Origin of the sequence: Humitalea rosea (genome assembly GCF_003253705.1) — a bacterium.
Classification (GTDB): domain Bacteria; phylum Pseudomonadota; class Alphaproteobacteria; order Acetobacterales; family Acetobacteraceae; genus Humitalea; species Humitalea rosea.
The window spans coordinates 1-54,073 of the sequence record NZ_QKYU01000022.1 but is presented as its reverse complement, the minus strand read 5'-3'; the positions used below and the strand labels follow the sequence as shown (position 1 = coordinate 54,073).

60 protein-coding genes (1 of these 60 cut by a window edge) are annotated in these 54,073 nt (G+C 70.6%); 32 read left to right on the top strand and 28 right to left on the bottom strand.

Annotation, left to right across the window (positions count from 1 at the left end; genetic code table 11):
* The 3 genes in view from C8P66_RS17760 to C8P66_RS17750 are tightly spaced (each overlapping or abutting the next) and all read left to right on the top strand, a layout consistent with a single transcriptional unit that may run on beyond the window.
* Positions 1–887, top strand: partial view of an enoyl-CoA hydratase/isomerase family protein gene (locus C8P66_RS17760; RefSeq protein ID WP_111399625.1) — the 3' portion only. It extends 118 nt beyond the left edge of the window; 887 of the gene's 1,005 nt are visible here — the last part of the coding sequence; its start codon lies beyond the left edge, outside the window; it ends in the stop codon at positions 885–887.
* The gene (locus C8P66_RS17755) at positions 884–2,098 is read left to right on the top strand and encodes a cupin domain-containing protein (protein WP_111399624.1); all 1,215 of its coding nucleotides are present in this window, start codon (positions 884–886) and stop codon (positions 2,096–2,098) included. Before C8P66_RS17760 ends, C8P66_RS17755 begins: the two co-directional genes overlap by 4 nt.
* Positions 2,095–2,733 carry an OmpA family protein gene (locus C8P66_RS17750; protein ID WP_111399623.1) on the top strand — a complete coding sequence of 213 codons (639 nt, stop codon included), beginning with the start codon at positions 2,095–2,097 and terminating at the stop codon, positions 2,731–2,733. The genes C8P66_RS17755 and C8P66_RS17750 overlap by 4 nt, the downstream gene beginning before the upstream one ends.
* On the opposite strand, the gene hisN is transcribed toward C8P66_RS17750, so the two are convergent.
* A complete protein-coding gene (hisN, locus tag C8P66_RS17745; RefSeq protein ID WP_111399622.1) occupies positions 2,627–3,382 on the bottom strand; it encodes a histidinol-phosphatase in 756 nt (251 codons plus the stop codon). The two genes, C8P66_RS17750 and hisN, sit on opposite strands and share 107 nt — an antisense overlap.
* 138 nt (positions 3,383–3,520) lie before the next feature.
* Between hisN and C8P66_RS17740 the strand changes: the two genes are divergently transcribed.
* The 11 genes from C8P66_RS17740 to C8P66_RS17690 all read left to right on the top strand — a co-directional run bounded on the left by C8P66_RS17740 (position 3,521) and on the right by C8P66_RS17690 (position 14,256).
* Positions 3,521–4,375 (top strand): prephenate dehydratase, encoded by an 855-nt coding sequence (locus C8P66_RS17740; protein ID WP_111399621.1) that lies wholly within the window; start codon positions 3,521–3,523, stop codon positions 4,373–4,375.
* Positions 4,375–5,343: an Hsp33 family molecular chaperone HslO gene (gene hslO / locus C8P66_RS17735; RefSeq protein WP_111399620.1), complete on the top strand. Its 969-nt coding sequence runs from the start codon at positions 4,375–4,377 to the stop codon at positions 5,341–5,343. Before C8P66_RS17740 ends, hslO begins: the two co-directional genes overlap by 1 nt.
* Positions 5,344–5,383: 40 nt before the next feature.
* Positions 5,384–6,148, top strand: coding sequence for a hypothetical protein (locus C8P66_RS17730; RefSeq protein ID WP_111399619.1), 765 nt, complete (start codon positions 5,384–5,386; stop codon positions 6,146–6,148).
* Positions 6,145–6,540, top strand: coding sequence for a RidA family protein (locus C8P66_RS17725; protein WP_111399618.1), 396 nt, complete (start codon positions 6,145–6,147; stop codon positions 6,538–6,540). The genes C8P66_RS17730 and C8P66_RS17725 overlap by 4 nt, the downstream gene beginning before the upstream one ends.
* A gap of 35 nt (positions 6,541–6,575) precedes the next feature.
* Positions 6,576–8,450, top strand: a complete 1,875-nt coding sequence (locus tag C8P66_RS17720) for an extracellular solute-binding protein (protein WP_111399617.1) — start codon at positions 6,576–6,578, stop codon at positions 8,448–8,450.
* The gene (locus C8P66_RS17715; RefSeq protein WP_111399616.1) at positions 8,450–9,541 is read left to right on the top strand and encodes a microcin C ABC transporter permease YejB; all 1,092 of its coding nucleotides are present in this window, start codon (positions 8,450–8,452) and stop codon (positions 9,539–9,541) included. Before C8P66_RS17720 ends, C8P66_RS17715 begins: the two co-directional genes overlap by 1 nt.
* Positions 9,538–10,578, top strand: coding sequence for an ABC transporter permease (locus C8P66_RS17710; RefSeq protein WP_170141590.1), 1,041 nt, complete (start codon positions 9,538–9,540; stop codon positions 10,576–10,578). Before C8P66_RS17715 ends, C8P66_RS17710 begins: the two co-directional genes overlap by 4 nt.
* A 127-nt stretch (positions 10,579–10,705) precedes the next feature.
* Positions 10,706–11,203: a peptidase S1 gene (locus C8P66_RS17705; RefSeq protein WP_111399615.1), complete on the top strand. Its 498-nt coding sequence runs from the start codon at positions 10,706–10,708 to the stop codon at positions 11,201–11,203.
* 67 nt (positions 11,204–11,270) lie between these two features.
* Positions 11,271–12,881 (top strand): ABC transporter ATP-binding protein, encoded by a 1,611-nt coding sequence (locus C8P66_RS17700; protein WP_111399614.1) that lies wholly within the window; start codon positions 11,271–11,273, stop codon positions 12,879–12,881.
* Positions 12,882–12,895: 14 nt separating this feature from the next.
* Positions 12,896–13,324, top strand: coding sequence for a hypothetical protein (locus tag C8P66_RS17695; protein WP_245903652.1), 429 nt, complete (start codon positions 12,896–12,898; stop codon positions 13,322–13,324).
* Entirely contained in the window at positions 13,324–14,256 is a 933-nt protein-coding gene (locus C8P66_RS17690) for a 2-hydroxyacid dehydrogenase (protein ID WP_111399612.1), read from the top strand. The genes C8P66_RS17695 and C8P66_RS17690 overlap by 1 nt, the downstream gene beginning before the upstream one ends.
* Here the strand turns inward: C8P66_RS17690 and C8P66_RS17685 are convergent.
* The gene (locus tag C8P66_RS17685; protein ID WP_245903651.1) at positions 14,250–14,555 is read right to left on the bottom strand and encodes an AzlD family protein; all 306 of its coding nucleotides are present in this window, start codon (positions 14,553–14,555) and stop codon (positions 14,250–14,252) included. The genes C8P66_RS17690 and C8P66_RS17685 overlap by 7 nt on opposite strands.
* A gap of 140 nt (positions 14,556–14,695) precedes the next feature.
* Between C8P66_RS17685 and C8P66_RS17680 the strand changes: the two genes are divergently transcribed.
* Positions 14,696–15,088 (top strand): hypothetical protein, encoded by a 393-nt coding sequence (locus C8P66_RS17680; protein ID WP_111399611.1) that lies wholly within the window; start codon positions 14,696–14,698, stop codon positions 15,086–15,088.
* Positions 15,089–15,096: 8 nt separating this feature from the next.
* Here C8P66_RS17680 and C8P66_RS17675 read toward each other — a convergent pair whose 3' ends face one another.
* The gene (locus C8P66_RS17675) at positions 15,097–15,795 is read right to left on the bottom strand and encodes an AzlC family ABC transporter permease (RefSeq protein WP_111399610.1); all 699 of its coding nucleotides are present in this window, start codon (positions 15,793–15,795) and stop codon (positions 15,097–15,099) included.
* Positions 15,796–15,955: 160 nt separating this feature from the next.
* On the opposite strand from C8P66_RS17675, the gene C8P66_RS17670 reads away from it, so the two are divergent.
* From C8P66_RS17670 to C8P66_RS17650, 5 genes are all read left to right on the top strand, one after another.
* Positions 15,956–16,864: a sulfite exporter TauE/SafE family protein gene (locus C8P66_RS17670; protein WP_111399655.1), complete on the top strand. Its 909-nt coding sequence runs from the start codon at positions 15,956–15,958 to the stop codon at positions 16,862–16,864.
* A complete protein-coding gene (locus C8P66_RS17665) occupies positions 16,864–17,634 on the top strand; it encodes a TIGR02186 family protein (protein WP_111399609.1) in 771 nt (256 codons plus the stop codon). Before C8P66_RS17670 ends, C8P66_RS17665 begins: the two co-directional genes overlap by 1 nt.
* A gap of 8 nt (positions 17,635–17,642) precedes the next feature.
* Positions 17,643–18,122: a universal stress protein gene (locus tag C8P66_RS17660; protein ID WP_111399608.1), complete on the top strand. Its 480-nt coding sequence runs from the start codon at positions 17,643–17,645 to the stop codon at positions 18,120–18,122.
* An 88-nt stretch (positions 18,123–18,210) separates the two neighbouring features.
* Positions 18,211–18,774, top strand: a complete 564-nt coding sequence (locus C8P66_RS17655) for a NifU family protein (protein WP_111399607.1) — start codon at positions 18,211–18,213, stop codon at positions 18,772–18,774.
* A gap of 102 nt (positions 18,775–18,876) precedes the next feature.
* A complete protein-coding gene (locus C8P66_RS17650) occupies positions 18,877–19,488 on the top strand; it encodes a malonic semialdehyde reductase (protein ID WP_111399606.1) in 612 nt (203 codons plus the stop codon).
* A gap of 42 nt (positions 19,489–19,530) precedes the next feature.
* On the opposite strand, the gene C8P66_RS17645 is transcribed toward C8P66_RS17650, so the two are convergent.
* Positions 19,531–20,244, bottom strand: coding sequence for a response regulator transcription factor (locus tag C8P66_RS17645; RefSeq protein WP_111399654.1), 714 nt, complete (start codon positions 20,242–20,244; stop codon positions 19,531–19,533).
* Between the two features lie 317 nt (positions 20,245–20,561).
* On the opposite strand from C8P66_RS17645, the gene C8P66_RS17640 reads away from it, so the two are divergent.
* The 3 genes from C8P66_RS17640 to C8P66_RS17630 are packed head-to-tail and all read left to right on the top strand — an operon-like array spanning position 20,562 to position 22,623.
* A complete protein-coding gene (locus C8P66_RS17640) occupies positions 20,562–21,728 on the top strand; it encodes a GTP cyclohydrolase II (RefSeq protein ID WP_111399605.1) in 1,167 nt (388 codons plus the stop codon).
* A 27-nt stretch (positions 21,729–21,755) separates the two neighbouring features.
* Positions 21,756–22,127 (top strand): hypothetical protein, encoded by a 372-nt coding sequence (locus C8P66_RS17635; RefSeq protein ID WP_111399604.1) that lies wholly within the window; start codon positions 21,756–21,758, stop codon positions 22,125–22,127.
* A complete protein-coding gene (locus tag C8P66_RS17630; RefSeq protein ID WP_211314188.1) occupies positions 22,120–22,623 on the top strand; it encodes a L,D-transpeptidase family protein in 504 nt (167 codons plus the stop codon). Before C8P66_RS17635 ends, C8P66_RS17630 begins: the two co-directional genes overlap by 8 nt.
* Here the strand turns inward: C8P66_RS17630 and C8P66_RS17625 are convergent.
* The 9 genes from C8P66_RS17625 to C8P66_RS17585 form a co-directional block, all read right to left on the bottom strand.
* Positions 22,613–23,341, bottom strand: coding sequence for an LrgB family protein (locus C8P66_RS17625; protein ID WP_111399602.1), 729 nt, complete (start codon positions 23,339–23,341; stop codon positions 22,613–22,615). The two genes, C8P66_RS17630 and C8P66_RS17625, sit on opposite strands and share 11 nt — an antisense overlap.
* Positions 23,338–23,682 (bottom strand): CidA/LrgA family protein, encoded by a 345-nt coding sequence (locus C8P66_RS17620; RefSeq protein WP_111399601.1) that lies wholly within the window; start codon positions 23,680–23,682, stop codon positions 23,338–23,340. Before C8P66_RS17620 ends, C8P66_RS17625 begins: the two co-directional genes overlap by 4 nt.
* A gap of 12 nt (positions 23,683–23,694) precedes the next feature.
* Positions 23,695–24,030, bottom strand: coding sequence for an NIPSNAP family protein (locus C8P66_RS17615; RefSeq protein ID WP_111399600.1), 336 nt, complete (start codon positions 24,028–24,030; stop codon positions 23,695–23,697).
* A gap of 66 nt (positions 24,031–24,096) precedes the next feature.
* Positions 24,097–24,846 carry an SDR family oxidoreductase gene (locus tag C8P66_RS17610; protein WP_111399599.1) on the bottom strand — a complete coding sequence of 250 codons (750 nt, stop codon included), beginning with the start codon at positions 24,844–24,846 and terminating at the stop codon, positions 24,097–24,099.
* Positions 24,847–24,848: 2 nt separating this feature from the next.
* The gene (locus tag C8P66_RS17605) at positions 24,849–25,850 is read right to left on the bottom strand and encodes a zinc-binding alcohol dehydrogenase family protein (RefSeq protein WP_111399653.1); all 1,002 of its coding nucleotides are present in this window, start codon (positions 25,848–25,850) and stop codon (positions 24,849–24,851) included.
* Between the two features lie 60 nt (positions 25,851–25,910).
* Positions 25,911–27,050, bottom strand: a complete 1,140-nt coding sequence (locus C8P66_RS17600; protein ID WP_111399598.1) for a YbfB/YjiJ family MFS transporter — start codon at positions 27,048–27,050, stop codon at positions 25,911–25,913.
* Between the two features lie 28 nt (positions 27,051–27,078).
* The gene (locus tag C8P66_RS17595; RefSeq protein ID WP_111399597.1) at positions 27,079–27,381 is read right to left on the bottom strand and encodes a hypothetical protein; all 303 of its coding nucleotides are present in this window, start codon (positions 27,379–27,381) and stop codon (positions 27,079–27,081) included.
* Between the two features lie 57 nt (positions 27,382–27,438).
* The gene (locus C8P66_RS17590; RefSeq protein ID WP_111399596.1) at positions 27,439–28,836 is read right to left on the bottom strand and encodes a sensor histidine kinase; all 1,398 of its coding nucleotides are present in this window, start codon (positions 28,834–28,836) and stop codon (positions 27,439–27,441) included.
* A 14-nt stretch (positions 28,837–28,850) separates the two neighbouring features.
* Positions 28,851–29,531 (bottom strand): winged helix-turn-helix domain-containing protein, encoded by a 681-nt coding sequence (locus C8P66_RS17585; protein ID WP_111399595.1) that lies wholly within the window; start codon positions 29,529–29,531, stop codon positions 28,851–28,853.
* A gap of 101 nt (positions 29,532–29,632) precedes the next feature.
* Here C8P66_RS17585 and C8P66_RS17580 point away from each other — a divergent pair, with 101 nt between their 5' ends.
* Entirely contained in the window at positions 29,633–30,805 is a 1,173-nt protein-coding gene (locus C8P66_RS17580) for a CaiB/BaiF CoA transferase family protein (protein WP_245903650.1), read from the top strand.
* Entirely contained in the window at positions 30,802–31,695 is an 894-nt protein-coding gene (locus tag C8P66_RS17575; RefSeq protein ID WP_111399593.1) for a hydroxymethylglutaryl-CoA lyase, read from the top strand. The genes C8P66_RS17580 and C8P66_RS17575 overlap by 4 nt, the downstream gene beginning before the upstream one ends.
* Before the next feature lie 82 nt (positions 31,696–31,777).
* On the opposite strand, the gene C8P66_RS17570 is transcribed toward C8P66_RS17575, so the two are convergent.
* On the bottom strand, positions 31,778–32,686 hold the full coding sequence (locus C8P66_RS17570; protein WP_111399592.1) for an acetamidase/formamidase family protein: 909 nt from the start codon (positions 32,684–32,686) through the stop codon (positions 31,778–31,780).
* A 261-nt stretch (positions 32,687–32,947) separates the two neighbouring features.
* Here C8P66_RS17570 and C8P66_RS17565 point away from each other — a divergent pair, with 261 nt between their 5' ends.
* From C8P66_RS17565 to C8P66_RS17550, 4 genes are all read left to right on the top strand, one after another.
* Entirely contained in the window at positions 32,948–33,454 is a 507-nt protein-coding gene (locus C8P66_RS17565; RefSeq protein ID WP_111399591.1) for a CHAP domain-containing protein, read from the top strand.
* A 42-nt stretch (positions 33,455–33,496) separates the two neighbouring features.
* On the top strand, positions 33,497–33,829 hold the full coding sequence (locus C8P66_RS17560; protein ID WP_111399590.1) for an FKBP-type peptidyl-prolyl cis-trans isomerase: 333 nt from the start codon (positions 33,497–33,499) through the stop codon (positions 33,827–33,829).
* Between the two features lie 109 nt (positions 33,830–33,938).
* A complete protein-coding gene (locus C8P66_RS17555) occupies positions 33,939–34,424 on the top strand; it encodes a DUF1269 domain-containing protein (protein WP_111399589.1) in 486 nt (161 codons plus the stop codon).
* 144 nt (positions 34,425–34,568) lie between these two features.
* Positions 34,569–35,225, top strand: coding sequence for an OmpW/AlkL family protein (locus C8P66_RS17550; protein ID WP_245903649.1), 657 nt, complete (start codon positions 34,569–34,571; stop codon positions 35,223–35,225).
* On the opposite strand, the gene C8P66_RS17545 is transcribed toward C8P66_RS17550, so the two are convergent.
* On the bottom strand, positions 35,213–36,007 hold the full coding sequence (locus tag C8P66_RS17545; RefSeq protein ID WP_158537288.1) for an inositol monophosphatase family protein: 795 nt from the start codon (positions 36,005–36,007) through the stop codon (positions 35,213–35,215). The genes C8P66_RS17550 and C8P66_RS17545 overlap by 13 nt on opposite strands.
* A 123-nt stretch (positions 36,008–36,130) precedes the next feature.
* Between C8P66_RS17545 and phnD the strand changes: the two genes are divergently transcribed.
* Positions 36,131–37,084: a phosphate/phosphite/phosphonate ABC transporter substrate-binding protein gene (gene phnD / locus C8P66_RS17540; RefSeq protein WP_111399586.1), complete on the top strand. Its 954-nt coding sequence runs from the start codon at positions 36,131–36,133 to the stop codon at positions 37,082–37,084.
* Between the two features lie 73 nt (positions 37,085–37,157).
* Here phnD and C8P66_RS17535 read toward each other — a convergent pair whose 3' ends face one another.
* The 5 genes from C8P66_RS17535 to argH all read right to left on the bottom strand — a co-directional run bounded on the left by C8P66_RS17535 (position 37,158) and on the right by argH (position 43,392).
* Positions 37,158–37,790 (bottom strand): LysE family translocator, encoded by a 633-nt coding sequence (locus tag C8P66_RS17535; RefSeq protein WP_211314187.1) that lies wholly within the window; start codon positions 37,788–37,790, stop codon positions 37,158–37,160.
* 134 nt (positions 37,791–37,924) lie between these two features.
* Positions 37,925–40,486 carry a DUF4175 domain-containing protein gene (locus tag C8P66_RS17530; protein ID WP_146422941.1) on the bottom strand — a complete coding sequence of 854 codons (2,562 nt, stop codon included), beginning with the start codon at positions 40,484–40,486 and terminating at the stop codon, positions 37,925–37,927.
* Complete coding sequence (gene lysA, locus C8P66_RS17525; RefSeq protein ID WP_111399584.1) at positions 40,483–41,832, bottom strand: diaminopimelate decarboxylase; 1,350 nt, start codon at positions 41,830–41,832, stop codon at positions 40,483–40,485. Before lysA ends, C8P66_RS17530 begins: the two co-directional genes overlap by 4 nt.
* A gap of 46 nt (positions 41,833–41,878) precedes the next feature.
* Entirely contained in the window at positions 41,879–41,998 is a 120-nt protein-coding gene (locus C8P66_RS24865) for an LPS translocon maturation chaperone LptM (RefSeq protein WP_456303648.1), read from the bottom strand.
* Positions 41,995–43,392: an argininosuccinate lyase gene (gene argH, locus C8P66_RS17520; protein ID WP_111399583.1), complete on the bottom strand. Its 1,398-nt coding sequence runs from the start codon at positions 43,390–43,392 to the stop codon at positions 41,995–41,997. Before argH ends, C8P66_RS24865 begins: the two co-directional genes overlap by 4 nt.
* 26 nt (positions 43,393–43,418) lie before the next feature.
* Here argH and C8P66_RS17515 point away from each other — a divergent pair, with 26 nt between their 5' ends.
* Positions 43,419–43,982, top strand: a complete 564-nt coding sequence (locus C8P66_RS17515; RefSeq protein ID WP_245903648.1) for a TlpA disulfide reductase family protein — start codon at positions 43,419–43,421, stop codon at positions 43,980–43,982.
* 6 nt (positions 43,983–43,988) lie between these two features.
* Here C8P66_RS17515 and C8P66_RS17510 read toward each other — a convergent pair whose 3' ends face one another.
* The 8 genes from C8P66_RS17510 to C8P66_RS17475 all read right to left on the bottom strand — a co-directional run bounded on the left by C8P66_RS17510 (position 43,989) and on the right by C8P66_RS17475 (position 52,768).
* Entirely contained in the window at positions 43,989–45,587 is a 1,599-nt protein-coding gene (locus C8P66_RS17510) for a GMC family oxidoreductase (RefSeq protein WP_245903647.1), read from the bottom strand.
* Positions 45,584–46,603: a Bug family tripartite tricarboxylate transporter substrate binding protein gene (locus C8P66_RS17505; protein ID WP_146422939.1), complete on the bottom strand. Its 1,020-nt coding sequence runs from the start codon at positions 46,601–46,603 to the stop codon at positions 45,584–45,586. Before C8P66_RS17505 ends, C8P66_RS17510 begins: the two co-directional genes overlap by 4 nt.
* Entirely contained in the window at positions 46,570–47,655 is a 1,086-nt protein-coding gene (locus C8P66_RS17500) for a malate/lactate/ureidoglycolate dehydrogenase (RefSeq protein ID WP_111399579.1), read from the bottom strand. Before C8P66_RS17500 ends, C8P66_RS17505 begins: the two co-directional genes overlap by 34 nt.
* Before the next feature lie 8 nt (positions 47,656–47,663).
* The gene (locus C8P66_RS17495; RefSeq protein ID WP_111399578.1) at positions 47,664–48,413 is read right to left on the bottom strand and encodes an SDR family oxidoreductase; all 750 of its coding nucleotides are present in this window, start codon (positions 48,411–48,413) and stop codon (positions 47,664–47,666) included.
* The gene (locus tag C8P66_RS17490; RefSeq protein ID WP_111399577.1) at positions 48,410–49,510 is read right to left on the bottom strand and encodes an ABC transporter ATP-binding protein; all 1,101 of its coding nucleotides are present in this window, start codon (positions 49,508–49,510) and stop codon (positions 48,410–48,412) included. Before C8P66_RS17490 ends, C8P66_RS17495 begins: the two co-directional genes overlap by 4 nt.
* 6 nt (positions 49,511–49,516) lie before the next feature.
* Positions 49,517–50,410, bottom strand: a complete 894-nt coding sequence (locus C8P66_RS17485) for a carbohydrate ABC transporter permease (protein WP_111399576.1) — start codon at positions 50,408–50,410, stop codon at positions 49,517–49,519.
* Positions 50,410–51,348 carry a carbohydrate ABC transporter permease gene (locus tag C8P66_RS17480; RefSeq protein WP_111399575.1) on the bottom strand — a complete coding sequence of 313 codons (939 nt, stop codon included), beginning with the start codon at positions 51,346–51,348 and terminating at the stop codon, positions 50,410–50,412. The genes C8P66_RS17485 and C8P66_RS17480 overlap by 1 nt, the downstream gene beginning before the upstream one ends.
* Before the next feature lie 61 nt (positions 51,349–51,409).
* Positions 51,410–52,768 carry an ABC transporter substrate-binding protein gene (locus tag C8P66_RS17475; RefSeq protein ID WP_111399574.1) on the bottom strand — a complete coding sequence of 453 codons (1,359 nt, stop codon included), beginning with the start codon at positions 52,766–52,768 and terminating at the stop codon, positions 51,410–51,412.
* A gap of 155 nt (positions 52,769–52,923) precedes the next feature.
* Here C8P66_RS17475 and trpS point away from each other — a divergent pair, with 155 nt between their 5' ends.
* The gene (trpS, locus tag C8P66_RS17470; RefSeq protein ID WP_111399573.1) at positions 52,924–53,928 is read left to right on the top strand and encodes a tryptophan--tRNA ligase; all 1,005 of its coding nucleotides are present in this window, start codon (positions 52,924–52,926) and stop codon (positions 53,926–53,928) included.
* Positions 53,929–54,073: the final 145 nt, after the last annotated feature.

The following is a 54,073-nucleotide window of genomic DNA, read 5'->3' as shown; positions in this document are numbered from 1 at the left end:
TGGCGGAGTTGCGCGACGATCCCAAGGTCGCGCTCGTCATCCTGGAGGGGGCCGGCGGCCGCGCCTTCTGCGCCGGCGGCGATGTGCGCGCCATGCGCCAGGCCGCGCTGGACGGCGATACCGCGACGGTGGATGGCTTCTTCGAGGCCGAATACGCCCTGAACCGCGCCATCGCCGAAATGCCGAAGCCCTGGATCAGCCTGATCGACGGGGTCTGCATGGGCGGCGGCATCGGCGTCTCGGTCCATGGCAGCCACCGGATCGTGACCGAACACGCGATGCTCGCGATGCCGGAAACCGCCATCGGCTTCTTCCCCGATGTCGGCACCTCCTATGTGCTGCCGCGGCTCAAGGGCGCGACCGGCGCCTGGCTCGGGCTGACCGGGGCGCGGCTGGAAGGGGCTGCCGCGGTCGAGGCCGGGCTCGCCACCCATTCCACGACGCGCGAGGCGCTGCCGGCGCTGCGCGCGGCGCTGGTCGCGGGGGATCTGAGCGTGCTGGACGCGCTTCCCCGGCAGGGTGCCCGCATGGCGGAAGCCCCGGTGATCGACCGCTGCTTCGGCCAGCCCGACGTGCCCGACATACTGGCGGCGCTGGAGGCCGATGGCTCGGACTGGGCCATGAGCCAGGCCCGCGCGATGCGGCGGGTGTCGCCCACCGCCTTGTTCGTGACGCTCGAACTCCTGCGTCGCGGAATGGCGCTGGATCTGGCAGGCTGCCTCGCCATGGAACGCACCCTGACCCGCCGCATCACCGTGCATCCCGATTTCATCGAGGGCGTGCGCGCGGTGCTGGTGGACAAGGACAACACGCCGCGCTGGACGCCGCCCACGATCGGCGCGGTGGACCAGACCGCCATCCGCGCGCTGTTCGAGGACGCCGTATGATCCGCGACCTGTCCGCCCTGCTCGCGCCGGTCACGCCCGAGGCCTTCATGGCCCAGCACTACGACCGCGCGCCGTTGCATGTGGTGGGCGGGGCCGCGAAATTCGCGGCCGTCCTGTCCTGGCGCCAGATCAACCGGCTGCTGGACATGACCCATATCTGGACGGGCACCAGCCTCAAGCTGGTCATCGACAGCCAGGCCGTGCCCGCCGAGCAGTTCTGCCGGCGGGAGACCGGGCGCGACGGCACGCCCGTGCTGCAGCCCGATGCCGCGCTGGTGCGGCAATGGGTCGCGCGCGGGGCCAGCGTGGTGATGAATGATGTGGACAGCCTGACCCCGGGGTTGGCCAGCGTCTCGGAGGCGATCGAGAGCGCGGGCTTCGGCAAGTCCCAGGCGAACGTCTATATCTCCTGGCAGAGCCACAAGGCCTTCCACACCCATTACGACACGCATGACGTCTGGGCCGTGCAGGTCGAGGGCGAGAAGTACTGGAACATCTGGGAAGGGCGCGCGGAGTACCCGATCGCGCATCCGATGTTCCGCGGCCAGCCGCAGGCGCATCACGACCAGGCCCGCGGCAAGCTGCGGGAGAAGGTGCTGATGCGGCCGGGCGACCTGCTGTATCTGCCGCGCGGCTGGTATCACGACGCCCTGGCCGAGGCGCCGGCCAGCGTGCACATCGCCTATGGCGTGCATGCCCCGCTCGGCATGGATGTGCTGAACATCCTGATGGAACGCGCGCTGCATGACCCGGTCTTCCGCCAGCCGCTGCCGCGCCAGGATGGCTCGGCGGCCGCGAAATTCGCGCTGACCAGCCGCGCCGGGCTGCTGGGCCAGCGCCTCTCCGAATTCTCCCGCGATCCCAAGGTGATGGAGGCGCTGGTCGGCTTCGTCGCCGGGCATCGCTTCCGGCGCGGCGGCAATGATCTGCTGGCGGCGCGCGGGATCGCGACCGGGCCGGCGCCCGCCGATGACGCACCGGGCTTCCGCATCCTCGTCGCCGGGCAAAAGCCGGTGCGGCGCGGCGCCGAGATGGTGCTGAAGACCGCCACCGGCACGCTCGCCCTCTCGCCCGCCGAGGCCGAGGCCGCGACCTGGCTGCTGGCCCGCGCCGAGGTCACCGCCGCCGAACTCGCCGCCGCCCATCCGGGCGTGGATTCGGCGACGCTGTTGCAACGTCTTGCCCAGGCCAGTGTTGTGGTCGGGATATGATGCACCGCCTCCTGGCCCCCCTCCTCCTGCTGCCGCTGCTGGCCGTCCCCGCGCTGGCACAGCCACGCAGCTTCTCCTGCATCGGCGCGGAGCGGCTGGAGGATGACGTCTTCGAGGTCGCCTTCCGCGCCGGCCACGCCGATCCGCAGCCCGAGGCGATGCGGACCCCGCTCGCCGCGGCCCTGGCCGTGGCGCGTGAGGACCCCAGCCGCAACATCTGCGTGCTCGGCTATGCGCGGCAGGAGGGTGGGCAGACCACCGGCACCCAGTTGGCCGCCCGCCGGGCGCGGGCGGTGGCGCTGGCGCTGTCGGGCGATGGCGGGATCGAGCGCGACCGCATCCGGGCCGAGGCACGCAATGCGGGCTTCAGCCGCCGTGCCGCCGCCTCCCAGGCGCGGCGGGCGGTGGTGATCGTGGTGCTGCCGGCGCCGGTCGGCGCGGCACCGCCGGTTCGGCCGGCTCCTTTGCCCCCGACCAGACTGACGCCGGTTACGCCAACCCCGGCGGCTCCGCCCGTGCCCGCCCCGGCTACGCCAGCAGCGCCAGCACCTCCGGCAGAAGCGCCGGATCCCCCAGCGCCACCACATCCCCCTGCGCCGAGCCCAGCACCAGATCCCGCCCCGCCCAGTCGGTGACGCGGCCGCCGGCGCCCTCGATCACCGGCACCAGCGCCGCCCAGTCCCAGGGCTTCAGCGTGTCCTCGATGACCACATCGATCAGCCCGAGCGCCACCAGCCCATAGGCGTAGCAATCCCCGCCCCAGGTGGTGCGCCGCGCGGCGGCGCGGACCTGCTCGAACTTCGCCTGCCGGCCGGGGGCGAACATGTCCGGCGCGGTGCAGGACAGCTCGGCATCGGCCAGCCGCGCGCAGGGGCGGCAGCCGGCGGTGCCGCCGAAGGGGGCGGTGAAACTCGTCGGCTGCCCCGCCACCCCCAGCCAGCGTTCGCCGGTCGCCGGCTGGTCGATCAGCCCCAGCACCGGCCGCCCGCGATGCAGCAGCCCGACCAGCGTGCCGAACAGCGGCCGCCCGGTGACGAAGGCGCGGGTGCCGTCGATCGGGTCCAGCACCCAGACCCATTCGGCATCCTCCCGCTCGCTGCCATATTCCTCGCCGATCACCCCGTGCCGCGGCAAATGCTCGGCCAGCAGGGCGCGGATGGCGCGTTCGGCGGCGCGGTCGGCCTCGGTCACCGGGCTCGCATCGCCCTTGGCCTCCACCAGCAATGCGGAGCGGAACAGGGGGCGGATCACCGCCCCCGCGGCGTCGGCGGCGGCATGGGCCATTTCAATGAAGGCGGGATCGAGGGTCAGGGCGGTTTCTCCGGTCGGTTTGCCTGGGCGCGGGCGGCCCCGTAAAAGCTAGCGCGATCCTAAGATGCAGCATCCATTTGCCTGCGAAAGCCCCCCCCTGAAAGCCCCCCAGTGACAGCTCAGACCATCGCCTTCCAGGGCCTGCCCGGCGCCTATTCCGACCTCGCCTGCCGCGCGGCCTATCCCGGCTGGGCCACGCTGCCCTGCCCGTCCTTCGAGGCGGCGATGGCGGCGGTGCGCGACCGCCGCGCCGAACTGGCGATGCTGCCCTGCGAGAACAGCCTCGCCGGCCGCGTCCCCGACATCCACCGCCTGCTGCCCGACAGCGGCCTGTCCGTCGTCGGCGAGCATTTCGAGCGGGTGGAGCACTGCCTGATGGCGCCCAAGGGCGCGACCCTGGCCACGCTCCGCCGCGCCCACAGCCATCCGGTGGCCCTCGGCCAGGTGCTGAACATCCTGGCCGAGCTGAAGCTGACCCCGGTGATCGAGGCCGATACCGCCGGTGCCGCCGAGCTGATCGCCGAGCGCGGCGGCGTCGAGGATGCCGCCATCGCCTCAGCGCTTGCCGCCGAGATCTACGGGCTGGAAATCCTGCGCCACAATGTCGAGGACGCCGAGCACAACACCACCCGCTTCTACGTGATGTCGCGCGAGCCGAAGCTGCCGCCGGTGGCGGCACCCCATACCGTGACCACCTTCATCTTCCGGGTCCGCAGCATTCCGGGCGCGCTCTACAAGGCGCTGGGCGGCTTCGCGACCAATGGCGTGAACATGACCAAGCTCGAATCCTATATGCTGGATGGGCGTTTCTTCGCGGTGCAGTTCCTCTGCGACGTGGATGGGCACCCGGACCAGCCGGGGCTGAAGCGGGCGCTGGAGGAATTGCGGTTCTTCTCCAAGGAGGTGACCGTGCTGGGTGCCTATCCGGCCCATGCCTATCGCCTTTCGCAGACTGGTGCCGATTGATGGCCAACCCGACCGAGCCCTCCGCGACCCCCGATTTCCAGAACCACGAACGGCCCCCTGTGCCCGACATCGTCATGGCGCGCGGCGTGCTGCCCTTCTTCATCGAGGGCCGGCCGGTGCGCGGGAGGCTCGTGCGCCTCGGGCCCCTGGCCGAGGCGCTGCTCGGCCGCCACGCCTATCCGCCGGGGGTCACCGCGCTGCTCGGCCAGGCCATGGCGCTGACGGCGGGGCTGGCGACGGCCTTGAAGTTCAAGGGCTCCTTCAGCCTGCAGGCCAAGGGCGAGGGGCCGGTCGGCATGCTGCTCTCCGACTGCACCGATGACGGCCAACTGCGCGGCCATGCCCGCGTCGATGCCGCGCGGCTGGATGACAGCGCCGATGCCGCGACCATGCTGGGGGCGGGCTACCTCGCCTTCACCTGCGACCAGGGGCCGGACATGGACCGCTACCAGGGGTTGGTCGCGATCGAGGGCGGCACCCTGGCGGAGATGACCGCCAGCTACTTCGACAGCTCGGAGCAGCTTGCCTCCCGCGTCTGGCTGGCGGCGGGGCGCACGCCGCATGGCTGGCGCGCCTCCGCCCTGGTGCTGGAGAAGATCGCCGCCGAGGGCGGCATCCCGCAGGAGGAGCAGGAGTCGGAGGAGGACGCCTGGACCACGGCCCTGGCCCTGGCCACCACCGTCACCGAGGCCGAGCTGCTGGATGACGCGCTGACGCCCGAGGCCCTGCTGCTGCGCCTGTTCGGCGGCGAATTCGGCGCGGAGCGGATCGCGCTCGGCCGGCCGCGCCCGCTCTCCTACGGCTGCCGCTGTTCGCGGGCGCGCCTGGCGCATCTGCTGACCGGGTTCCCGGCCGATGACCTGGACCATATGGCGGAGGAAGGGGTCATCACCATGACCTGCGAGTTCTGCAACCTTGGCTTCCACTTCGACCGCGAGGACGTGCTCTCTGGCGCAGGGCGGGCGTGATCGGCTACGCCGGATATCAGAACGGAGTTTGGGGACCAGAATGACCAGCCGAGCCCTCTCCCGTCGCGCGACCTTCCTGCTTCCGGCCCTGGTCGCGGCCTGCGCCAGCGAGCCGCCGCCCACGCCCCGCCCGCTGGTCGCGGGCTATGCCCATCTGACCCCGCTGCGGCTGAACGTGCTGGACATCGAGGTGATGACCCCCGGCATCGGCCCGGCGACGCGGGTGGATGAGCCCGCGCCCCTGCGCCCGCCCGAGGAGGTGGCGCGCATGGGCCGCGAGCGGCTCTTCGCCGATGGCACCACCGGCCGCGCCCGCTTCCTGGTCGAGCAGGCGAGCCTGCTGCGGGAGAAGCTGGGCGAGGACGGCATCTTCACCACAGCACCGGAACGCTTCACCTGCGCGCTGCGCTGCCGGGTCGAGATCCTGGGCAGCGACGGGCGCAGGGTGGCCTTCGCGGCGGCCGAGGTGCGGCGGATCTTCACCCTCGGCGACCCTTCGGAGTCCGGGGCCCGCGCGCGGGCGGCCGAGACGCTGGTGCGGAACGCGATGGACGATCTGAACGTCGAATTCGAGTTCCAGCTGCGCCAGAATTTGCGCGACTGGCTGCGCGCCGCCCCCTCGGGCGCGGGCTCGGCGCCGATCGAGCGCGAGGATCTGGGCGGCCCCGGCACCCGCCCGGCGCCCGCGCCCCCTGCGGCGGCGGCCCCGGCGCCAAGCGCCCCCACCACCTCCGTGCTGACGCCGACCCAGCCGGGGGCCTCGCCCTTCACGCAATCACTCGGCACCATGCGGGTGACGCCATGACCGTAGGCTTCAGCAACCCGCCGGGCGTCCGCCCGCCCGCCGGTGGGCGGTATTCGCATGCCGCCCGCATCCCCGCCGGCGCCGAGCGGCTGGTGATGTCCGGCCAGATCGGCATCACGCCCGAGGGCACGGTGCCGGCCGATCCGGCGGCCCAGATCGCCCAGGCCGTCGCCAATCTCGGGGCGGTTCTGGCGGGCAGCGGGCTTGGCTTCGCGGATGTGATCAAGGTCACGGTGTTCCTGACCGATCCCGCGCTGATCGGGCTGTGGCGCGAGGCGCGGACGGCGGCCTTCGGCGATCATTCGCCCGCGAGCACCTTGCTGATCGTCGCGGGGCTGGCCGATCCGGCCTTCCTGGTGGAGGTCGAGGCCGAAGCGGTCTTCCCCGCCTAGTTGCGGGCGGCGGCGGGCGCCCCCACTCTGCACCCATGCACCGACGCCACCTCCTCGCCGCCGGTCTCGCGACCGGGCTGCCGCTTCCCTCGCTGGCCCCCCAGGCCCAGGCCCAGACCCAGGTCCAGGCCCAGACCGCGGCGCCCGCGCCCTCCGAACGCCGCCACGCGCTGTCCCTGCTGGCGCCCCCGGCCCTGCCCGCGGATTTCCCGGCCTTCCCTTGGGTGAACCCCGAGGCGCCCAAAGGCGGGGCGATCGCGCTGACCGCGCTCGGCTCCTTCGACAGCTTCAACCAGTTCATCCTGCGCGGCACCGCGGCGGTTGGCCTCGGGCTGCTCTACGACAGCCTGATGGCCTCGAATCCGGATGAGGCCAGCGTCGAATACGCGCATCTGGCGGAATACCTCGACCTCGCCGCCGATGGGCTCTCGGTCACCTTCACCTTGCGTGAGAGCGCCAAATGGCACGACGGCAAGCCGATCACCGCCGATGACGTCGCCTGGACCTTCGGCGTGCTGCGCGAGCACGGGCGGCCGGGGTTCCGCGCCTATTACACCGATGTCGCCGAATGCGTCGCCGAAACGCCACGCCGGGTGCGCTTCGGCTTCAAGAACGGCGACAACCGCGAATTGGCGCTGATCATCGGCCAGATCTCGCCGCTGCCCCGCCATTGGTGGGAGGGGCGGGATTTCTCCCGCCCGCTGCTGGAGGTGCCGCTCGGCTCCGGCCCCTACCGGATCGAGAGCTTCGAGGCCGGGCGCGGCGTGACCTATACCCGCGTCCCCGATGCCTGGGGCCGCGACCTGCCGACCCAGCGCGGCCAGAACAACTTCGACACCATCCGCTACGACTACTACCGCGACAGCACCGTGGCGCTGGAGGCGTTCAAGGCCGGTCAGGTGGATTTCCGCACCGAGAACATCGCCCGCGACTGGGCCACCGCCTATGACTTCCCCGCCCGCCGCGCCGGGCTCGTGAAGCTGGACGAGATCCGCCACGAGCTGCCCACGGGCATGCAGGCCTTCGCCATGAACCTGCGCCGGCCGATGTTCCAGGACCGCCGCGTGCGCGAGGCGCTGGGGCTGGTGTTCGACTTTGAATGGATGAACGCCAACCTGTTCTATGGCGCCTATGCGCGGACCGAATCCTACTTCTCCAATTCCGATTTTTCGTCACGCGGGCTGCCGCAGGGCGATGAACGCGCATTGCTGGAGCCCTTCCGCGCGCAACTGCCGCCCGAGGTCTTCACCCAGGAATTCCATCTGCCCAAGACCGACGGCAGCGGCAGCAACCGCGACGGCACCCGCGCCGCCCTGCGGCTGCTGCGGGAGGCCGGCTGGACCATCCGCGAGCGCCGCCTTGTCGGCCCCCAAGGCCAGCCCTTCGACTTCGAGATCCTGCTGAACGGGCCATCCTTCGAACGCGTCGCATTGCCCTTCGTCCAGGCCCTGGCGCGGATCGGGGTGGAGGCGCGGGTCCGCACGGTCGATCCCGCGCAATACCAGGTGCGGACCGATGCCTTCGACTACGACATGACGGTCGATGTGATCCCGCAGTCCAACAGCCCGGGCAATGAGCAGCGCGACTACTTCACCTGCGCCACCGCGGCCCAGCGCGGCAGCCAGAACGTCGTCGGCATCTGCGACCCGGTGGTCGATGCGCTGGTGGACAAGGTGATCGCCGCCCCCGACCTGCCGAGCCTGACCGCCAGCGTCCGCGCGCTGGACCGGGTGCTGCTGTGGAACCACTTCGTCATCCCGAACTGGCACAGCCGCACCTTCCGCCTCGCCTATTGGGACCGCTTCGGGCGGCCTGAGAAAAATCCGCGCTACGGGCTCGGCTTCCCCACCTCCTGGTGGATCGATGCGGCGCGCGATGCGGCGACGGCGGAAGCGCGGCGGTCGCTGTAGTGGGGGCCTACCTTTTCCGGCGGCTGCTGCTGATCATCCCGACCTTGTTCGGCATCATCCTGATCAATTTCGCCGTGGTGCAGCTCGCCCCCGGCGGGCCCGTCGAGCAGTTGCTGGCCGAGATCAAGGGCGAGGGTGCCACGCTCGGCCGGCTGAGTGGCGAGGGCGGCGGCGAGGTCCGTGCGCCACAGCAGGGGGGCAATGAAAGCGCCACCTATCGCGGCGCCCGCGGCCTGGACCCGGCGATCGTGCGCGACATCGAGAAGATGTTCGGCTTCGACAAGCCCGCCCATGTCCGCTTCTACGAGATGATGAAGGGCTACTTGACCTTCGACTTCGGCCGCAGCCTGTTCCAGGACCGTCCGGTGATCGCGCTGATCCGGGACAAGATGCCGGTCAGCGTCTCGCTCGGGCTGTGGTCCACGCTTCTGGTCTATCTGATCTCGATCCCGCTCGGCATCCGCAAGGCGGTGCGGGACGGCTCGCGCTTCGATGTCTGGAGCAGCGTCGCGGTGCTGACCGGCTATGCCATCCCGGGCTTCCTGTTCGCGATCCTGCTGGTGGTGCTCTTCGCCGGCGGCTCCTTCGTGCAGTGGTTCCCGCTGCGGGGGCTCGCGAGCCCCGGCGCCGAGTTGCTGCCCTTCTGGAGCCGTGCCGCGGACTATGCCTGGCACATGGCGCTGCCGACCCTGGTGCTGGTCGCGGGCGGCTTCGCGGGGCTGACCATGCTGACCAAGAACGCCTTCATGGATGAGATCGGCAAGCAATACGTCGTCACCGCCCGGGCCAAAGGGGCGGGTGAGACTCGGGTGCTCTATGGCCATGTCTTCCGCAACGCGATGCTGCTGATCATCGCGGGCTTCCCTGCCGCGTTCATCGGCATCCTCTTCACCGGGGCGCTGCTGGTGGAGATCGTCTTCAGCCTGGACGGGCTCGGGCTGCTCGGCTTCGAGGCGGCGATCCGGCGCGATTACCCGGTGATGTTCGCGACCCTCTACATCTTCACCCTGTTGGGGCTGGTCATGCAGTTGGTCGGCGACCTGATGTACACGGTGGTCGATCCGCGCATCGATTTCTCGGCCCGCCAATGAGCCTGTCGCCGATCACGCGCCGCCGCCTCGCGAATTTCCGCGCCAACCGCCGGGGCTGGTGGTCGCTGTGGATTTTCGTGGTGCTGTTCCTGCTGACGCTCTTCGCCGAAGGGGTCGCCAACAACCGGCCTTTGATCGCGCGGGTGGACGGGCATTTCTTCTTCCCCGTGCCGACCGAATACGCCGAGAGCGACATCCTCCCCGACGGGCTGCCCACCGCCGCCGATTGGCGCGACCGGGAATTCCGCGCCGAGATCGCCGCGCATGACGGCTGGATGCTGTGGCCGCTGGTGCCCTACCGGCATGACAGCGTGGTGGCCGACCTCGGCCGCCCCTCCCCGGCGCCGCCGTCCTGGCGCAATCCGCTCGGCACCGACGACCAGGCGCGGGATGTGCTGGCGCGGGTGATCTGGGGATTCCGCATCAGCGTGCTGTTCGGCTTCGCGCTGACCATCGCCTCCTCCGTGCTCGGGGTCGCGGCGGGGGCGGTGCAGGGGTTCTATGGCGGCTGGGTGGACCTGTCCTTCCAGCGCTTCATCGAGGTCTGGTCGGGGATGCCGCAGCTGTTCCTGCTGATCATCCTGGCCAGCGTGTTGCAGCCGGGGTTCTGGACCCTGCTGATCTTCCTGCTGCTGTTCTCCTGGATGGGGCTGACCGGGGTGGTCCGCGCCGAATTCCTGCGCGGCCGCAACCTCGATTACGTGCGGGCGGCCAAGGCGCTGGGCGTCTCCGATGCGGCGCTGATGTTCCGCCACATCCTGCCCAACGCCATGGTCGCGACGCTGACCTTCCTGCCCTTCATCCTCTCGGGCTCGGTGACCTTGCTCGCCAGCCTGGACTTCCTGGGCTTCGGCCTGCCGCCGGGCTCGCCCTCGCTGGGGGAACTGGTGGCGCAGGGCAAGAACAACCTCCAGGCGCCCTGGCTCGGGGTGACCGCCTTCGTCGTGCTGGGGGGCGTGCTGATGCTGCTGATCTTCGTCGGCGAGGCGGTGCGCGATGCCTTCGACCCGCGCAAGCTGCCGGGCGGGGGAGGTTGAGATCGCAATGATATCTTCGTCACCCGCGGGGACCCCGATTGGCGGGGGGGGCCGTATTGCGCCATGCTCCGGGGCGCCGAGCACGCCCCCGCCTTCTGCCGGGCCGGTCGAACAGGGATGAACCGCTATGCTGAAAACAGCCGTCGCCGCTGCCGTCTTCGTGTTTCTCGCCGGTGGGGATGTCCTTGCCCAGTCGAAGGGCGCGCAGCCCAGCGCCACCCCGAACTGGCAGGCGCCGCCCCGCTACACCACGCTGAACCTGCGTTCGGGCTTCGAGCCCGATCCGACGGTGGTCGCGGTCGAGGCGGGCGGCGATGGCGAGGCGACGGGGATCGGCCCGGAATGCGGCGGCTGGATCGACTTCAGCAAGCCGGATGTGGACCTGAACTACACGGCCGGCGAATACCCGCTCTACATCTCGGTCGTGGCGAACACCGACACGACGCTGGTGATCAACGACCCGGCCGGCAACTGGATCTGCAACGACGACCTGGAAGGGGTGAACCCCGGCATCGTCATCCAGAATCCGCGCAGCGGGAACTACAACTTCTGGATCGGCACCTTCGAGCGCGGCACGCCGCAGCGCGCCTCCCTGCGCATCTCGGAAATCCCGCCGCGCAACTGAGCCTGCGCCCGCCTTGCCGCGATGGTCGCGGCAAGGCAAAGCAGGATATGCGCCTGAGCCTCTCCGCGTGACCGGCCCGCTGCTCAAGGTCTCGGGCCTGTCCGTCGCCTTTCGCGGCAAGACGGTGGTGGAGGATGTCTCCTTCACCGTCCACCCCGGCCAGACCGTGGCGCTGGTCGGCGAGAGCGGCAGCGGCAAATCGGTCACCGCCCTCTCCTGCCTGCGGCTGTTGCCGCCGAGCGGCAGCAACCCCGCGGGCTCCGTGATCCTGGATGGCACCGAGGTGATCGGCGCCCGCGAGGATGATCTGCAACGGCTGCGCGGCGGCGTCGCCGGCATGGTGTTCCAGGAACCCATGACCAGCCTGAACCCGCTGCACAGCGTGGGCCGCCAGGTCGAGGAAGCGATCACCCTGCATCGCCCGCTGCGCGGCGCGGCACTGCGGGCCGAGGTGCTGGCGGCATTGGAGGCCGCAGGGCTGCCCAACCCCGCCGGCCGGCTCGGCGCCTATCCGCACCAACTGTCGGGCGGGCAGCGGCAGCGGGTGATGATCGCCGCCGCCTTGGCCAATACCCCCCGGCTGCTGATCGCCGATGAGCCGACCACCGCACTCGACGTCACCATCCAGGCGCAGATCCTGGAGCTGCTGGCCGATCTCAAGCAGCGGTTCGGGATGGGGTTGCTGCTGATCACCCATGACCTCGCCATCGTGCGCCGCCATGCCGATGCGGTGGTGGTGATGCGGCATGGGCGCGTCGTGGAACAGGGCCCGGTCGCCGAGGTCTTCGCCAATCCCGCGCATGAGTACACGCGGATGCTGCTGGCGACCGAGCCGCGCGGGCACCCCGCCCCGATCGCGGCCTCGGCCCCCGTGGTCGCCGAGATCGCCGATCTGCGCGTGCATTTCCCGATCCGCCAGGGCCTGCTGCGCCGGGTCACCAGCCATATCAAGGCGGTGGATGGCGTCAGCCTCTCGATCCGCGAGGGCGAGACGCTCGGCCTGGTCGGTGAGAGCGGCAGCGGCAAGACCACGCTTGGGCTCGCCTTGCTCGCGCTGGAGCCCGCCATGGGCAGCATCCGCTTCGAGGGGCGGGAGATCGGCGGCCTCTCCCGCGCGGCCCTGCGCCCGCTGCGGCGGCGGATGCAGATCGTGTTCCAGGACCCCTATGGCAGCCTCTCGCCGCGCATGAGCATCGGTGAGATCGTCGGCGAGGGCCTCGCGGTCCACGAACCGGGCCTGACCAGCGCCGCCCGCGCCGCCGCCGTCGCCCGCGCGATGGAGGAGGTCGGGCTGGAACCCGCCATGGCCGAACGCTACCCGCATGAGTTCAGCGGCGGCCAGCGCCAGCGCATCGCCATCGCCCGCGCCCTGGTGCTGAAGCCGCGCCTCGTGGTGCTGGACGAGCCGACCAGCGCGCTCGACGTCAGCGTGCAGGCGCAGGTGGTGGAGTTGCTGCGCGACCTGCAGGCGCGGCATCGCCTCGCCTACCTCTTCATCAGCCATGATCTGCGCGTGGTCCGCGCCATGGCGCATCGCATCGCGGTGATGAAGGACGGCCGCATCGTCGAGGCCGGCGAGGCCGAGGCGGTGGTCGCCGACCCGCAACAGCCCTATACGCGCGCCCTGATGGCCGCCGCCTTCGACCTGCGGCCCACGGAGCAAGGGGACACCGCGTGAGGGAGTTGGACCGGATGGCCTGGTTGCTGGATCGGGAGCGCATCAAGCTCGGCGTCCACATCCGCAAGATGAACAGCCCGGGCAGCCCGGTCTATCGCTACGCCGAGAACATCTGGCCGGTCGCGGCCATCCTCGGCCTTTCCTTCGCCGCGACGTCGCTGGTGCATTTCTACCTCGGCGCGGTGCTACTGGCGGCGGGGTGCTACTGGTGGATCGCCAAGGTGCAGCCGGACATCAAGGATGGCGTGTTCGACCGCGCCTCGGCCTGGGCGCTGCAATCGGAGACGCATTTCGACGCGCTCTGGTCCCAGGGCGTGCTGAGCCTCTTCGCCGAATTGCCTGACGGCACGAAACTCGCCGCGACCCGCAAGGAAAACTGGCGCAGCTTCATCCGCGACCTGCCCCCCAGCGAGGACGAACCCGCCTGGGAGGAGGCTGCCTGATGGCCGTGCTGCTCGCGACCAAGCCCGCCGCCCAGGCCGAATGGCGCGACGCGTTGCTGGCGCTGGACCCCGCGCTCGACATCCGCCTCTGGCCCGAGACCGGCGATCCCGCGACCATAGAGGCGGTGGTGATGTGGGGCACGCATGACCTCGCCGATCTGCGCCGCTATCCGGGGCTGCGCCTCGTGGTCTCGATGGGTGCCGGGGTGGATCATCTGCTGCGCCCGCCGGGGATGCCGCCGGGCGTGCCCGTCGCGCGGCTGGTGGACCGGATGCTGACCTCGGGCATGACCGAATGGGTATTGCTCAACACGCTGCGCTTCCACCGGCAGGACCCGGCCTATCGCGCGCAGCAGGCCGCGGCGATCTGGGAGGAACTGCCCGCGCCCGCCACCGCCGCCCGCCGCATCGGCATTTTGGGATTGGGCGAGCTTGGCACCGCCGCCGCCCGGGCGCTCGCGGGGCTCGGCTTCCCGGTCAGCGGTTGGTCCCGCCGGGCAAAGACGCTGGATGGCATCGCCTGCCATCACGGGCCGGAGGGGTTCCGCGCCGTGCTCGCGGGGTCGGACATCCTGGTCTGCCTGCTGCCGCTGACGCCGGAGACGCGCGGGGTGCTGGATGCGGCGGCTTTCGCCGCGATGCCGCGCGGGTCCTACCTGCTCAACGCCGCCCGTGGCGGGCATGTGGTGCAGCCGGATCTGCTGGCGGCGTTGGACAGCGGCCATCTGGCCGGCGCCGCGCTGGATGTCACCGAACCCGAGCCGCTGCCGCCCGAGCACCCGATCTGGCGCCATCCCGGCATCGTGCTGACCCCCCATGCCGCCAGCATCACCATCGCCGCCAGCGCGGCACCCCAGGTGGTGGAGAACCTGCGCCGCGCGCGGGCGGGCGAGCCGCTGATGAACCTCGTGGACTTTTCCGCCGGCTACTGACCGGCGAGGCGCAGCAGCCAGACCGTCCCCACCCCGGCCACGGCCGAGAGCGCGTAATTCCGCGTCCGCGCCTGCACCAGCACGCAGGCGACGGCCGCGGCCCAGCCCGCCAGCCCCAGCTGGGCCACGCCCGGGACGACATAGGCGACGAAGAGGCAGCCCGGCAGGTATTGCAGCAGCCGCTCGACGAAGGGCGGCGGCCGCATCGCCCGCAGCGCGGCATAGCCCCCGGCGCGGCAGAGGTAGGTCACCGCAGCCATCCCCAGGATGGCCAGCAGCACATCTGAGCGCAGCATCATGCAACGCGCCCCGCAGCCTGCATGGCCCCAGGCCGGGATTTGCAGAATGCGAGGCAAACTGGCGGTCCTGCCCTTGCACTCCTGTCTGTCACCAAGGCGCCCCCAACCGGGCGCCCCCACGGGACAGGGAGTTCAGGACCATGACGAAGCTCAACCTTTCCGCCCGCCGCGACTGTGGCCGCATCGCCGTCACCCGCTTCGGCCGCGACTTCGGCCTGGATCTGGACCAGAGCCCCTTCGGCCGCGACGTGCATGCCGCCTTCGACCGCATGGCCGCCCAGGCCGCGCTGTCGCGCGATGCGGCGACGGCCCTGCTCTACCGCGTCTTCGTGCAGCAGGCCCTGGCGCAGGGCGAAGATGCCGCCGCGCCGGACCGTGGCGCGCTGCTCGCCGCCTTGGCGCATATGCTGGACCGCTCGGCCGCCTATTCCGAAGCCGCCCCCGACCATCTGACCTTCGAGGCCGTCTCCAGCCCGATGACCGCCTGGATCGCGACGCGCCTGGCCGAGGCCGGCTGTGCCGGCCATGCCTGATACCGTCCTCACGCCGCGCGCCCGTCGCGCCAGGCGCCGAGGGCTGCCCCGGTAAAGGCGCCGAGCAGCAGCGGCGCCGGCGCCGGCACCTCCAGTCCGCGCGCCAGTAGCGCGAGGCCGCCCGCCACCAGCCAGGGCCAGAGGTCGCGCGCCCGGCCCCGCCACAGCGGCACCAGCATCGCGAGGAAGGTCGCGGTCGCCGCGAAGAACAGCGGATGCCCCGCCGGCACCCGCACCGCGCTACCGGCCAGGAAGCCCGCGATGACCAGCCCGTTCCAGACCGCCCAGAGCAGCAGCCCGACGCCCAGCATGAAGCCCGCATCCCGCCCGCCCGCGCGCTGCTCGCCGATCGAGAGCGCGAAGGAGTGATCCACCATCGTCGCCAGCGTGCCCCAGAGCCGCCAGCCATGCAGCCGGTCCAGCCAGAGCGCCAGCGCCGGGCCCATCGGCGCCAGGCGCAGGTTCACCGCGAAGGCCGCCAGCACCACGGTGCCGAAGGGGACGGGATCGGCCCAGAATTCCAGCGCCAGCAATTGCGCCGATCCGGCGAAGACCAGCGCGCTCATCAGCACGGTTTCCAGCAGGCTCAACCCGTGCTGCTGGGCGACGACGCCGGTGACGAGGCCGAAGGGCGCCATGCCCAGCAGCAACGGCACGGCGGCACGCGCGCCGGATCGGACCCCAGCCCGCGTGAAGATGACTTGCATGCTTCCATCCTGCCCGCTCCGGCCGCCGGCGGTAGCCCGAACCTTCGCGGGGCAGCCTTGCCTTGCGTGGTGAATTCACGCGGCCACGGCCTTGCCGCGCAAGGACTCCGGGTTCAAACACACCGAGGTTGGGCCTCTCGCCCGTGACGGCAGCCGCATCATGCAAGTCTATCTGCCCATTGCCGAAATGAGTGTGGATGCCCTGCTGCTGCTGGGCATCGGTTTTGGCGTGGGCTGGCTTTCAGGACTGTTCGGCGTGGGCGGCGGCTTCCTGATGACGCCGCTGCTGATCCTGACCGGCATCCCCTCCCCCATCGCGGTCGCCTCCGGTGCCTGCCAGACGCTCGGGGCCTCGGTCTCGGGGCTGATGTCGCATTGGCGGCGGGGCAATGTGGATGCGCGGATGGGGCTGACCTTGCTCGCCGGCGGCTTCATCGGATCGGCGCTTGGCGTGCAGTTGTTCGCGCTGCTGCGCCGGCTGGGCCAGGTCGATCTCGCGGTCGCCTTCTTCTACATCGTGGTGCTGGGCTCGGTCGGCGCGCTGATGGTGCGGGAATCCCTCGGCGCCATCCTGAACCGGAAGCGCGATGGCCAGGTCCGGCTGCATGAGCATTTCTGGATGCATGGGCTGCCGCTGAAGGTGCGGTATCGCAAGTCGCGGCTCTATATTTCCATCATCCCGCCGATGCTGGTCGGCTTCGGCATCGGCATCCTCTCGGCGGTGATGGGTGTCGGCGGCGGCTTCATGCTGGTGCCGGCGATGATCTACCTCCTCGGCATGCCAACCGCGGTGGTGATCGGCACCAGCCTGTTCCAGGTCGTCTTCGTCTCCGCCAACGTCACCTTGCTGCAATCGATCCAGACCGGCAGCGTCGATGTGGTGCTGGTGGTGCTGCTGCTGGCGGGCGGCGTCTCCGGCGCGCAATTCGGTGCGGCGATGGGTGCCAAGCTGCGCGGCGAGGAGACCCGCTTCCTGCTCGGGCTGCTGGTGCTGGCGGTCGCGGGGCTGCTGCTCTGGGGGCTGGTGCAGACGCCGAGCCAGCCCTTCGTGACCGAACCGGCGCCGTGATGCGGCGGGCGATCCTCCTCGCCCTGCTCCTGTCGGCGCCGCTACCGGCCCTGACGAAGCTGGCCCTGGCGCAGCCAGCACTGGTCGCCGAGCTTGCCGAGACCACGGTCGAGATCACCACCGGCTTCACCGGCGCCTCGATCCTCGTCTTCGGCACCACCGCCCGCCCGATCTCCGCCACCCCCGCGACGGCGCCGGGCGATGAGATCCTGATCGTCGCGACCGGCCCGGTGCAGCCCATGGTGGTGCGGCGGAAGATCCGCGTGCTCGGCTTCTGGCTCAACGGGCCTTCTGCGACCTTCCCGAACGTCCCCGGCTACTACGCCATCGTCGGCACCCGCGCGCCCTGGGAGATGCTGGCCGAGCCCGACCGGCTGGAGCGCCGCCTCGGCCTCGACACCCTGCCGCTGCGGGCGCGGGGCGGGCAGGCCTCGCCGGCCTTCCGCGCCGCCTTGCTCGACCTGAAGCAGCAGGAGGGGCTTTGGGCCGAGCAGGTGGCGCCGGTCGCCGTCTCCGGCGGGCAATTGTTCAACGCCCGCCTGCCCTTGCCCGCGACCGTCGCGACCGGCGAATATGCGGTGCAGGTGCTGCTCGTCCGCCAGTCGCGGGTGGTGGCGCGGCAGGAGTTGATCTTCAACGTCCAGCGGGTCGGCACCGCGGCGAGCATCAATGCCCTCGCCCGGCAGCAGCCGGCCCTCTACGGTCTGCTCTGCATCGCCATCGCGGCCTTTGCCGGCTGGCTCGGCAGTGTCGTGTTCAGAAGAGGGTAATTGCCCCCATGACCGAAGCCGCCCGGCGCGACCGCGTCTTCCTCGTCGTCGTCGACAATAGCGAGGAGCACCATGTGGCGCTCCAATACGCCTGCCTGCGCGTCCGCAAATCCGGCGGGCGGGTCGCCCTGCTGCGCGTGATCGAGCCGCCCGGGCAGACCGAATGGGCCGGCGTCGGCGCGCTGATGGCCGAGGAGCAGCGGGACGAGGCGGAAAAGCTGCTCTCGGGCCTGGCCGTCCAGGTGCAGGATTTGACCGGGGGCTATCCGATCCTGCTGATCCGGGAGGGCGATCCCCGGGACGAGTTGCTGGCGCTGCTGGCCGAGGAGAGCCCGATCTCCATCCTGGTGCTGGCGGCCGGTGCGGATTCCGGCGGGCCGGGGCCGCTGATCTCGGCCCTGACCGGGCGCTTCGCGAGCCGGGTGCGGGTCCCCATCACCATCGTCCCGGCCGGGATCACCGCGGCGGAGCTGGAACGCGTGACCTGAGGCGAACCGGGCGCGTGGCTGCAAACGGCTTGCATCCGGTGGCGTCGCGCCACATCTACCTCTCAAAATCGCTATCGGATTGCGCGCCATGTTCATCGAGACCGAAGCCACCCCGAACCCCGCCACGCTGAAGTTCCTGCCCGGCGAGGCGGTGATGGGCGAGGGCGGCACCGCCGACTTCACCTCCGCCGCCACCGCCGGCCGCTCGCCGCTGGCCGAGCGGCTGTTCACCTTGCCGGGTGTGGCGCGGGTCTTCCTGGGTTCGGATTTCGTGACCGTCACCAAGGCCGGTGACGGCGACTGGCAGGGGCTGCGGCCGCAGGTGCTGGGCGCGATCATGGAGCATTACCTCGCCGGGCACAGCGTCATCGCGACCCAGGCCGAGGAAGAGGAAGCCGAGGATGTGGACCCCGCCGACCAGGAGGTGGTCGCCCTGATCAAGGAGCTGCTGGATTCCCGGGTCCGCCCCGCGGTCGCCAGCGACGGCGGCGACATCATCTTCCGCGGCTTCCGCGACGGGGTGGTGAAGCTGCGGATGCAGGGCGCGTGCAGCGGCTGCCCCTCCTCCCGCGCCACGCTGAAGCATGGGGTGGAGACGATGCTTCGCCATTATGTGCCCGAAGTGCTGTCGGTGGAACAGGTCGAAGCCTGACGCCACATTCATGGCGGTGATGGTGGCGATGGGCGGTGCGGGTTGGACCCGCCCGCGGCGCCGCCACATACAGGGGCACGTACCCCCAAGGAACCCCTTGCCATGAATGATATCGTCACCCCGACCGCGACCACTCTCGATGATGCGGCGCTGGACCAGCTGTTCCGCACCGCCCGCACCCAGAACAAGTGGCAGGACCGGCCGGTGCCGGAGGCCAAGCTGCTGGAACTCTACGACCTGCTGAAGATGGGCCCGACCTCGGCCAATGCCTCGCCGGCGCGCTTCGTCTTCGTCCGCAGCAGCGAGGCCAAGGCCAAGCTCAAGGAATCGCTGTCCCCGGGCAATGTCGAGAAGACGATGACCGCGCCGGTCACGGTGATCGTGGCGCATGACCCGCTGTTCTACGACAAGCTGCCGACGCTGTTCCCGCATGCCGATGCGCGGTCCTGGTTCGCCGGCAATGCCGCCTTCTCCGACACCACGGCCTTCCGCAACGGCACGCTGCAGGGCGCCTACCTCATCCTGGCGGCGCGCGCGGTCGGGCTGGACACCGGGGCCATGAGCGGCTTCGACAACAGCAAGGTCGATGAGCTGTTCCTGAAGGAACAGGGCTGGAAGTCCAACTTCCTGGTCAACCTCGGCTACGGCGATCCCGAGGGGCTGTTTCCGCGCAGCCCGCGGCTGTCCTTCGATGAAGCCGCCATCATCGTCTGAACCAACCGACCGGCCCACCTCCCGCGAGGGAGGGCGGGCCGGTCAGGCGGCGAGCTTGCCGCCGCGGGGGTCGAGCTTGTAGCCCCCTGCCTCGGTCAGCAGCAGGCAGGTGTTGCTGGGGTCCGGCTCCACCTTCTGCCGCAGACGATAGATATGCGTCTCCAGCGTATGCGTCGTCACATTGGCGTTGTAGCCCCAGACCTCGTTGAGCAGGACCTGGCGCGCCACCGGCCGGGCGCCGGCGCGATAGAGGTATTTCAGGATCGCCGCCTCTTTCTCGGTCAGCCGGATCTTGCGGTTCTTCACCGGCTCCAGCAGCAGCTTCGACGCCGGGCGGAAGATATAGGGCCCGATGGTGAAGACCGCGTCCTCGCTGTTGTCGAAGACCCGCAACTGCGCCCGCAGCCGCGCCAGCAGCTCGTTCAGCCGGAACGGCTTGGCGATGTAGTCGTTGGCGCCGGCATCCAGCCCCTTGACCACATCGGCCTCGGCATCCGCGCCGGTCAGCATGACGATCGGCACCTTCACCCCGGCACGCCGCAGCCGGGCGCAAAGGTCGCGCCCATCGCCATCGGGCAGGCCGATGTCCAGCAGCACCGCATCGAAGCGGGCGCCATCGGCGACCAGGATCGCCTGGGCCTCGGCGGCCGTGCCAGCCTCGGTCGGCAGGAACTCCCCATCCACGGCGAGCTGTTCGACCAGCGTGGCACGGAGCGCGGGATCGTCGTCCACGATCAGGATCGGACGTGCGGACATGCGCGCGAGCACTCCCTGGTCTCGGGCGGCGCCGCCCGAATGAATGGAATCCACCGGCCGAGCCGGAAACGTTTCGTGATGGTGCCGCCATGGCCTGCCGGCCGCAAGTGCGGCATCCATCCCCCGCTTCCGAACGTAACGCAACCGCGCCCTGCGATCGGGCGTTCCCCCTGGCGGATGACGCCATGGGATCGCCATGATCCCAAGCATAGGTGGCGGCCAATGTCGGGGGGGTTTCAGATGCGGAATCAACGCCACATTCCGTTGACGGCAGATGCCGGCGCCAAGCAGCCCGATCCGAACGGAAGCACGACTCCATGACCAGCCCTGGCAATCTCGCTACCGACCTTCGCCCGAACCTGTCGGTGCCGGACCCAAGCGCCCTGTCCATGCGCCTGGTCCATCGTGCCGTGAGCGACCTGCGGCGCGGCACGCCGGTGGTCTTGCGGGGGCCCGAGGGGCCGCTGGTCGTCGCCGCGGCCGAGGTTGTCGGTGCCCGGGGCCTGGCCGAACTGGCCGAAGTCGCCCTCGCCCCGCCCGTGCTGCTGCTGGCCCCGGTCCGGGCCGCAGCGGTGTTGCAGCGCCCGGTGCCGCAGGGCCAGGGGGCCGAGGAAGGCGCGGTCGCGCTGCGGCTGCCCGCGAGCCTGCTCGATCCCGCCGTGCTGCGCTCCCTCGCCGATCCGGTGGCCGAGCGGCTGCTGCCCGAAATGCCCGAACTGACCATCATCCCCGCCCTGGGGGCCGCGGCGATCGCGCTTGCCAAGCTCGGCCGGTTGCTGCCCGCCCTGGTCGCGGCCCCGGTCAGCGAGACGGCGGCGCTGCGGCTGTCGCTGCTCGCGGTCGATCAGGCCGATGTCATGGCCTATCCCCACCACGCCGCCACCAGCCTGACCCGCGTCGCCGAGGCCCGCGTGCCGCTGGAGGATGCCCCCGACAGCCGTATCATCGCCTTCCGCGCCGCCGATGGCGGCATCGAGCATCTGGCGATCCTGGTCGGAGATGTCGCGGCGCTGCTCGCGGCCGGCGGCGCGCCGCTCGCCCGCATCCATTCCGAATGTTTTACGGGCGACCTGCTCGGTTCGCTGAAATGCGATTGCGGGCCGCAGCTGCGCGGCGCCATCGCCAAGATGCACGAGGATGGCGCGGGGGTGCTGCTGTATCTCGCCCAGGAAGGCCGCGGCATCGGCCTCGTGAACAAGCTGCGCGCCTATACCTTGCAGGATGCGGGGCTGGACACGCTCGATGCCAACCGGGCGATCGGCTATGGCGCGGATGAACGCTCCTTCCTGGTCGCGGCGACGATGCTGGAACAGCTCGACATCCCCCGCGTCCGGCTGCTGACCAACAATCCCGACAAGCTGGCGGGGCTCGCGGCCTGCGGGATCCAGGTGCTGGGCCGCGAATCCCATAAATTCGAGGGCAATGGCGTCAATGACCGCTACCTCGCGACCAAGCAGGACCGCTTCGGGCATCTGCTGGCCTAGGCACGCCGGTTGCAGGCATATGGGGGCATGAGCACCACCATCCCCCCTGCCCCACCTCCCGGCCCGACCGCCGCCGCGATCCAGGCGCGGCTGCACCCGGCCGATGGCGGGCCGCCGCTGGCCGAGGATGCGGCGATCCCCATCCCCTCCAATGCCAGCTTCGAGGATGTCCTTCGGTCGCTGAACCCGCTGCACCACCTGCCGGGGGTCGGCAGCCTTTACCGGGCCGCGACCGGGGAGACGGTGCTGCCGGCGATCGCCGTGATCGGTGCGACGATCCTCGGCGGCCCGATCGCGGGGCTGGTCACCGCCGGGCTGTCGGTGCTGCGCGAGGCCTCGCCCCCCCCCGTCTCTCCCGCCATGGCCGCGCGACGCTATGCCGGCACCCCCCATGCCTGAGCCCGGCACCGCCCGCGTCACCCCGGATGGGTTGCTGCGGATGGAGGGGCTGCTGATGCGCTGCGCCCTCGGCCATGGCGGCATCAAGGTGGACAAGGAGGAGGGCGACGGCGCCACCCCCACCGGGATCCTGCCGCTGCGGCGCGTGCTCTACCGCGCCGATCGCGGCGTGCCGCCCCGGTCCGTCGTGCCGGTGGAGCCCCTGGCCCCCGAGGATGGCTGGTGCGACGACCCGCGCGATCCTGCCTACAACACCCGCGTGAAGCTGCCCTACGAGGCGAGCCATGAGGAGCTGTGGCGGCGGGATGCGATCTACGACCTGATCGGCATCCTCGGCTGGAACGACGCGCCGGTGGTGCGCGGGCGTGGCAGCGCGATCTTCCTGCATGTCGCCCGGCCGGATTATGCCCCGACCGAGGGCTGCATCGCGCTCTCCGAACCCGATGTGCGGGCGCTGCTCGCCGCCGGGCTGCGCGCCATCGAGGTCATCGGCTGAGCCCCACCACCAGCCGCCAGATCAGCGGCAGGAACAGCGCGGTCGCCAGCGCGTTCAGCGCCATCGCCAGCCCGGCGAAGGCGCCCGCCGTCTCATTCACCCGCAACGCCCGGGCGGTGCCGACGCCATGGGCCGCCGTGCCCATGGCCAGCCCCCGCGCCCGCCAGTCCCGCACCCGGGCGAGGTCCAGCACCAGCGGCCCGACCGCGGCGCCCAATATCCCGGAGGAGATCACCACCACCGCCGTCAGGCTCGGCAGACCGCCGAGGCGCTCGGCGATGCCCATGGCGACCGGGGTGGTGACGGAGCGGGGGGCCAGGGTCGCGATCACCTGCGGCGTCGCCCCCATCGCCCAGGCGATGGCGATGCCCGAGGCCGCCGCCAGCGCCCCGCCGCCCACCACCGAGGCCACGACCGCCACGGCCGAGCGCCGCACATCCTGCCACTGCCGGTAGAGCGGCACCGCCAGCGCCACCGTCGCGGGGCCGAGCAGGAAATGCACGAATTGCGCGCCGGAAAAATAGTCGCGATAGGCGATCCCGCCGCCGAGCAGCAGCAGCGACAGCAGCACCACCGAGATCAGCGTGGGATTGGCGACCGGATGCCAGCGCGCGGCATCGGCGACGCGCAGCGCGATCAGCCAGGCGACCAGCGTGACGGTCAGCGCGGCCAGCGGCTCGCGCGCCAGATAGACCCAGATCTGCGCGAGGTCGCTCATCCGAACCGGCGCAGCAGCGCCTGGGCGAGGCGCCCGGTGGCGGCGATGGTCAGCAAGGTGCCGCCGACCACAGCCAGCGCGATCGCCGGCCCCTCGCGCGCCAGCAGCGGCAGATACAGCACGACGCCGACCCCGGCCGGCACGAACAGCAGCCCGAGATTGGCGAGCAGCCCATCCGCCGTGGTGTTCAGCCCCGCCGGCACCGGCCTGCGGCGCAGCATCAGCGCCGCGAACAGCAGCACCATCCCCACCACCGGCCCCGGCACTGGCAGGCCGAAGGCCCGGGCCAGAAGCTCGCCCGCCAATTGGCAGGCGAGCAGCGTGGTCAGGCCCGCGATCACGGGCCTGGCCGTTTACGGCTTGGCGGAATCATAGGCCGCGAAGAAGCCGGTCGGCTTCAGGATACGGTTTTCCATCTTCTGAAGCGCGCCGAGCGCCGCCGCCTTGGCCAGGTAGCCCTGCCATTCCGGGCTCGCGGCCATCGCGTCGCGGCGCTGCTCGCGGTCGCCCTGGTTCTCATAGGCCCACATGTGGACGACCGTGTTCAGCGCGCCCTCGGCCGTGGTGTACCAGCCGAGGCAGCGGCCGAGATACTTCTTCTGGATCGGCCAGGCGGCCTCCTCATAGAGCTTCACGAACTCGGCCATGCGGTTCGGGGCACAGGTGTAGATACGAAGATCGACGATCATGCAGTGGGCTCCTGTTGATGCCCACAGCATGAAACGCCTGCCGGTGGAGGTCCACCGGGGCGCGCATCAGGCGCCCGGCTTGTGCACCCGCAGCGGCCCGAAGGACTGGGTCACCGGCATCACCTGCACCACGTTCACATTCACCCGCGCCGGGCGCGTCGCGACCCAATGCACGGTATCGGCGATGTCCTCCGGCGTCAGCGCATCCGCGCCCTCGTAGATCGCCGCCGCCTTGGCCGCATCGCCGCCGAAGCGCACCGTGCTGAATTCGGTGCCGCCGACCAGCCCCGGCTCGACATCCGTGACCCGCACCGGCGTGCCCCAGAGGTCGGCCCGCAGGTTCAGGCTGAACTGGCGGACGAAGGCCTTGCTGGCGCCATAGGCATTGCCGCCGGGATAGGGGAACTCCCCGGCGGTGGAGCCGATGTTCACCACATGCCCGCGGCCGCGCTCCACCATCCCCGGCAGGATGGCGCGGGTCATATACATCAGCCCCTTGATGTTGGTGTCCACCATCGCGTCCCAGTCATCGAGGTCGGCCGATTGCGCCGGGGCCAGCCCACGCGCCAGCCCGGCATTGTTCACCAGCAGGTCGATGGCCTGGAAGTCCGCCGGCAGCCCGGCGATCCCCGCCGCCACCGCCGCGCGGTCCCGCACGTCGAGCACCAGCACATGGCAGCCGCCCAACTCATCGGCCAGTTCCCGCAGCCGCTCCCCCCGCCGCCCGACCAGCACGAGCTTCGCGCCGTCCTCGGCGAAACGCCGGGCGATCGCGGCACCAAAGCCGGCCGAGGCGCCGGTGATGAGAGCGAGCATGCTCAAAACCCCTCCAGCACGATCTTGCCGCGCGCCTTGCCGCTTTCCTGCAAGGCATGGGCGCGGATCAGGTTCTCGGCGTTGATGCGGCCGAAATTCTGCCCGATCGTGGTCTTCAGCGTCCCCGCATCGATCATGCGCGACACCTCGACCAGCAGCCGGTGCTGCTCGACCATGTCCGGCGTGCCCCAGACCGGGCGGGCGAACATGTATTCCCAATGCAGGCTGGCCGATTTCGGCTTCAGCGCGCCGACCGGCGCCGCACCCAGGTCGTCGATCATGCAGAGCGCGCCCTGGGGCGCGATGATGTCCACGATCTCGGCCCAGTGGCTCTCGGTCTCGGTGGTCGAGAGGATGTAGGGGAAGCTTAAGCCCAGCGCCTTGGCCTGCGGCCCCAGCGGCTTGCTGTGGTCCAGCACGTGATGCGCGCCGAGGGATTCCACCCAGGCCTTGGTCTCCGGCCGGCTGGCGGTGGTGACGACGGTGAGCGAGGTGAGCTGGCGCGCCAGCTGCACCGCGATCGAGCCGACGCCCCCGGCGCCGCCCACGATCAGGATGGCGCCCTTGGCCCCGCGCGGGATGGCCAGGCGCTCGAACAGCGCCTCCCAGGCGGTGATGGTGGTCAGCGGCAGCGCCGCCGCCTCGGCGAAGGAGAGCGACTTCGGCTTCGGCCCGACGATGCGGCTATCGACCAGTTCCAGCTCGGCATTGCTGCCGGGCCGGGCGATGGAGCCGGCGAAGAAGACCTCCTGCCCCACGGCGACCAGCGTCACATCCGGGCCCTTGGCCCGCACCACGCCCGCGGCGTCGAAGCCGAGCACGCGCGGCTCGCCGGCCGGATCGGCGGCGCGGCGCACCTTGGTATCGACCGGATTGACCGCGACGGCGCGGATCTCGACCAGGATGTCATGCCCCTTGGGCGCCGCAGGATCGGGCAGCACCAGATCCAGCAGGGCTTCGGGATGGGTCACCGGATGACAATGCGTATAGCCGACAGCTTTCATGATCATGCCCCCGAGGAAAGTGCGTTGAGATTGTGCCGCCCCGTCGCCGGGGCAAGTCGTTCAGCCATCGCGGCTCGCCCGCCAGCCGGTGGCCAGTGCCGCCAGCGAGAACACCAGCCCCGCCGAGAACACCGGCCAGTGCTCCTGTCCGCTCTGCGCGAAAAGCCAGGCCAGTGCAAAGCCGGTGGCCGCCTGGGCCGCCGCATAGGCCGCGGTGGCGCGCGGCCACAGCCCCGCCGCCCCCGGCCCGGCCTGCCGCCTGAGCGCCGCCAGCGCCACCGCCGAGACACCGACGCCGGAAAACCCCGACATGATCGCCGCGGCCCCGAGCCAGGCGGCCCCCCCACCGGGCCAGAGCGCGAAGCACAATGCGGCGACCTGCGCCGTGAGCCAGAGCCGCAGCGCCCGGCTCGGCCCCAGCGCATCCACCGCCCGCCCGCCGAGGACCGTGCCGATCATCCCGCCGAGCCCGAACAGCAGCCAGACGCCCGAACTCATCCCCACCCCGAGGCCGCGCCCGCGCACCGCCAGATCGGCGAGATAGACCATAGGCGGCACCATCCCCGCCCCCGAGAACCCATAGGCCACCACAAGCTGCACCGCCGGGACCGCGGGCGCGGCCGAATCGCGCGGCGGCGACGCCGGGGGCCAATGCCTGCGCGACCAGGCCCAGCCGAGCAGGGTCAGCACGCCGAGCCCGGCCCAGCCCGCCCCAACGCCCAGCATCAGCAGCCAGGGCAGCACCAGCGAGAGCACGATCACCCCCGCGCCGACGCCCGCGATCACGACGCCGGAGGCCGCCCCGCGAAAACGGGGCGCCACCGCCGCCTGCACCGCAGGCCCCGCGAGCGACATCAGCAACCCGCCCGCGACCCCGGCCAGCGCCCGCCAGATCACGAACCACAGCAGCGGCGCGGGGGTGGCGCAGGCGAGCAGCGACACCCCCGCCGCCCCCATCGCCAGCTCCAGCGTCGGGCGGAAGCCGATCCGCCGCGCCACCCGCTGCGCGCACAAGGCGCCGAGCAGATACCCGGTGAGGTTCGCCGCCCCCAGCAGCCCCGCCCCCGCGCCCTCGACCCAGCCCGCGCCCACCATGGCCGGGAACATCGGGACGAAGCCGAAGCGGGCGAAGCCGATGCAGCAGCCGAGTGCGACCGACCCCGCGAGCGCGGGGCGAAGCCAGGCAACAGTCTCGGTCACGGCCCGATCCCGGCATCCCGCGGGGACTTCAATGCCCGGGCGTCACACCCGGTGTCGCCGCCCGTAGCGCCCGGCGCAGCCTGGCGATGCCGGTGCGGATGTGCCCGGCCTCGCAGAGGCGCCGCCCCTCCTCGGCCAAGGTGAAGGCGGGCTCCGAGCCGGCCTCGGGGGCCGCGGCGATCCGCCGGGCCAGCACATCGCAATATTCGGCGCTGTCGGTCGTCACCCGCAGGGGCTGGGGCTGCCCCTGGGCAGCGGCCCCGGCACGGAGCGGAGGCGCAAGCAACAGGAGTGCCGCTGCCAGCAGGACCAGATTCATGGGGGGCGTCATAACCCCCGGCGGGCCACCTGCCGGTGGGCGCGGCATGACTTTTTCGCAACGACACTCTCATGCGGGCAGCCTCAAGGTCGCGCGCAGCCCCGGCGGGTCCTCGCCGGGCCGCGCCTCCGCCAGATGCAACTCGCCCCGGTGCAGCACCGCCACGGCCCGCACCAGCGACAGGCCGAGGCCCGAGCCCGGCATCGTCCGCGCACTGTCGGCGCGGAAGAATCGGGTGCCGGCGCGCGGCAGGTCGGCCTCGCTCAGCCCCGGCCCGGCATCGGCGATATCGACCCAGATCGCCCGCGCGCCCCGGCGGGCGACCAAGCGGATGGAGCCACCCTCCGGCGTGAACTTCACCGCATTGTCCAGCAGGTTCGCCACCGCCTGCAGCAGCAGGTCGCGGTCCCCGCGCATCACCAGCCCCGGCGCGATCTCCGTCTCCAGCGAAATCTGCCGCGCCTCGGCCGAGGGCAGATACAGATCGGCCGCATCCTCCAGCAGCGGGGAGAGGTCGAGGCTTGAGAACGCCGCGCGGCGGGCGCCGGCCTCGACCTCGGCGATGCGCAGCACCGCCTGGAACACCCGCGTCACGCCATCCAGATCGGCGATGCCCTGCTCGATCGCGGAGCGCAGCGCGGCACTGTCGGCGGGGCTGCCGGAGAGCGCCTCCTCCAGCTTGGCGCGGGCGCGGGCGATGGGCGTGCGCAGGTCGTGCGCGATGGCGTCCGAGACCCCGCGCACGCCCTCCATGAGGGTCGCGATGCGGTCGAGCATGGTGTTCATGGTCTCGCCCATGCGGTCGAACTCATCCCCCCGCCCGCTCAGCGGCACGCGGGGGGCGAGGTCGCCCGAGGCGATGGCCGCGGCCGTCAAGGTCGCGGGTGCCAGGCGCTGGGACAGCGCCCGGCGCAGCAGCCAGGCCCCGAGCCCGGCGAAGAAGGCGGCGGCCGCGGCCGAGAGCGCCAGCGCATCGGTCAGCAGCGCCCGCAGCCGCTGCTTCTCCGCCACATCCCGGCCGACGAACAGGCGCGAGCCACTAGGCAGGTCCAGCCGGAACAGCCGCGCCTCGGAGGGCTCGCCCTCCCGCGCCAAGGTGATGTTGAACCAGGCGGGGTCGGTATCGGCCTGCGCCGGCGGGGTTTCGAGGTTGCCGGCGAGGCGCGTGCCCTCGCGGTCCAGCAGCAGATAGAGGGTCTGGTCCTCGATATCCGCGGCCAGGCGCGCCTCGATCGCCTCGATCAGCGCCGGCCGGCCGCCGTCGCGCCAGCGTTCCATCAAGGCGGTGGTGTCCGCCCGGATCGCGGCGGCGGTCTGCCGGTCCAGCGCCCCCGCCGTGCCCCACCAGAGCACCGCCGAGAAGGCCAGCCCCGCCAGCAGGAACAGGGCGGCGAACAACAGCGCGAAGCGCAGCCCGGCGCTGCGCAGCACCAGCATCACGCGCTGGCGGGTGAAGGGGGCGGGCATGGGCGCCCGCCCGGTCAGGGCTCCGCCCGGATCATGTAGCCGGCGTTGCGCACGGTATGGATCAGCGGCCGGTCATGCCCCTTGTCCAGTTTTTGCCGCAGGCGGGAGACGTGGACGTCGATGACGTTGGTCTGGGGGTCGAAGTGGTAGTCCCAGACCTTCTCCAGCAGCATCGTCCGGGTCACGACCTGCCCCGCATGGCGCATCAGATGCTCCAGCAGGCGGAATTCGCGCGGCTGCACATCCACCTTCTTCCCCGCCCGGGTGACGGTGCGGGAGAGCAGGTCCAGCTCCAGATCCGCGACCTTGAGCCGGGTCGCGGGGGCATCGGAGGCCGGGCGGCGGCCCAGCGCCTCGCAGCGCGCCAGCAGCTCGGCGAAGGCGAAGGGCTTGGTAAGGTAGTCGTCCCCGCCCGCCTTGAGGCCCCGCACCCGCTCATCCACCGCGGTCATCGCGGTCAGGAACAGCACCGGGGTCTTGTTGCCCTGGCTGCGGAGCGTCTCCACGAGGCGCACCCCATCGACGCCGCCCGGCAGCATCCGGTCCAGCACCAGCAGATCGAAGGGCTCGGAGGCGGCCATGAACAGCCCGTCCCGCCCATTCGGCGCGTGTTCGACGGCGTGGCCCGCCTCCATCAGCCCCTTCTTCACGAAGCGGGCGACTTCGACGTCATCCTCGACCAGCAGCATACGCATGGTGGGCCCTCTCGATTCCCGGCGGTGTCGCCGGCCACCCCTTCTAGCCGAGCCGGGCAGGGATTAGGAATGGCGCCTGACGCAGGGGGGATATGGGGCGAATGCTGCCACTTGAAGGGCTCAAGGTCGTTGAACTTGGCCATTATATCGCCGGCCCCTTCGCGACCCGCCTGCTGGCCGACATGGGGGCGGAGGTCATCAAGGTCGAACCGCCCGAGGGCGACCCGATCCGCGGCTGGGGATCGACCCACAACGGCCATCCGGTCTGGTTCAGCATCCATGGCCGCAACAAGATGTCGGTCACGCTGGACCTGAAATCCCCCGAGGGGCGGGCCAGGGTCATCGCCCTTTGCGCACGCGCCGATGCGCTGGTCGAGAATTTCCGCCCCGGCTATCTCGAACGCATCGGCCTCGGCCCCCTGGTGTTGCAGGCGGCCAACCCCCGCCTCGTGATCGCCCGCGTCTCCGGCTACGGCCAGGACGGGCCGTATCGCGACAAGCCGGCTTTCGGTGCGATCGGCGAGGCCATGGGCGGCTTGCGGCATCTGACCGCCAATCCGGGCCAGGCGGAGTTCCCGCCCCCGCGCTGCGGCGTCTCGATCAGCGACGACCTCGCGGGGATGTATGCGGCGATGGCGGTGGTCTCGGCCTGCTGGGGGCGCGACCGCAAGGGGGAGGCCGGGCGGGGGCGGATCGTGGATCTGGACCTCGTCTCCAGCGTCTTCTCGCTGATGGAGGGGATGCTGCCGGAATACGGGCTGACCGGGGCCATCCGCCAGCCGGCCGGGGCGGCGATCCCGACCGCGGCCCCCACCAACACCTACCCCTGCGGCGATGGCAAATGGCTCTGCGTCGCCGGCAATTCGGATCTGATTTTCGGCCGGCTGATGAGGGCCATCGGGCGGCCGGAGCTGGCGGCCGACCCGCGCATGGTCAACAACACGAGCCGCTGCCTGCATGTGGGCGAGTTGGATGGCGCCATCGCCGACTGGACGCGGACCCTCTCCGCCAAGGACGCGCAGGCGGTGCTGGAGGCGGCCGAGGTGCCCTGCTCCCGCCTGTTCGACATGCGCGACTGCGTCGAGGACCCGCATTTCCAGGCCCGCGAGATGGTGATCCCGGTGCAGGACCCGCTGCTCGGCCCGGTGCTGCACCCGGCGCCGCCGTTCCGCTTCGACGGCGTCACCCCGCCCGAGATGGTGCGCTGGACCGCGCCGGCCATCGGGGCGCACAACGAACATGTCTTCGGCACTCTTCTGGGGGATGCGGCATGAAGGTCACCATCAGCGAGGTCGCCCCGCGCGACGGGCTTCAGTCCATCGACGGCTTCGTGCCCACCGACACCAAGATCGCGCTGGTCCGCGCCCTGCACGCCGCCGGCGCGCGGCGGATGGAGGTCGGCGCCTTCGTCTCCCCCCGCGCCATCCCGCAGATGGCCGATACCGCCCAGGTCCTCGCCGCCGCGCGCCAGTTGCCGGGGCTGGAATGCTGCGTGCTGGTGCCGAACCGGCGCGGCTTCGACCTGGCCCTGGCCCATGGCGCGCATCGCCTCGGCCTGTTCATGAGCGCGACCGAAGGCCACAACCGCGCCAATCTGAATGCGACGCGGGAGGAAAGCTTCGCCGGCCTCTCCGCCATCATCCTCGACACCCCGCCGGAGGTGGCGCTGCGCTTCAACCTCTCCTGCGTCTTCCACTGCCCCTTCGAGGGGGTGGTGCCGGAGCCGATGGTGATCGACTGGGTGGCGCGCATCGCCGAGCTGGACCCTGCCATGGAGATCGCGCTCTGCGACACCACCGGCAATGCGGCGCCGGACCAGGTGGAGCGGGTGTTCGCCGACGCCGTCGCGCTGTTCGGGCCGCGCTTCGCCTTCCATGGCCATGACACCTACGGCATGGGGCTGGCCAATGTCGCGGCAGCCTGGCGGGCGGGCGCGCGGGTGATCGACAGCGCCGCGGGCGGGCTCGGCGGCTGCCCCTTCGCCCCCGGCGCCACCGGCAATGTCGCGACCGAGGATGTCGCCTGGATGTTCTCCCGCATGGGGGTCGAGACCGGCTTCGACTACCGCACCCTGCTGACGGCGGCGGATCTGGCGGCCGCGGTGCCGGGCGGCATGCCGGGCGGGCGGATGCGGGGCGTGCCTGCGGTGCGCAAGGCGGCGTAGCGGGAAAAAGATCGAGGGGCTGTTCACCCCTCGAGCACCCCAGCAGAAACAAGGTGTTTCTGCGCTTCCCCCTTAGCCGCCCCTACGGTTTCGTCAGCCAGCGCTTCGCAATGCGGCAGGCAACCGTGTAGGCGGGGTTGAAGACATTGCCGACATCATAGCGCACGACCTGGCCCATCAGATGGCTGGCCGCCCGCGCGTCCAGCCCATAATCCTCGCCGAGCCACCGCATCATCTCGGTGGTGGCGTGCTGCAGGGCCTGATCGAGCGGCCGGGCATTGCCGACGGTGAAGATATCATCGGCCGTCTCGCCGCGCGGCCAGAGGATCCTGCGCTTCAGCACACGGAAGGTGACCTCCATCTCGAAGGACGTCTCGATGCCGGTGCCGACGATCTCACCGTCACCCTGGCAGGCGTGGCCGTCGCCCAGATAGAAGAGCGCTCCCGGCACGGAGACCGGGAACCAGGCCGTCGTTCCCGGGGCAAACAGGCGATAGTCCATGTTGCCGCCATTCTGTGCGCTGGTCGCGGTGGACAGCGCCTGCCCGCCCGCCGGCGCGACCCCGAAGCAGCCGATCATGGGTTGGAGCGGCGGGGAGAAGGACTCCAGCCCCTTCACCGGCTCCTGCAGCCGGACCGACCCGGCCTTGCCGTCGATATCCCACACCACCCGTTGCGTCGGCGGCCGATCCAGGATCGCGGCCGGGTCCAGCACAGTGAGGGCGAGCGGCGAATTGGTCCAACCGGTCGCCCGGCTTGGCGTCAGCCGGTCGATGTGGACGGTGAGGGTGTCACCAGGCTCCGCACCTTCGACGTAGAATGGCCCGGTCATCGGGTTTGGCCGGCTCGCGACGGCAACCTCGCTGGCATCGAGACCTGAGGCGTCGACCGTATCCGTCACCACCGTGTCGCCATCGGCGACGCGAAGGCAGGGCTCGGCGGTGCCGATGGCGTTGTAATATCGGATGGGATGAAAGCGGTGCGTGGCCATCGGGCTCCCCGGAACTCTCTTTGGTGCAAGCCGTGTCGTCCGACACGCCCAGGCGACAGCCACGCTTGCACGCTAGGAACGGCTCAGGGGGTGGTCAATGGTGCCCGCCTCTTCAGGCCCGCCTTACCATCTTACTTCCTTACATCCTTTCCCGGACGCCCCGTGGGAGGGCACCCCCAGTATACCGCCCCGGCCCCGCGCCGGGTTGCGGAAAATCCCCCGTGGCATCGCCTGGGCAGGTTTTGCTATGACTCCAACGCCATGGCGAATGATCCTCCCGTATTGCTTGCGCCGCGCCGGCTGATCCTCGGCCTGCCGCTGCTGGCCGCCGCCTGCGGCAGCACAGGCGCGCGGCGCGACGTGCCGGGGGCCTCGATGGCCTGGAGCGGGCCGACCACCTGCGTCCCCTTCGCGCGGGAGCGTTCCGGCATCCGGCTGCAAGGCGATGCCTGGGAATGGTGGGATGCGGCGGAGGGGCGCTACCGGCGCGGCCGCTCGCCGCAACGCGATGCGGTGCTGGTGTTCCAGCGCACCTCCCGCAACCGCAGCGGCCATCTCTCGGTGGTGTCGCGCATCGTCGGCCCGCGCGAGATCCGCGTGGACCACGCCAATTGGGCCAGCGGCTCCACCCGCGGCCGCGTCGCGCGGGACCAGCCGGTGATGGATCTCTCCGCCCGCAACGACTGGTCGCTGGTGCGGGTCTGGTATCCGCCGGTCAGCGACTGGGGGCATTCGGCCTATCCGACACTGGGCTTCATCTACGCCTGAGCCTCCGCTACACCCGCGCCTCGTGAAACGGAGGCAAATGCCATGACGGATGTGAAGCTCGGTACAGGCGCGGCCGCGACGCCCGGCCAACAGGTTTCGGTGCACTACACCGGCTGGCTGTTCGACGCCGCGGCGCCGGACAACAAGGGCCGCAAGTTCGACAGCTCCCGCGACCGCGGCGATGCCTTCGTCTTCCAGCTTGGCGCCGGCCATGTGATCCAGGGCTGGGACCAGGGCGTTGCCGGCATGTTGGTCGGCGGCCAGCGCACCCTCGTGATCCCGCCCGAGTTGGGCTACGGCGCGCGCGGCGCCGGCGGGGTGATCCCGCCGAATGCGACGCTGGTGTTCGACGTGGAACTGCTCGGCGTCGGCTGATCCCCACGCCGCCCCCGGTGACGCTTCGGCGGCACCGGGGGCGCGTGCCTTGTTCCGCTCCTCGCCTCGACCAAGATACAAGGCCGATATTGTGCGCAGGAGCATGCCCATGGCCGACCTCATCATCGTCGCCTACCCGTCGGAAGAAATCGCGGAGGCCGCGCGGGCCAAGCTGTTCGAGTTGCAGAAGGAATATCTGGTCGAGCTTGGGGACGCCGTGGTCGCGGTGCGCCAGCCCGATGGCAGTGTGAAGCTCAACCAGCTTGTGAACACGACCGCCGCCGGGGCCGCCGCCGGTGGCATGTGGGGCGCGCTGATCGGTCTGCTGTTCCTCAACCCGCTGATCGGCGCGGCGCTGGGCGCCGGGGCCGGCGCGCTGAGCGGGCATTTCTCCGACCTCGGCATCGACGACACCTTCATGAAGGACGCGACCAGCGCCCTGTCGCCCGGCCAGGCCGCGCTCTGCGTGCTGGTCCGCAAGGCGACGGCCGACAAGGTGCTGCCCGCCATGGCGCAGTTCGGCGGCACGGTGCTGCGGACGAATTTATCCTCCGAGCAGGAGAGCAAGCTGCGCGCGGCGCTGCACGCCGACTGATTGCAGACCGACTAATCGGTCAAGAAAAAGCCAGGTGGCGACACCTGGCTTTTCTTTTGCGGGATTTGATTCGGCGCAAGGACAGTCGCGGAAAATTGGCGCCAATAGCGTTCCATTGCACACCAAGTAGAAATGGAACGTGTTATGCGTAACAAGATCGTACTCGCCGGCGCCGCGGCGCTCTCGCTATTGGCCCTGCCGGCGATGGCGGAGGATACCGCCCCGCGCGGCCACCAGACCGGCGATTTCATGATCGGCGCCAGCGTCATCGGCCTGCTGCCGATGAATGGCGGGCATGTCTCGATGATCGACGGCACCCCCAACGTCTCCGATTCGGTGACCGGGCAGTTGGATTTCACCTATTTCGTCAGGAACGACATCTCGCTGAACCTGATCGCGGCGACCACCCGCCATGATGTCGAGGTCCGCGGCTCCGCCCTCGGCACCGTCGATCTCGGCCGCGTCTGGGCGCTGCCGCCGACCTTGACCCTGCAATACCACCCGATGCCGCAGTCCCGGTACAGCCCCTATGTCGGCGTCGGCGTGACCTACACCGTCTTCTACGGCGAGGGCGGCGGGCGCACCGCGCCGGTGACCAAGGTCGATGTCGAGAACGCCTTCGGCGCCGCGCTGAATGCCGGCCTCGACATCGAGTTCGCGCCGAACTGGCTGCTGAACTTCGATGTGAAGAAGTTCTATTTGCGCCCGGATGTCGCGGTCGAAACCTCGGTCGGCCGGATCAACGCGACCACCAACCTCGACCCCTGGGTGGTCGGCATGGGCGTGCGCTACCGGTTCTGAGCCTCGTCCAACAGCCGCTCCAGCGCCCCGGCCAGGCCCGGGGCGCCGAAGCCGACCGGATTGCCATGGGCCAGCCAGTCGCCGCTGTCGAAGGCATTGGTCCAGCACCCGGCCTCCCGGGCGATGGCCAAGGCGGCGGCGGCGTCCCATGAGTTGATGTGCAGTTCCAGATAGGCATCCAGCCGCCCCACCGCCGTCTCCACCAGCCCCAGCGAGCCCGAGCCACCGCAGCGCATGGCCGCCCCCCCGGCCATCACCCGGCCGGCGAGGGCGATGAAGGCAGTGGTCGGCACCCGCCGGGACCAGCCGAGTTCGATGATGGCGCGCGTCATGTCGGTGGTGGGTGCCGCATGGATCGGCTGCCCGTTCAGGGTCGCGCCGCAGCCCTCGGCGGCGGCAAACACCTCGGCGGGCGCGTGGCGGGCGATGGCGCCGGCGACGGCCCGCCCGTCCCGCACCAGCCCGATGGAGACGCACCAGCGATCGCTGCCACGCGCGAAATTCGAGGTGCCGTCGATCGGGTCCACCACCCAGAGCAGCCCCGATGCCTCGGTCGAGCCGCCCATCTCCTCGCCCATCACCGCCTCGCCGGGGTAGGCCTTGGCCAGTTGGTCGCGGATGAAGGCCTCGGTCGCGCCATCGGCCTCGGTGACGAAATCCTGCGGCCCCTTCAGCCGCCCGACGCCCCCGCCTTCCTCCCGCATCCAGGCGGCCAGGGCGGCGGCCTCCACCGCAATGGCCGCCGCGGCATCGCGCCGGGCCCCGAGTTCGGTCTTGTCCATGCTGCTCCGCAACAACGCTGTGTCCGGTGGAGGATGCGGCCGCGCGGCGCCCCCTGGGAAGTCATGGTCCGCCCCAGGCGAGTATGACATTCTGAGGACACACGCCCTGCCCGGAGCCCAGCGATGCACCGCCGCGCCCTTTTGACCCTGCCCTTCCTCGGCGCGCTGCCGGCGATGGCGCAGCCTGCCACCTACCCGATGCCAGCGCCGGGCCGCCGCCCCTGGGCGGCGCAGATCCCGGTGCTGCGCTTCGGCATCCTGGGCGGGGAGAACGAGGCCGACCGCCTTGGCCGCTACGAAGGCTATCGGGCGCTGATGGAGACCATTTTCGGCATCCCCGTGCGGCTGTTCTTCGCGGCGGACTACCTCGGCGTGCAGCAGGCCTTTGCCGCGAAGCAGCTCGAAGCCTCCTACATGTCGCCCGCCGCCTATGCCGGCACCTGGATGGACACCAATGGCGGCGTCGAGCCGCTGCTGGTGACCAAGGAGGCCGATGGCAGCACCTCCTATGTCTCCGTCATGTATGTCCGCGCCGATAGCGGGATCACCAGCCTGGAGGAGATGCGCGGCAAGGCGATGGGCTGGGCCGATCCCAATTCCGCCAGCGGCTATCTGATCCCCCGCGCCGAGATGCGGGCGCAAGGCATCAACCCCGACCAGTTCTTCGGCCGCACCGGCTTCGCCGGCGGGCATGAGCAGTTGATGGTCGCCGTGCTCGGGCGGCAGTTCGATGCCGGGGTCGCCTGGGCCAGCGGCCAGGGCGAGCAGTCCGAGGGGTTTTCCCGCGGCGCGCTGCGGGCGGCGGTGGACAAGGGGCTGGTGAAGATGTCCGACCTGCGGATCATCTGGCACTCGCGCCCGATCCAGAACGGGCCGCTGGTGGTGCGGACCGAGTTGCCGGCCAGCTTCAAGGCGGATTTCATCGCCTTCCATCTGGCCCTGCCCAGCGCCGCGCCCGAGATCCATCGCGCGATCGAGCGCGGCAGCGCCATCGGCTGGGCGCCAACGCGGCATGAGGAGTATGCCGTATTCGTGGACATGCGCCGGGCCGAGGCCGCCGAGCGCAGGCGGCGGTAACCCCAAGGGGGAAGTGCAGAAACACCCTGTTTCTGCTGGGGTGCCCGAGGGGCCAGCCCCTCGAAGGACCACCCTAAAGCAGCATCGGCACCAGTGACGCCACCAGCAGCACCGCCAGCACCCGGTTGAACCAGACCAACGCCCCTTCGCTCTGGAGCATCCGCCCCGCCCCCACCCCCATCAGCGCCCAGATGATCGTGATCGGCAGGGTCACGGCCAGGAAGAGGCCGGTCAGGGTGAAGGCCTGCACCAGCGGCCCGGCATCGCCGAGGAAGGTCACCACCGCGCCCACGCCGATCGCCCAGGCCTTGGGGTTCACCCATTGGAACGCCGCCGCCTGGAAGAAGCCGAAGGGCCGCGAGGCGCTGCGCCCGCGCGCCACCCCCGGCCGGGCCGTGGCGATGCGCCAGGCAAGCCAGAGCAGATAGGCAGCACCCAGCCAGCGCAACACGCCATAGAGCCAGGGGGCCGCGCGAAACACACCCCCGACGCCCAGCGCCAGCGCCAGCATCATCGCCGCGAAGCCGAGCGAGATCCCCAGGATATGCGGCACCGTCAGCCGCAGCCCCCAGGTCGCGCCCGAGGCCATGACCATGGCGTTGTTCGGCCCCGGCGTCGCCGTCGTGGACAGCGCGAAGGCGAGCACCGAGGCGAACCAGGCGGCGTCCAAATGGGTTTCCTCCAGATATGGCATCAAGGCTGACATAAGCGGCGGTGCGCTGCACATGCCCGCATCGGCATGGTTGACGGGCGCCGGGCGCGGGGCCTTGGGGACCGGGACGGTCGGGATGGCGGGGGACAGCGAGGGGCGCGCAGGATGCCCGAGGGCATCCGGGCGCATCAGAACCGCTTCAACAGCCGGTCGATGTAATCCAGTTCCTGCACCGGCCGGGCCCGTTCCGCCCCGCGCCGGCGCAGTTCTTCCTGGATGCGGCGCGAGCGGAGCAGCTCGGCCTCATCCGGCACGCGGGTGTCGCCATTGTTCTCGGCGGCCCCCGGGGCCTCCCGCGCGCGCCGGCCGAGCGGGTCGCGGCCCTGGCCCTGCTCGGCCGATTGCGCCTGGCCCTGGCCGCCTTGCTGGTCGCCATCGGCCATGCCCTCGCCCTCGCCTTCGCCCTGGTCGTCGCCGGGCTCGGACTGGCCGAACTGGCGCTGCATCTGCTGCGCCATCTGGCGGCTGCCCTCGGCCAGTTCACGCAAGGCGCGCTGCTGGTCGGGGCGGGCGTCGCCGCCGGCGCCCAGCCGCGCCTGCGCATCCCGCATCGCCTGGTCGGCGCGGCCGAGAGGCTCGGGCACCTCGCCGGTGACATCGCCGAATTGCTGCATCACCTCGCCCAGGGCACGGCGCAGGGCGCGCTGCACCCGGGCGTCATGCGCGGCATCGCCGGGCGAGGCCTCCTCGCCCGCCGGCGGTTGGCGGCCGGGCTGGCGGCGGGCGGTCTGGCGGCGCTGGTCGGCGGCCTCGGCGCGCTGGTGGCCCTGGTCCAGCAGGGCCTGCTGGCGGCGCACCATGTCCTGCATCACGCCCATCTGCTGCTGCCCGCGTTCGCGGCGCTGCTGGCGCTCGGCACTTTCGCCGCGGCTGGCCTGGCCCTGTTCGAGCTGGTCGAGCATCCGCTCCAGCTCGGCCAGCTCCTGCTGCGCGTCGCGGGGGCGGTCCTCGCGATTGGCCTCGCGCATGCGCTCGGTGCGGCGGTCGAGGTCGCGCTGATCCATCAGCCGGTTGGCGGGGTCATAGGGCAGCGCCTCGCCATTCTCCCGCTGCAACCGTTCGGCCAGGGCTTCGAGGTGGCGGCGGATCGCCTCGCGCAATTCCTGGATGCGACGCTCGGCCTCGGCGCGCTCGGCGTCGGGGCGGGCCTCCTGGTCGCGGGCGGTGGCGGCCTCCTCGCGCTGGCGGGCGGTCTCCAGCGCCTCGCGCAGCGCCTGCCGGGCCTCGGCCAGGGCGCGGGCGGTGCGATCGGTGCGACCTTCCTCCAGGGCCACGGCGACATCCCAGAAGATCTCCTGCACCTCGGGCACCGCCTCGGGCCGCCGGTCGCGGGTGAGGCGGGCGCGGGCGGCGCGCAGGGTCAGGAAGATCGCGACGTCATCCTCGAAGGTCTCGGGATTGCCGGTGATGCGGTCCAGCTCCAGCCGCGCCGCGGTGCGGGCCGAGGGGTCCAGCGACAGCGCGCGGCGCTGCGCGATCAGCGCCTGGGCGACGGGGTGGGAGAAGGCGCGTTCGGGCAGGGTCAGCACCGCCGGCTCGCTCTGCCCCTCCTGGCCGGCGCCATCGGTCGCGACCAGGGTCACGGCCACATCCAGCCCGGCCCAGGGATGCGCCGAGAGATCGGGCTGCGCGGTGCCGCGCGCCTGCTTCGCCGCCCCCGCGGGCAGCGACAGGTCCACCGCCATGGGTGCCGCGCCGGGGCGGCCGACCAGCCGCAGATCGGCCCGCACCGAGGCGAGGCCCCAGTCATCCTCCGCCCGCCAGGGCAGGCGGATCGCGAGGCCGCGCGCCGCCCGCGCCGGGGGTTCGCTGAAGGCCACGACCGGCGGCGCATCGGCCCGCGCGGTCAGCACCCAGCGCACCAGTTCGCTGCCATCGCGGCGGATGGCGGCGGTCAGCCCGTGGTCCAACACGGCTTCGGCGGCGTAGGAGGTCGCGTCCAGCCCCCGGAAGGGGGCGGCGACGCCATCGACCAGCAGATCCGGCACCCCGCCGCTGCCGCCCGAGAGCGCCAGATGCAACCGGCTGCCGGTCGGCACGGTGATTGCCCCGCCGCCGGCATCCAGGAACAGCGGCGGCGCGCGGGTATAGGCGGGGGGCGTCACCCAGGCCTCCAGCCGCAGCGCCTCGGGCGCGGGGGGCAGCGCCATTTGGGGCAGGAAGGCGCGGCGGAGGCGCTCCGGCGCTTCCTCCCCGGCAACCCCGGCCGAGGCGACCAGCGCCACCACCAGCGCCCCGCGCAGCGCCCGCCGGTCCAGCCCCGCCAGCCCGGGCCGGGGAATCCCGACCCGCAACCGGCCGATCATGGCGCGGGCGCGGCGCTGGTGCTCGGCCCAGACCGCGCGGGACAGCGGATCATCCCCCGCCGCGTGGTCGTCCAGGGTTTCCAGCGGCTGGTGCCGCAGCCCCGAGGCGCGTTCCAGCCGCCGGTCGGCCGCACCGGGCGCGGGCGGCCGCAAGCCTCGGAAGGCCCGGCGCGCGACCCAGACGAGCGCGAGCGCAAACCCCGCCAGCCCCAGCAGATGCAGCCAGCGCGGCAGCAGCAGCGGCAGCCCCAGCAGCGCCACCACCAGGAACAGCCCCACCACCCCCAGCACCGGCCAGAGGCGCGGCCACAAGGCCTCCCACCACAGCGCCATGCGCGCCGCGCGGCGGCGACGGGCAAGCCGGGCGGGAAGCCGGTCGGTCACGGGGAAAGCCAGGCCGGCAGGCGCTGGCGGGCGAGCAGATCCTCATAGGACTGCCGGTCCCGCACCACGGCGAAGCGGGCGCCATCCACCAGCACCTCGGCGGCCAATGGCCGGGCGTTGTAGGTGCTGCTCATCGTCGCGCCATAGGCGCCGGCATCCAGCAGGGCGACCAGCGACCCCGGCGGCAGCGCCGGCATGGCGCGGCCACGGGCGAAGGTGTCGCCGGTCTCGCAGACCGGCCCCACCACATCGGCGGGCGAGAGCGGCGCGGTCAGCGCCGCCGCCCCGACCGGCAGGATGCCGTGCCAGGCGTCGTACATCGCGGGGCGCAGCAGGTCGTTCATCGCCGCATCCAGCACCACGAAGCGCCGCGTGGCACCCTTCTGGAGGATGACCTGCGCGACCAGCACCCCGGCGGGGCCGGCCAGCCAGCGCCCCGGCTCGATCATCACCGGCAGGCCGAGGTCACCGAGTGTCGCCTTGATCGCGCCGGCCAGCGCCTCGGGCAGCGGCGCGATCTCGTCGCGATAGGGGATGCCGAGCCCGCCGCCGCAATCCACCCGGCTGACCGGCAGCCCCGCCGCGCGCAAGGCCCGCACGAGGTCGGCCAGCTTGGCATAGGCGGCGCGATAGGCCGACATCCCGGCCGTGATCTGGCTGCCGATATGCATGGCGATGCCGATCGGCTCGATCCCCGGCAGCGCCGCCATGCGGGCATAGATCGCCGGCGCATCGCCGATCGCGACACCGAACTTGTTCTCGGCCTTGCCGGTGGTGATCTTGGCGTGGGTGCGGGCATCCACATCCGGGTTCACCCGCAGGCAGACCCGCGCGACGCGGCCGAGGCTGCTCGCGAGCGCCGAGATCATCTCGATCTCCTCGGCGCTCTCGGCATTGATCTGGAAGATGTCCTCGGCCAGGGCCAGCCGCAGGTCGCGCTCGGTCTTGCCGACACCGGAGAAGACGATGGCCGAGGCCGGGATGCCGGCCGCGCGGGCGGCGCGCAGCTCGCCCTCGCTGACCACATCCGCCCCCGCCCCACCAGCCGCGAGCACGCGGGCGACGGCGAGGTTGTCATTCGCCTTCATGGCGTAGTGGATGGTGGCGTTGAGCCCCGCGCCCTCCAAGGCCGCGCGCAGGCTGGCCAGCCGCCGCCGCAAGGTGCCGGCGGAATAGACCCAGACCGGGGTGCCGACGACCGCGGCGATGCGCGCGAGCGACACCTCCTCCAGCATCAGCCCGGCGACGGGATCGACCGAGAGCGAGGGACGCGCGGCAATCAGCTCGGCGTAGGAGGGATCATCGACGGAATCGGCGCCCGGAAGGGCGGTCAAAGGCAGGGCCATGGGGGAGATAATGGGGCGGGTGCCCGGCCCTTGCCAAGAAGTTCCCTCAGCGCGTCGGGTAACTCCGCGGATAGATGATCTGCTCCGGCGGCCCGGCCGGGTGGATCGGCCCGACCTTGCCGCAGGCGGCCAGGGCCAGGATCGCCAGCAGCAGCGCCGCTTTCACGCCAGCCGCTCCCGCCACCACGCCGCCGCGCGCCGCACATTCACGGGCGCGGTGCCGCCGAAGGAGGTGCGCGAGGCGACCGAGGCCTCCACGCTCAGAACCGAAAACACGTCCATGGTGATCCCCGGATGGGCCGCCTGCATGGTGGCCAGTGACAATTCGGGCAGGTCGCAGCCCTGGCGCTCCGCCTCGGCGACCAGACGCCCGGTGATGTGATGCGCGTCGCGGAAGGGCAGGCGCAGCTCCCGCACCAGCCAATCGGCCAGATCCGTCGCGGTGGAGAAGCCGGCGCGCGAGGCCTCCCGCAGCCGGGCCACATCGGGCTTCATGTCCCGCACCATGCCGGCGGTGGCGGCGAGGCCCAGGGCGAGGGATTCGGCGGCGTCGAACAGGCCTTCCTTATCCTCCTGCATGTCCTTGCCATAGGTCATGGGCAGGCCCTTCATCACCGTCAGCAGCCCGACCAGGCTGCCGTTGATGCGTCCGGTCTTGGCGCGCACCAGCTCGGCCGCATCCGGGTTCCGTTTTTGGGGCATGATGCTGCTGCCGGTGGTGAAGGCGTCCGACAGCTTCACGAAGCCGAAATAGGGGTTGGTCCAGAGCACCATCTCCTCCGCCAGCCGCGACAGATGGGTGGCGCAGATGGCGCAGGCCGACAGGAACTCGATGGCATAGTCGCGCGAGGCGACGGCATCGAGGCTGTTGCGCATCGGGGCGTCGAAGCCAAGCGCGGTGGCCGTCATGTGCCGGTCGATCGGGAAGCCGGTGCCGCAGAGCGCGGCCGCCCCCAGCGGGCTCTCGTTCATCCGCGCCCGGCAATCCGCGAGCCGCGAGCGGTCGCGGCCCAGCATCTCGACATAGGCGAGCAGATGATGCCCGAAGGTGGTCGGCTGCGCCGGTTGCAGATGGGTGAAGCCGGGCATCACGCTCGCCGCATGCTCCTCGGCGCGGTCCACCAGGGCGGCCATGCAATCGGCGATCTGGCCGTCCAGCCCGTCGATCGCATCCCGCACCCAGAGCCGCACATCCAGCGCCACCTGGTCATTGCGGCTGCGGCCGGTGTGCAGGCGCTTGCCGGGCTCGCCGATGCGTTCGGTCAGCCGCGCCTCCACATTCATGTGGATGTCCTCCAGCGCCTCGGAGAAGGGGAAGCTGCCCTCCTCGATCTCGTGACCGATGGCGGCGAGGCCGTCGCGGATCGCGGCCTCCTCCGCGGCGGTGAGGATCCCCACATGATGCAGCATGGCGGCATGGGCGAGGCTGCCACGGATATCCTGGCGCCACATCTTGCGGTCAAAGCCGATGCTGGCATTGATCGCCTGCATGATGGCGGATGGGCCTTCCGCGTAGCGGCCGCCCCATGACGCGTTACCGACTGTTTTCGTTGCTGACATCTGGAAGGAAACGCCCTGTGCCGTTCGTGACCCGACGCCGCGCGATGCTGGCATCCCTGGGCACTCTCACCATGCTGGGCGCCGCGCGTCCAGCATTCGCAGCGGCGGAGGGGCTGGGCCGGCTGGAGGAATCGCCGCCCAAGGCATTGCCGGAGGGGCTGGCCTGGACCGATGGCGTGGGCGCGCCCGCCGGGCCGGCGCAATACGCGGGGAAAATCCTGGTGATCAACCTCTGGGCGACCTGGTGCCCGCCCTGCGTCGCCGAGATGCCGGCGCTGGACCGGCTGGCGGCGATGCTGGGGCCTGAGGGGGTGGTGGTGCTGCCGCTCTCCTCCGATCGCGGCGGGCGGGCGCAGGTGGCACCCTTCTATGAGCGGACCCGGCTGCGGAGCCTGTCGATCTGGCTCGACCCGCGCGGGGCGGCGGCGCGGGCCTTGGGCGTGCGCGGGCTGCCGACCACGGTGATCGTGGACCGGATGGGGCGGGAGCGGGCGCGGCTGGAAGGTGGGGCGGCGTGGGACCAGCCGGAGCTGGTGGCGGCGATCCGGCGCCTGGGCGGGGCGGCGGCGGCGGCCACCAGCCAGACCTGACCGGCCTCAGCGCCCGGCGCGGATAAACGCCGCCGCGCGTTCGGCCACCATCAGCACCGCCGGCTGGATGTTCGGCGAGGGGATCAGCGGAAACGCCGAGGCATCGGCGACCCGCAGCCCCGCGACCCCGCGCAGCCGCAGCTGCGGGTCCAGCACCGCGCGGTCGTCGCTGCCCATGCGGGCGGTGCCGCAGGGGTGGAAGACGGTGGTGGCGGTGGCGCGGATATTGGCCAGCAGCGCTTCGTCATCCTGCGCCTCGGGCCCCGGGCGCAGCTCGGCCTCGACCAGCCCGGCGAAGGGGTCTTGGGCGGCGATCTTCCGGCCCATGCGGGCGGCGGCCAGCATCACCCGCACATCATTGGGATGGTCGAGGTAGTTGGGGTCGATCAGCGGCTTGTCGGAGGGCTCGGGGCTGCGCAGGGTGATGGTCCCGCGGCTGTCCGGCCGGCACTGGCCATAGTTGAACAGCACGCCGGGAAAGGGATGCAGCCCCTCGGCGTAGTTGAAGGTCGAGAAATTCACGAAGAGGAACTGCACCTCGGCCTCCTCCGCCCCCGGGGTCACGGCGGCGAAGGCATTGGTCTCGCCGGCGCCGATCGAGAGCGGGCCGCGCCGGGCGAAAAGCCAGTCCAGCCCCATCCGCGCCTTGGCGACATTGCTGGCCATGATCTCGTTCAGCGTGCCACAGGGGCGGGTGCGGTAGATGAACTTGCCGACCAGATGATCCTGCAGATTGGCGCCGACATCGGGCGCGTGATGCACCACCGGGATGCCCAGCCCGTTCAGCGCCGCGCCATCGCCGATGCCCGACAGCATCAGCAGTTTCGGCGTTTCGATCGCCCCGGCGCAGATGACGACCTCCTTGGCGGCGCGGAACACGCCGCGCGAGGTTTCGACCCCCACGGCGCGCCCGTCCTCGATCAGGATGCGATGCGTCATCACCCCGGTCTCGACGCGCAGGTTCGGCCGCCCCATGGCGGGGGCCAGCAGCGCGCGGGCGGAGGAGGAGCGGTAGCCGTTCTCGGTGTTCATCTGCACCGGCGCCACCCCCTCGATCGGGGTGCCGGCGTTGAAATCGGGGTTGCGCGGCAGGCCCGCGGCAATGGCGGCCTCCATGAAGGCGCGCGCGGCCGGGGCCAGCCGGCGCGGCTCGGTCACATGGATCGGCCCCGCCGCGCCGCGCGCCGGATTGGGTGGCCCGGCCCAGGTTTCCAGGCTGCGGAACACCGGCTCGACATCGGCATAGGCCCAGCCGCGGGCGCCGGCCTGGGCCCAGCGGTCATAGTCGGTCGGCGCGCCGCGCAGGAAGACCAGCCCGTTCACGCTGCCGCTGCCGCCCAGCACCTTGCCGCGCGGCCAGGGGATGCGGCGGTCGTTCAGATGGGCCTGGGGCTCGGTCTCATGGCCCCAGTTGTACTTGCCGCTGCCGAAGAGCTTGGCATAGCCCATGGGCAGCGCGATCCAGGGATCGCCCTTGCCCGAGGGCCCCGCCTCCAGCAGCAGCACGCGGCGGCTAGGGTCCTCCGACAGCCGCGCGGCCAGCAGGCAGCCGGCGCTGCCGCCACCGACGATCAGGACATCGGGCAGGACATCCGCGTCGCTCAAGCGTCGAGCTGGACGCCGGTCCGCGCCACCACCTCGCGGAATTTCGCCAGCTCGGCGGCCATGAAGGCGCCGGTATCGGCGGGGCTGTTCGGCCCCTCCCATGCATCCACCCCGGCGATCAGCAGCCGCTGCTTCAGCGCGGGATCGGCGATGGCGCGGGTGATCGCCTCATTCAGCACCGCCACGACCTCGGGCGGCGCGCCCTTGGGGGCAAGGATGACGTTCCAGGTGCCGAGGTCGAAGCCCGGCAGCGCCGTCTCGCCCAGGGTCGGCAGGTCGGGGAAGGCGGGGCTGCGGCGCGCGCTGGTCAGGGCGATGCCGCGCACCCGCCCATCCCGCATCTGCGGCGCGGCGCTGGCCAGCACGGCGATGCCGAAGCTGCCCTCATCCTTGGCGATGGCCTCGACCATCTGCCCGCCGCTGCGATAGGGCACATGCAGGAAGGGCGCGGTGCTGCCGGTCGCCAGGCGGAACATCTCGGCGGCCAGATGCGGGATGGAACCGACGCCGGAGGAGGCATAGGTGATGCCATCCGTGCCCAGCCCCCGCATCGCCGCCACAACCTCCTGCGGCGTCCGCGCCGGGAAGGCCGGGGTGGTGATCAGCACCAGCGGCCCGGTGCCGACGATGGCGACCGGGGTGAAATCGGCCAACGGATCGTAGCGCGTGCCGCCACGGATCGCGTTGGGCGCGACCGCGTGGCTGGAGGCCTCGACCAGCATCAGCATGTGCCCGTCGGGGTTTTGGCGCTTCATCCACTCGCTGGCGACGGTGCCGCCCGCCCCGGCGCGGTTCTCCACCACGATGCGGGTGCCGGCCGGCAGGTAGGTCTGCATCCGGTCGGCCACCAGCCGGGCCGCGACATCCGTGCTGCCACCGGGCGCGAAGCCGGTGACGAGCGTGATGGCGCGGTCAGGAAAGGCCGCGAAGGCCGGCCGTGCCAGCAACAGTGCTGGTGCGGCCAGCAGCGAACGCCGGCTGGTCAGGGAACGGCCACCCCAAGTGATTGCGCGCAACGACGTATTCCTTCCCAGGTGTCAGGGCTTAGCGGCACGCCATTGGCCGTGCGCTCGGCGCGCAGGGCGCGCTCCGGATCGCCCGGCGCCAGCACGGGCAAAGCGGGATCGGCGGGCTGCGCGCTGCGCACCCAATCGACGTAGGCGCGGCCGGCGGCGCGGAAGGCGGCCTCATCGCCGAAATGCTTCGGGCTGAGGTAGATCGACAGCATGCCGTTGCAGATGCGGCCACGCTCGGTGATCGGCCCGCAGGCGCCGCTGCCAGTCAGCACGCCGCCCAGCAATTCGCAGATCATCGCAAGCCCGCTGCCCTTGTGGTCACCGAAGGCGCGGATCGCGCCGGTGCCGCCGGCGGCGTTGCGCGGGCCGATCTGTTCGTAATCGCCATAGAGCGTGTGCGGATCGCCGGAGAGGGTGCCGTCCGCCTCGATCAGCGCATCGCCCGGCAGCGGCTTGCCGCCGTTGGAGGCGACCAGGACCTTGCCCTCCGCGACGCGCGAGGTCGCGAAATCCAGCACCACCGGCTCGCCATCCAGCGGCACGCCGATGCAGCAGGGGGCGGTGGAGAAGCGGCGCTCGACGCCGCCGAAGGGCGCCACCAGCACGCTGCCGCCGACATTGACGAAATGGATCGAGAGAATGCCCTGTTCGATCGCCTGCTCGGCGTATTCGCCGATGCGCCCGACATGGCCCGCGCTGCGCAGGCCCACGATGCAGGAGCCATTGGCCAGCGCCCGCTCGATGCCGATCGCCGCCGCCTGCCTGGCGACGGATTGGCCGAGGCCGAACTTCCCATCCAGCAGCACGAAGGCGCCGCCATCGGTGATGGTCTCGACCGACTGCCCGGCCAGGACGAAGCCCTGCTGCAGCCATTCGACGTAACGCGGCACGCGGCCGACGCCGTGGCTGTCGTGGCCGGCGAGGTTGGCGCCGATCAGATGCTCGGCGACGCGATGCGCTTCCTTGGCGTCGCAACCGGTCGCCTGGAAAATCGATTCGATCACCGACTGCAGGGTCGCGACCGGGATGGGAACAGTGACGTAGCTGGCCATGATATCCTTCAGGGTAGTGCGGCAAGACTTTCGGCGAGGGCGAGGTTCGCGCGATTCCGCGTCGGCGTCACCAGCATCTCGTTGATGCAGACACGCGGCGGCTGCTGGCAGACGTAGAGCACCGCGGCGGCGATATCCTCCGGCTGCAACATGCGCGCCAGCTCATCCGCCGCGATCTTCTGCGGCCGCAGGTCGAGGATCGGGGTATTCACCTCGCCCGGGCAGATCGCGGTGGAGCGGATGCCGAAGATGCCGTTCTCGGCATTGATGCTGGCCGAGAAGGCGACCACCCCGTGCTTGGCCGCGATATAGGTCGGCCCCGAGACCGGATGCGTATGCTTGCCGGCCATGGAAGCGATCTGCACCAACAGCCCGCCACCGCGTTCCCGCATCCCCGGCAACACGGCGAGGCTGGTCAGGAAGGGCGCCACCAGGTTCTGGTTGATCATCCCCTGGGCGGCCTCGGCGGTCAGCTGGTGCCAGTGCCGGCGCAGAAGATTGCCGCCGGCGTTGTTCACCAGGATGTCGATCTCGCCCACCGCATCGGCCGCGGCCTGCACCGCGGCGGCATCGGTGAGGTCGATCGGCAGGATCATCGCATCCGATTGCCCGGCCAGCACCGCCGTCTCGCGCAGCGGGGCCTCCCGGCGGCCAGAGAGGATGAGCCGCGCGCCCTCGGCGGCCAGCGCCTGGGCGACCGCGCGCCCGATGCCCGACCCCGCACCCGTGACCCAGATGCGCTTCCCGGCGAGGCTCAAAGAACGCGCCCCGTCGTGGGATCGAGCAAATGCATGTAGTTCATATCCGCCGCCATCGCCAAAGGCACATTGGGTGCCGCTTCCGTGGTCGGGTCAATACGACCGCAGATCTCCTCGCCCCCCACGCGGAAGTGGATCAGCGTCTCCATGCCCATCGGCTCGATCACCTCCGGCGTGCAGGTCAGCGTCTCGACATTTTCCCGCGCGAGGTTCTTGGCCTCGGTCAGGTGTTCGGGGCGCAGGCCGAAGGTCACGTCACGCCCGGCATAGGCCGCGTAGCGCGCGCTGCGCTCGGCGGGCACCGCAAGCTCGGTGCCATCGGGCAGCCGCACCCGCAGCGCGCCCGAACCATTGATCAGATGCGCGGGAAAGAAATTCATCGCCGGGCTGCCGATGAAGCCCGCGACGAAGCGCGTCGCCGGATGGTGGTAGAGTTCCTGCGGCGGGCCGACCTGCTCGATGATCCCGCCGTTCATGACGACGACGCGATCCGCGAGCGTCATCGCCTCGACCTGGTCGTGGGTGACATAGACGGTGGTGGTGCGGACCTTCTGATGGACCTTCTTGATCTCGGTGCGCATCTGCACGCGCAGCTTGGCATCGAGGTTCGAGAGCGGTTCGTCGAACAGGAAGACCTTGGGGTCGCGCACGATCGCGCGGCCCATGGCCACGCGCTGCCGCTGCCCGCCGGAGAGCGCCTTCGGCTTGCGGCCAAGAAGCTCCGTGATGTCGAGGATCTTCGCGGCATTCGTCACGCGACGGAGGATCTCATCCTTGGGGAATTTGCGGAGCATCAGCCCGAAGGCCATGTTCTCCGCGACCGTCATATGCGGATAGAGCGCGTAGTTCTGGAACACCATCGCGATGTCCCGGTCGCGCGGGGGGATGTCGTTGACGACCTTGCCCCCGATCGCGATATCGCCCGAGGTGATCTCCTCCAGCCCCGCGATCATGCGCAGGGTGGTGGATTTGCCGCAGCCGGACGGGCCGACCAGCACCACGAACTCATGGTCCGCGATCTCAAGGTCGATGCCCTTCACGGCCTGGACGTTGCCCTCATAGGCCTTGACGATCTTGCGCAGCGATACTTCAGCCATCTGGGATCAGCCCTTTGTCGCGCCGGCCGTAAGGCCCGCGATGTAATAATCCATGAGAAACGCATAGACGATGACCGGTGGCGTGGCCGCAAGCAACGCACCTGCCATGATCTTTCCCCAGACGAAGGTATCGGCCCGCACCAGCGTGGAGACGACGCCGATGGTCAGTGGCATCTGGTCCGGCGTGGTGACGAAGGCGGTGGGATAGACGAAGGCCGCCCAGGAGACGGTGAAGGCGAAGATCGTCGCCGCGATGATGCCGGGCATCGCCACGGGGATGAAGATCTTCGTCAGCATCTGCATCCAATTGGCCCCGTCGATCAGCGCCGCCTCATCCAGCTCCTTCGGGATGGAGGCGAAATAGCCGATCATGATCCAGGTGCAGAACGGCACCGTGAGCGTGGGATAGACCAGCACCAGCCCCCAGGCCGAGTTCAGCAGCCCAAGCCCGCCGACGATCTGGTACAGCGGGATGAACAGCAGCGTCTCCGGCACCAGATAGGTCAGGAACACACCGGTCGCGAGCGCCTGGCTGCCCCAGAACCGCATCCGCGCCAGCGCGAAGGCCGCGAGGGTGGAGATCACCATCGTCAGCACCACGACGCAGATCGTGATCTTCGTGCTGTTCCAGAAGAAGCCGAGGAAGGTCGGGTCGGTCAGCAGATCGATGTAGTTGTCCAAGGTCGGCTCGCGCACCAGCCAGGGGCTGCCGACGGGGTTGGCGACCTCGGCGCTCGTCTTCAGGCTGGTGATGAACATGTAGACCGGCGGGGCCAGGAAGATGATCGAGGCCAGGATCAGCGAGATATAGGCGCTCCACATCGCCCAGCGTCGCTCGCCATGCAGCGATCCCGCCTTGTGGTAGATGCCGGGTTCTTCCCGGCTCGTGACAGCGGACATCACTGTTCCTCCTTGGTGCGCTTCGTCACGCCACGCAGCACGAAGAAGGCGAAGATGGCGAGCAATGGGAACATGAAGAGGCTGACAGCCGCGCCGCGCGGCACGTTGCCCGACAGGATGCCGACCTGGAACGCATAGGTCGCGAAGACATGCGTGAGGTCGCGCGGCCCGCCATTGGTCAGCACGCGCACGATGTCGTAGTTCGCGAAGGTGACGATCAGGCTGAACAGCACGGTGATCGAGATGATGTTGCGCATCATCGGCAGGGTCACGTACCGCAGCCTTTGCACGCCGGTCGCGCCATCGATGGCCGCGGCCTCATAGAGCTGCTCCGGCACCGATTTCAGCGCCGCCAGATACATGATCATGAAGAAGGGCGCGCCATACCAGACGTTGACCATGATCACCGAAACCCGCGCCCAATTGGCCTCGCCCAGCCAGGGCACCGAGGGCACGGCGAAGATGTTCAGCAGATAGTTGATCGAGGAATAGGAAGGGTCGAACATCCACCACCAGCCGAGCGTGGACAGCGCCGGCGGGATCACCCAGGGGACGAGCAGCATGCCGCGCCATTTGCGCTGCCCCTTGGTCGGGATGTCATGCAGCTTGTGGGCAAGCCAGAATCCGATCAGCGCCTTGGCCAGCACCGCGGTGACCGCGAAGATGCAGGACTGCCAGATCACCATCCAGAAGGTTTCGGTATCCAGCAGGATCTCGAAATTGCCGAGCCCGATATTCTGGGTCATGCGGCGGTTCAGGGTCGAGAGATAGATCGCGTACATCGCCGGATAGGCGACCAGCCCGCCGATCACGATCAACAACGGCGTCGTCATCAGGAAGGCGATCGTCGAGCGACGCCGCGTGAATCGCCGCAGCGACCCCACCTTGCCCGATGAGTCGCCCGTCTCCGGCACTACCATGCTGCCGTCTGCGGCCATGTGTCAGATCCTCCAGGCAGGAGGGCACGGGGGGGAGAACGCCCCCCCGGCCGGTTCCGCATCAGCCGCGGGCGAAGTTGCGCAATTCGCGCGCCGCCCAGTCCAGGGCCTGGTCGATCGTCTCGCCACCCTTCGCCACGCGGGCGACGAGCTTGGTGTTGATCGCCTGGTTGTAGGCCTGCACGGCGATCTCCGCCGGCGCGGGCGCGAAGGCGACGCTCTGGGTCGCGTTGTGATGCGGCTTGATCGGGTAGTTGTAGACGACGCCGACCGGCGGGCCTTCCGTCTTCCAGATCGGGAAGTCGGACATGGTCGCGAAGGGCGGGATGTCGTAGCCGCTGCTGATCGTGGTCTGCTTCTCGGCGCTGCTGCGTTCCGAGAGGAATTCCAGCAACCCCTTGGCCGCGGTCTTGTTGCGGCTGAAGCTCCAGATGCCCCAGAAATACGGCAGGTAGGGCGTGAAGCGCCCGGCCGGGCCCGAGGGCATCGGCATGTACCAGCACTTCTCGGCCACATCGGGCGAGTCGCGCTTGGCGACGGCCCAGGCCGACGGCGGGTTGAAGATCAGGGCCGAGCGGCCGGAGATCAGCGCCCGGTTGTTGCTGGCATCATCCCAGGCCCAGACGTCATCCGGCAGGTACTTCGACAGCTGGATCATGTATTCGAGGCCGGCGCGCACGCCCGGATCGGTCTTGACCGTGACCTTGCCGTCCGCGTCGATGAACTTCGCGTTGTACGAGGTGAACAGCGCGCCGAGCCAGTCGACGGCATCGGTGAAGGAGCCCATCGGCAGGCCGAAGGGGAAGCCCGCCGCATGGCACTTCTGCGCCGCGGTCAGGAAGGTCGCCCAGTTCCAGTTGTCGGCGCCAGGGCCGCGCACGTCGGCGGCCGGCCACATCGCGCGGATGTCCAGCCCCGCATGCTCCTGCATCAGGTCGAAGCGCGCGCAGGACACTTTCTGCTGCGAGCCGGATACGGTCGGGATGCCGCGCCAATGGCCGTCGCGCTTGCCGAGGAATTCGGCGGCGGAGTTGATCGGGCCGTATTTGCCGATGAGACGGTTGACGACGTCATCGACCGGCTCCAGCAGCTCGGCATGGGCCGCCGGCTCCCAGGTCGGGAAGGCGAGGATGTCGTGGCCGCTGCGCGCCTGCGCCTGCGCCGCGATGGTCAGCAGGTTCTGGTTGCCGACCGAGGTGATGAAATCGACCTGGACGTTGACGCGGTTCTTTTCGCCCCATTCGGCGCAGAGTTCCCGCATCGCACCATTGCCGGCGGGGACCCAATGGTCCCAGAAGCCGCAGCGCAATGTGCCGGCGGTTCCCTGCGCGTGAACATTCACCAGTGGCAGGGCCGAAGCCGCCACACCCGCGACGCCGGCGCCCAGCGCCGCGCGACGGGAAATCCCGTTGCTTGCCATTCTTGAACTCCTCCTCAGACCGGTCCCCGTTTGTCGGGGTACCATTTCCCACGGTGATGCTAGGCAGGCCGGGGCCCCCTGCGCAATGCCTGACCTTGACGCGCCGGCAATGGAGGACGAACAGACCGCACCTGCAGCACACCAGAAAGCCAGCCATGCCCCGCGTGTTTTCCGGCATCCAGCCGTCCGGCGTCCCCACCCTCGGCAACTATCTCGGCGCCATCCGCAACTGGGTGCCGATGCAGAATGGCGACGAGAGCCTGTTCTGCGTGGTCGACCAGCACGCCATCACCGTCTTCCAGAATCCCGCGGAACTCGCTCAGGCGACACGGGAAATGGCCGCGGCGCTGATCGCCTGCGGGCTCGATCCCGCCCGCTGCATCCTTTTCGTGCAGTCGCATGTGCCGGCCCATGTCCGGCTCGCCTGGATCTTCAATTGCGTGGCCCGCCTCGGCTGGCTGAACCGGATGACGCAGTTCAAGGACAAGGCCGGCAAGGACCGGGAAGCCGCCTCGACGGGCCTCTATGTCTATCCAAATCTTATGGCGGCGGACATCCACGCGTATCATGCGACCTCGGTTCCGGTCGGCGATGACCAGCGCCAGCACCTCGAACTCGCCAACGACATCGCGGAAAAATTCAACCACGACTATGGCGTGGCCTTCTTCCCGCGGATCGAGCCGATGATCCTCGGCGTCGCCGCCCGGGTCATGTCGCTGCGCGACGGCACCAAGAAGATGAGCAAGTCCGACCCCTCGGACCAGTCGCGCATCAACCTGACCGATGACGCGGACAGCATCGCCCAGAAGATCCGCCGCGCCCGCACCGATGCCGAGCCCCTGCCCTCCGAGGTCGCGGGGCTGGAGGGGCGGGCGGAAGCGCGCAACCTGGTCGGCATCCTGGCCGCGATCACCGACACCGATGCGGCGGGCGTGCTGCGCCTGTATGGCGGCAGCGGCTTCGGCGCCTTCAAGGACACGCTGGCCGAGGCGCTGGTCGCCCACCTCTCCCCCATCGCGGGCGAGATGCGGCGGCTGCTGGCCGATCCGGGGGCGGTCGATGCCGCCTTGCACCTGGGCGCCGAGCGGGCGGCGGCCATCGCCGACCCGATCGTGGCCGAGGCGGAGCGCCTGGTGGGGTTTTTGCCGCCGCGACGGTGAGGCGGCGGGGTCAGTGAAAGGCAGGATCGCATCGGCGATCCACGAGTTAGCAGGCTGCGGAAATACGTGTCGAGATTGGCCGATTTCCTGGCTTTCGCCTGAGCATTGCTGGGCATTTTGCTCTGTTTGGGACGATTGGCGATGG

Excerpts from the sequence above, each read along its gene's own strand:
- C8P66_RS17755 (WP_111399624.1), top strand. The coding sequence starts at position 884 with ATGATCCGCGACCTGTCCGCCCTGCTCGCGCCGGTCACGCCCGAGGCC.
- C8P66_RS17750 (WP_111399623.1), top strand. The coding sequence starts at position 2,095 with ATGATGCACCGCCTCCTGGCCCCCCTCCTCCTGCTGCCGCTGCTGGCC.
- hisN (WP_111399622.1), bottom strand. The coding sequence starts at position 3,382 with ATGGCCCATGCCGCCGCCGACGCCGCGGGGGCGGTGATCCGCCCCCTG.
- hslO (WP_111399620.1), top strand. The coding sequence starts at position 4,375 with ATGGCCAACCCGACCGAGCCCTCCGCGACCCCCGATTTCCAGAACCAC.
- C8P66_RS17730 (WP_111399619.1), top strand. The coding sequence starts at position 5,384 with ATGACCAGCCGAGCCCTCTCCCGTCGCGCGACCTTCCTGCTTCCGGCC.
- C8P66_RS17725 (WP_111399618.1), top strand. The coding sequence starts at position 6,145 with ATGACCGTAGGCTTCAGCAACCCGCCGGGCGTCCGCCCGCCCGCCGGT.
- C8P66_RS17720 (WP_111399617.1), top strand. The coding sequence starts at position 6,576 with ATGCACCGACGCCACCTCCTCGCCGCCGGTCTCGCGACCGGGCTGCCG.
- C8P66_RS17710 (WP_170141590.1), top strand. The coding sequence starts at position 9,538 with ATGAGCCTGTCGCCGATCACGCGCCGCCGCCTCGCGAATTTCCGCGCC.
- C8P66_RS17705 (WP_111399615.1), top strand. The coding sequence starts at position 10,706 with ATGCTGAAAACAGCCGTCGCCGCTGCCGTCTTCGTGTTTCTCGCCGGT.
- C8P66_RS17695 (WP_245903652.1), top strand. The coding sequence starts at position 12,896 with ATGGCCTGGTTGCTGGATCGGGAGCGCATCAAGCTCGGCGTCCACATC.
- C8P66_RS17690 (WP_111399612.1), top strand. The coding sequence starts at position 13,324 with ATGGCCGTGCTGCTCGCGACCAAGCCCGCCGCCCAGGCCGAATGGCGC.
- C8P66_RS17685 (WP_245903651.1), bottom strand. The coding sequence starts at position 14,555 with ATGATGCTGCGCTCAGATGTGCTGCTGGCCATCCTGGGGATGGCTGCG.
- C8P66_RS17680 (WP_111399611.1), top strand. The coding sequence starts at position 14,696 with ATGACGAAGCTCAACCTTTCCGCCCGCCGCGACTGTGGCCGCATCGCC.
- C8P66_RS17675 (WP_111399610.1), bottom strand. The coding sequence starts at position 15,795 with ATGCAAGTCATCTTCACGCGGGCTGGGGTCCGATCCGGCGCGCGTGCC.
- C8P66_RS17670 (WP_111399655.1), top strand. The coding sequence starts at position 15,956 with ATGCAAGTCTATCTGCCCATTGCCGAAATGAGTGTGGATGCCCTGCTG.
- C8P66_RS17665 (WP_111399609.1), top strand. The coding sequence starts at position 16,864 with ATGCGGCGGGCGATCCTCCTCGCCCTGCTCCTGTCGGCGCCGCTACCG.
- C8P66_RS17660 (WP_111399608.1), top strand. The coding sequence starts at position 17,643 with ATGACCGAAGCCGCCCGGCGCGACCGCGTCTTCCTCGTCGTCGTCGAC.
- C8P66_RS17655 (WP_111399607.1), top strand. The coding sequence starts at position 18,211 with ATGTTCATCGAGACCGAAGCCACCCCGAACCCCGCCACGCTGAAGTTC.
- C8P66_RS17650 (WP_111399606.1), top strand. The coding sequence starts at position 18,877 with ATGAATGATATCGTCACCCCGACCGCGACCACTCTCGATGATGCGGCG.
- C8P66_RS17645 (WP_111399654.1), bottom strand. The coding sequence starts at position 20,244 with ATGTCCGCACGTCCGATCCTGATCGTGGACGACGATCCCGCGCTCCGT.
- C8P66_RS17640 (WP_111399605.1), top strand. The coding sequence starts at position 20,562 with ATGACCAGCCCTGGCAATCTCGCTACCGACCTTCGCCCGAACCTGTCG.
- C8P66_RS17635 (WP_111399604.1), top strand. The coding sequence starts at position 21,756 with ATGAGCACCACCATCCCCCCTGCCCCACCTCCCGGCCCGACCGCCGCC.
- C8P66_RS17630 (WP_211314188.1), top strand. The coding sequence starts at position 22,120 with ATGCCTGAGCCCGGCACCGCCCGCGTCACCCCGGATGGGTTGCTGCGG.
- C8P66_RS17625 (WP_111399602.1), bottom strand. The coding sequence starts at position 23,341 with ATGAGCGACCTCGCGCAGATCTGGGTCTATCTGGCGCGCGAGCCGCTG.
- C8P66_RS17615 (WP_111399600.1), bottom strand. The coding sequence starts at position 24,030 with ATGATCGTCGATCTTCGTATCTACACCTGTGCCCCGAACCGCATGGCC.
- C8P66_RS17610 (WP_111399599.1), bottom strand. The coding sequence starts at position 24,846 with ATGCTCGCTCTCATCACCGGCGCCTCGGCCGGCTTTGGTGCCGCGATC.
- C8P66_RS17605 (WP_111399653.1), bottom strand. The coding sequence starts at position 25,850 with ATGAAAGCTGTCGGCTATACGCATTGTCATCCGGTGACCCATCCCGAA.
- C8P66_RS17595 (WP_111399597.1), bottom strand. The coding sequence starts at position 27,381 with ATGACGCCCCCCATGAATCTGGTCCTGCTGGCAGCGGCACTCCTGTTG.
- C8P66_RS17590 (WP_111399596.1), bottom strand. The coding sequence starts at position 28,836 with ATGCCCGCCCCCTTCACCCGCCAGCGCGTGATGCTGGTGCTGCGCAGC.
- C8P66_RS17585 (WP_111399595.1), bottom strand. The coding sequence starts at position 29,531 with ATGCGTATGCTGCTGGTCGAGGATGACGTCGAAGTCGCCCGCTTCGTG.
- C8P66_RS17580 (WP_245903650.1), top strand. The coding sequence starts at position 29,633 with ATGCTGCCACTTGAAGGGCTCAAGGTCGTTGAACTTGGCCATTATATC.
- C8P66_RS17575 (WP_111399593.1), top strand. The coding sequence starts at position 30,802 with ATGAAGGTCACCATCAGCGAGGTCGCCCCGCGCGACGGGCTTCAGTCC.
- C8P66_RS17570 (WP_111399592.1), bottom strand. The coding sequence starts at position 32,686 with ATGGCCACGCACCGCTTTCATCCCATCCGATATTACAACGCCATCGGC.
- C8P66_RS17565 (WP_111399591.1), top strand. The coding sequence starts at position 32,948 with ATGGCGAATGATCCTCCCGTATTGCTTGCGCCGCGCCGGCTGATCCTC.
- C8P66_RS17560 (WP_111399590.1), top strand. The coding sequence starts at position 33,497 with ATGACGGATGTGAAGCTCGGTACAGGCGCGGCCGCGACGCCCGGCCAA.
- C8P66_RS17555 (WP_111399589.1), top strand. The coding sequence starts at position 33,939 with ATGGCCGACCTCATCATCGTCGCCTACCCGTCGGAAGAAATCGCGGAG.
- C8P66_RS17550 (WP_245903649.1), top strand. The coding sequence starts at position 34,569 with ATGCGTAACAAGATCGTACTCGCCGGCGCCGCGGCGCTCTCGCTATTG.
- C8P66_RS17545 (WP_158537288.1), bottom strand. The coding sequence starts at position 36,007 with ATGGACAAGACCGAACTCGGGGCCCGGCGCGATGCCGCGGCGGCCATT.
- phnD (WP_111399586.1), top strand. The coding sequence starts at position 36,131 with ATGCACCGCCGCGCCCTTTTGACCCTGCCCTTCCTCGGCGCGCTGCCG.
- C8P66_RS17535 (WP_211314187.1), bottom strand. The coding sequence starts at position 37,790 with ATGTCAGCCTTGATGCCATATCTGGAGGAAACCCATTTGGACGCCGCC.
- lysA (WP_111399584.1), bottom strand. The coding sequence starts at position 41,832 with ATGGCCCTGCCTTTGACCGCCCTTCCGGGCGCCGATTCCGTCGATGAT.
- argH (WP_111399583.1), bottom strand. The coding sequence starts at position 43,392 with ATGTCAGCAACGAAAACAGTCGGTAACGCGTCATGGGGCGGCCGCTAC.
- C8P66_RS17500 (WP_111399579.1), bottom strand. The coding sequence starts at position 47,655 with ATGGCCAGCTACGTCACTGTTCCCATCCCGGTCGCGACCCTGCAGTCG.
- C8P66_RS17490 (WP_111399577.1), bottom strand. The coding sequence starts at position 49,510 with ATGGCTGAAGTATCGCTGCGCAAGATCGTCAAGGCCTATGAGGGCAAC.
- C8P66_RS17485 (WP_111399576.1), bottom strand. The coding sequence starts at position 50,410 with ATGTCCGCTGTCACGAGCCGGGAAGAACCCGGCATCTACCACAAGGCG.
- C8P66_RS17480 (WP_111399575.1), bottom strand. The coding sequence starts at position 51,348 with ATGGCCGCAGACGGCAGCATGGTAGTGCCGGAGACGGGCGACTCATCG.
- C8P66_RS17475 (WP_111399574.1), bottom strand. The coding sequence starts at position 52,768 with ATGGCAAGCAACGGGATTTCCCGTCGCGCGGCGCTGGGCGCCGGCGTC.
- trpS (WP_111399573.1), top strand. The coding sequence starts at position 52,924 with ATGCCCCGCGTGTTTTCCGGCATCCAGCCGTCCGGCGTCCCCACCCTC.